A 57671-nucleotide genomic window follows, 5' to 3' on the forward strand; every position below is an offset into this window, starting at 1 on the left:
GTATTGTTGCGCCAGAATTACAAATAGCAAACGATGCAACACTGATTGGCACCATGAACGCGCTTTACGCAAGTTTAGTGTGGAGTACCGCAGAAGCGCACAGTGATTTAAATTCAAATAGTATTTATATTTATGTTCAAGACGACATGAATGTTTTAGAGAAAAACGGTGTTAGCGCGCTATTAGCTCAGTACAACACGTTATATTTTGCAGGCGCAATGAGCAGTGACACACGCCAAGCATTACTTGATTTAGATGCCTACTTTAATGAAGAGCAATACCGTGAACGGGTTTCGTATTTATTATATATGATTGCTATTTCACCTGAATTTAACGTGCAGTATTAGGAGCGCATAATGAGCATTAATAGAAGAGAGTTTTTGTCGTTATGTGTAAAAGGTAGTGTATCGGCTGCCGCGTTAACGAGCCTGCAATTACAAGCATTAACTGGAGCGACTAATGCAGTTGAGCTAGGAGATTACAAAGCATTAGTGTGTGTGTATTTATACGGAGGGAATGATTCGTTAAATATGCTAGTTCCGCTTGAAGGCGAGCAACGTAGTGTTTACGAGCAAAGTAGGCAGAACCTGGCGGTAGAGAGCCCACTTGAGTTAAGTATTAAAAGCCAGTTTGCCGGTGGAGTCGGTATTCATCCCTCACTTGAACCTATACAAAATGTGTTTGAATCTCAAAATTTAGCATTTGTAGGCGGGGTAGGTACTTTACTCGCTCCCACAACATTGAATGACTATAAAAATAAAGCAATAGGTTTGCCTAAGCATTTGTTTTCGCATAACGATCAGCAAGCTGCGTGGATGTATGGTCGAGAAAAACAATCACTTAATAGCGGGTGGGGCGCACGACTTTTAGAACGTTTAGAGCTACAAGATGAGTTTGCAGCTAATGTATCACTCGACGGTACTAATTTATGGCAAACGGGAAGTGCTAGCAATGCATTTGCGCTTAACAAAAGTGGCATTAGTAGTATTAACGCGTTTGGAGGGTATCAACCTCGTAGCGAGCACGTAACTTCTATTATGAACCGCTTACTAGGCAATACGAGCCATCCATTAAGTACAGCTTATGCCAATGGCTTAACAAGTGCGATAAATAACACTCAAGCAATGAACAGCGCGTTAGAAAGCGCGCCTGCACTTATTACCCCATTTAGCGATAATAGCCTTAGTGAGCAATTTGCAGCAGTCGCTAAAACAATTAGCGTACAGGCAAAATTGAGCACTCAGCGCCAAGTGTTTTTTGTTTCTATGGGGGGGTATGATACGCACGATAACCAATTAACAACGCACCCTGCTTTATTAAATACGTTAGCTCAAGGGTTAAGTGAATTTGATAGCGCGATGAAAGAGCTTGATATGGCAGATAAAGTGACTGCGTTTACTATGTCTGATTTTGGTCGCACGTTGACCTCAAATGGCGATGGCACTGACCATGGTTGGGCAGGAAACCAAATAGTAATGGGCGGCGCAGTAAAAGGCGGCAATATATATGGCGAGCTACTAACTCAACATTTGGATGGCCCACAAGATACCGGTGGCGGGCGTTTAATTCCAAGTGTTGCTAATGAGCAGTACTTTGCCACATTGGCTCAGTGGTTTGGTGTGCCAAGCTCTGAGCTTGTTGATATTTTTCCAAACTTGAGTAACTTTGATCACACAACATTGGACTTTTTTGTGTAATTAGTCGCTAATAGTAATCTAAAAGAACTTGTTAGTAGTATAAGCTACTGGTTAATAGTGCTTATCTGTTTTAATAATAAAAATCACACACAATATAGGAATCATAAAATGAAAGTTTTAGTGAGCTTAGTTAGTTTAATCGCTTTTTTACTCGTCATACTGCCAGGGCCTTTGTATAAATTTGGTATTGTAGAATTAGGTGTTGCGTTTACGGGGTTTAAATTTGGCGTTTATGCTGGTGGCGCTGCATTGGTGCTACTTATAGTACAAGCGTTATTTATGCGTAAAACGTTAACGCTAAGCAGTGGTGTTATTGCACTTGTATTTTCGGTTGTGGCCATTGCTATGCCACTTAATATGATGAACAAGGCTGAAGGCGTACCGGCAATTCATGACATTTCAACTGATTTAGTTAATCCACCAAAATTTGTAGCAATTGCACCACTGCGTGCAAATGCATCTAACCCAGTAGAATACGCGGGTGAAGAAACGGCAGTACAGCAACGCAAAGCATACCCGGAGCTGGTAACGATAAGCTTTGCACAATCTAAAGCCGATTTAATGACAGCAAGCGAACAAGCAGTTAAAAATCTTGGCTTTGCATTGGTAAGTGCAAATACGGCTACAGGTATTGTGGAAGCTACCGATACAACAACGTGGTTTGGTTTTAAAGACGATGTGGTAATTCGTATTAAAGATGAAGGCAGCCAACGTTTTGTTGATATTCGTAGTAAGTCGCGAGTAGGGCGTAGTGATTTAGGAAAAAATGCAGAGCGCATTCATTCAATTATTAATGAATTAAACAGCTTACTTGCAAAATAATTAAATTTAGCTCCCTAGTCCTAACGATTAAGCCCAAACACTGTTTGGGCTTTTTTTGTGCCTATTTTATATTGTCAGGTTCTATTCACAGGCTATGTACTATGCTGTTGATGATTTAAATTTTTAACCACTATGGAGTTATTATGAAAACAGTAGGATATGCAGCAAAAAGCCAAGGTTCTGAATTGACAGAATTTTCTTTTGAGCGCCGCGATTTACGAAATAACGATGTAGAAATTGAAATTTTATACTGTGGTGTGTGCCATTCAGATTTACACGCCGTACGAAATGATTGGGGTGGCAGTGACTACCCATTGGTACCTGGGCACGAAATTGTTGGTAAAGTTATGTCGGTAGGTAGCGACGTTAAAAAATACAAGCAAGGCGACACGGTTGCTGTTGGTTGTATGGTTGATTCGTGCCAAAGCTGCGATCAATGTGATAACGATGAAGAGCAATTTTGCCGCGAAGGTATGATTGGTACTTATGCAGGCAAAGACCTCATTAGTGGTGAAATGACCCAAGGTGGGTATTCTAAACATGTCGTTGTACGCGAAGAATTCGTACTTTCCGTACCAGAAAATTTAGACCTTTCTCGCGTAGCACCGCTACTTTGTGCAGGTATTACTACTTACTCGCCACTTCATAAATGGGGCGTAAAAAAAGGTAGCCGTGTGGGTGTTGTTGGTCTAGGCGGACTTGGCCATATGGCCGTTAAAAATGCAGTTGCAATGGGCGCAAGCGTTACGGTAATCGGCCGTAGTGAGTCTAAAAAAGATGATGCGGTTAAATTGGGTGCTCAGCACTACTTAGTGTCATCTAATGATGACGAAATGAAAGACTCGCAATCTGCCTTTGACGTCATTATAGATACGGTACCTGTAAAACATGATTTATCTATTTACACACCACTACTTGATGTAGATGGTACTTTAGTTATTGTAGGCCAAGTTGGTCCTGTAGATGAGCTAAGCACGGTGCCACTGTTAATGGGTCGCCGTCGTATTGCAGGCTCACTTATTGGTGGTATTGCACAGACGCAACAAATGCTCGACTTTTGTGGTGAAAATAACGTGCTACCTGAGTGCGAAATGATCAACATAGACGAAATTAACACAGCATACGAGCGTATGGAAAAGTCTGACGTACGATACCGCTTTGTTATTGATATGGCATCGTTAAACGCTTAATTTACTAGGTAAATTAAAAATAAAAGAGCCGCTAATTAGCGGCTCTTTTTGTATTTTAAATTAATCTGAACTCAAGTTAATTAGTGGCTTGCGCTGTTGGTTGCTGTTTATTTAGTTGTAAGTAACTTAGTAGCCACATACCCAAACCACCTAAAAACAATGCAGCTGCTACGTAACCTGTTTGATTAGGTGCAGCACCTTGCGCTATTGCAATTCCGCCAACCCAAGGACCTATAGCATTGGCAGTATTAAATGCGCACTGTACTAAGGCACCAATCATAGCGTGGCCTTCGGGCGCAACGTCCATTAAAAGCGTTTGAATCAGCGTAGCCAAGCCCACACTGCAACCAATAAAGAAGATCACTGCGTAAAGAGCCCAAATATTATGGCTTGCCGTTACATAAGCAAAGGCAAATACAATGGTACATACAAGCGCAAGGCCAGTCGTTTTAATTGCTGATTTATCGGCAGCTTTACCCAGTACATAGTTACCGAGCGTACAACCAATACCAAACATTACCATTGCGATAGAAATAGTATATGGGGCTGTTTTTGTTACCACTAAGATGGTGTCGGCAATGTAAGTATAAATACAAAATACCCCGCCAAAGCCAATAATTACAATACCCAAAATAGACCAAACCAGTTTGTTTTTAAGTACGCCAAACTCGTTTAGTAAGTTAGAAGGCTTAGCGTTATCTATATTTGGAACTACTTTATAAACAAAAATAAAAGCAATAAATGCAAGCACTGCAGCGCCGGCTAAACAATACCGCCAACTAAGGTTTTGACCCACAAGTGTTACAACAGGCACACCAACAATAGTAGCCACAGTTAACCCCATAAACACCTTAGACATAAAGCTAGCACGCTTACCTTTTGGGGCAATATCCGATGCTAATAAAATAGCCGCGCCAAAATATGCACCATGAGGTAAACCACTTAAAAATCTAAATATTACAAGCTGCTCAAGCGATGTTGCCATCGCGCTTAACCCGTTTGAGACAAACATTAAGCTTATAAAAATGAGCAATGCTTTGCGCTTTCTCATATTAGCAGTGGTAAGCATTAAAATAGGGGCGCCAACTACAACACCAATGGCGTAAGCACTAATTGCGTAACCACTTTGTGAGGGCGTTGAGCCAAATGTTTCGCTAATTAGTGGCAGCATAGGCATCATCGAAAACTCAGATAATCCTAAAATAAATGTGCCTAGCGCTAATACGAGTAAAATAGCGGTTCTGTTAAGTTGACTAGATGCCGACGTTACATCTGATGTCATAGATGATCCCTTAAGGTTTAATTTTAAAAATGAAACTGCACAATAGATCTTGAATAGGAAATATTATGTGTATGCTTAAATTTTGGTGTGAGAGGGTAGTCTGTGAGGGCGCTATTTTAAGTTAAAAAAAGTACAGAGTCATGCATAAATTAGTGGTTTTATTAGGTTTTTAAAATGTTAATTAGAAGAAAATACTACTTAACATTTATAAAATAAAAAAACTATTTATAAAGCATATATATATAAGATATTAAATATTAGCCGAAAGGTTATTTAAAGCTTATATTTACAGTACAGCTACATATTGATATCACATTAATTTGCTAATTTTTGTACTAATTTACTCCTTAAGGTTTTTATATGTTTGGTATTTCTAAAAGAAACGCAAAAATTGAAGAAATGGAGCTTCAATTAATTCAAAAACAATCTATTTTATCGGCAATTAATAAGCACGTTGCTTATATAGAGTTTACACCTGATGGAATAATATTAGACGCAAACCAGTTGTTTTTAAAAACGATTGGGTATAGCAAAGAGAAAATAATTGGTAAGCATCATCGTATGTTTTGCGAACCTGAATATGCAAAGTCAAACGAATATAGTCAATTTTGGCAAGCATTAAAAACAGGGAATTCTAAAGCAGGCTCATTTTTAAGGTACAAAGCTAATGGCGATAAGCTTTGGCTTGAGGCAACTTACTTTCCTGTAGAAGATCGCGGCGTAGTCACCAAAGTTATTAAAATAGCCTCTGATATTACGACCAGTTACATACAAAGAAAAGCGCAAGAAGCTATTGCAAATGCACTCGACAAAGCCTTGGCTACAATAGAGTTTACCCCAGAGGGTAATGTTTTAAAGGCGAACCAAAACTTTTTAGCAACAATAGGTTATAGCTTAAAAGACATTGTAGGCAAGCATCATAAAATGTTTTGTACTAAATTGTTTTATGAGAATAACCCACGCTTTTGGAGTGAATTAGCGCAGGGGCAGTTTAAGTCAGGAAAATTTAAACGTATTGCCGCCGACGGTTCAGAAATTTGGTTAGAAGCAACTTATAACCCAATTTTAGATAGCAAAGGTAATGTAATTAAAATAATTAAGTTTGCATCAAATATTACCGATCGAATTAATAATAACAGTGCAGTGACAGAAGCCGCTGCAATAGCACATGAATCGGCGGTAGCTACTGCTACAACTGCTAAAAAAGGCTCTGAAATACTACAAAGCTCTATAGCGAACTCCGACGCCATTGTAAGCCAAGTACTTAAATCGGTAGATTTAATAAAAAATCTTAATGAACAGTCTGCGGTCATAGGTTCCATTGTTTCGACAATTAGCAGCATTGCGGATCAAACTAATTTACTGGCACTTAATGCCGCAATAGAAGCAGCGCGTGCTGGTGATTATGGTCGAGGTTTTGCTGTAGTAGCTGATGAAGTAAGGCAGCTTGCAGCCAGCACTAGTCGCTCTACTAATGAAATAGCAAGTGTTGTTAAAAATAACCAAGAGCTCACTAATGATATATCAAAGCAAATAACGTCAGTTTCAGACTCATCAAAACAAGGAAGAGAGCTTATTGCTAATGTGTCTGAGGTCATTAAAGAGATTGAACGTGGAGCCGATATTGTTTCTCAAACGGTAGCTAAGTTAAATACTTAGTTAATTGCATGTTCCTATGTTTAAAGCTGCCTTCTTATGTGTTCAAACACCCCTAACAACATTTTAAATTGATAAAGTGCGACAATATGTCGCGCTTTTGCTTTTGCAACTCACATTATAATTACGTCAATTATTACAGTGGCATAAATTAACAATGGTTTATAAAAGCAAAACTCAAAAAACATATTTACTAACGCCTGTCGCACTTTTTATTAGCGGTGTGCTATCTCCTTTTGCATTTGCCGACGATATGCCTTTAGAAGTGATTGAAGTACACGGACATGCTCAAAATAAGCATTTAGCACTTGGTTCGTCAGAATCGTTATTAAGTGATTTAGGTGTCGATTTTTCAGCAGCGGGCGGCGTATCTAACTTACCTATTTTAAATGGTTTAATGGGCGACAGAGTTAAAGTGTTAGTTGATGGTGCAGATGTAACCGCTGCATGCGCTAATCATATGAACCCGCCACTTTCGTATATCTCGGCTAATCAAATTACGTCTTACAATGTGGTTGCAGGCGTGTCGCCAGTAAGCGCGGGCGGGGATAATATTGCCGGTGTAATAAGCGTTAATTCTATTTCACCACAGTATAGCGATAGCAATGAATTAGGTTGGCACTCAGGTTATGTGTCAGCAAAGTACAGTAGCGTTGATAACGGACGTAAACTTGGCGTTGGTGCACGTTTAGCAAGTGACACGTTTAGCCTTAATTATCAGGGTTCGTTTAGTGACGCAGATAGTTATGAAGATGGTAACGGCGATGTAGTATTAGATACATTGTATCGAGCACAAAATCATAGTTTAACCGCAGCTATGCGCGATGATAAACAGCAATTAGTTATAAAGCTAACGCATCAAAAAATCCCGTATCAGGGATTTGCAAATCAGTATATGGATATGACCGATAACACCAGCTACGGTGCAATAGCTCAATACAAACGCTCCTTTGAAAACAGCGAGCTTGAAGGGCAAGTTAACTGGCATAGCGTAAAGCACGAAATGGGTTTTTTCAGCCAAGAAAAAACAGGCATGATGCGAATGAAAACCGATGCACAAGATATAAGTACGCAGCTTAAATGGCGTATCGCGCTTGATAAAAACAGCAGTATTTTACTCGGTCAAGAATATTACAATTACAGTATTGATGATTGGTGGCCAGGTATTGAAGGCTCAACCATGATGGGGCCAGAGGATTACGTAAATATAAATAACGGTAAACGAGAGCGAATAGCGGCATTTGCAGAATTTGAGAGCCAAATAAATACAAAATTATGGTTAAACGCAGGCGTACGTATTGAAAGTATTAATACCCAAGTTGGAGAAGTTCAATCTTACAACGATGGTATGAGCATGACGGATATGGACGATATGAGCGAGATGGGTAGCATGGAAAGTATGACCATGAGCGATACGTCTACAGATAACACTATTGCTGCACAGAATTTTAATGCTGGCGACAGAGATAAAACCGACACTATAGTTGATGCTAACGTATTAATTAACTACCAAATAACAAATTATGATGAGCTGCAATTTGGGCTTGCCCGTAAAAACCGAGCACCTAATTTATACGAGCGATACAGTTGGGGTGTAAGTACCATGGCAACCACCATGATTGGTTGGTATGGCGATGGTAATGGCTATATTGGTAACCCTGATTTAGACGTTGAAACAGCGCATACAATAAGTGCTACTTATATTAAATCGGCTAAAGATGACCGTTGGCTATTAAGCACCAATGTTTGGTATACAGATGTGAACGACTACATTGATGCTGATATTGTAAGAAGCTTCAATAGTTATGACTTGGACAATACAGCGCGCAATATTTTGCAGTTTACTAATGTAGATGCAATTTTGTATGGTGCAAAAATAGATTTAACAGCCAATATTTATGAATCTAAGCAATTAGGTAACTGGCAGTTACACGCTAATGTTACTAATACGAGAGGCAAGCGCGACGATACTAACCAGCCGCTTTATCAAATTAAACCACTGCAAACCCAGCTAGGTATTAGCCAGCAAATAGGTCGATTTGAAAATGCATTATCTTGGCAGTGGGTAGATACTAAAAGCCGTGTAGATAATAATCGTTTTGAAAACCAAACAGACAGCTACAGCTTGGTTAATTTAAGCTCTAAAGCCACATGGGATTCATTAACGCTAAGCGCAGAAGTGAGTAATGTGTTTGATGAGTATTACCAGCTCCCATTAGGTGGTATAAGTATTGCGGCACTTAAACAAGATAGTAGCAACGGGTTTGAACAACTTGCAGGGCAGGGGCGTTCATTTAATTTAAGCGTTAGTTACGCGTTTTAATTAACCTCATATTCAAATTTAAAATAAAGCAAAAGCCATAACCACGTTATGGCTTTTTTTGCGCTTTAATAACTAATAACTAATAACTAATAACTAATAACTAATAACTAATAACTAATAACTAATAACTAATAACTAATAACTAATAACTAAGCCGTAAACTTATTTTATGAAATATTTGTACGCAAAAAGCGTTCTATTAAGCACGCTTGTACTAATTTTACAGCGTTATTTTAAGGCAATGCAGTAAAAAGCAGTAACTTGTTCATCACCCAATGATTAGGAAATACAGTGTTTAAGCAATTTAAAAATAAAGTGATGGGTGCGCCAACGGCCATGGCTGGTTTAGCTTTGGGTATTGTCAGTATGGGGTGGGCATGGGAAAACGTTTTTAATTTAAATTATTATGGGCAATTTTTGGGAGCTGTTTTTGCTAGCGTATTAGTTTTACTTTTGGCTGCTAAGTTTTTACTGCACCCTCACTTATTAAAAGCCGATTTAGCACACCCAGTTGCAGGAAGTGTGATCCCTACATTTGCAATGGCTAATCTTGTTATTTCAAACTCAATTGGGCAATTTAACCCATTGGCTGGTGATACTATGTGGGTTTTAGCTTTTGTGTTGCATCTCACATTTTTGGTGAGCTTTTTATACCAGCGGGCAAAAAAGTTTAATTTTGAAGATATGGCGCCCAGTTGGTTTGTGCCACCAGTGGGGATAATTATTGCAGATATTACTTTTTCGGGAAATCCGACATTAGCGTGGTTAGCTTATAGTGCGTTAGTTATTGGTATATCAACGTACGCTATAATGCTGCCAATTATGTTTTACCGTTTTTTATTAGCATTAAAAAGTGACTACGAAATACAGCCAACACTTGCCATTTTAGCTGCGCCTGCCAGTTTAACATTAGCGGGATATTTTCATATTGTAGCTAATCCATCACTTGTTATAGTGGGGGCATTATTTATATTAGCGATAATAAAAACACTGATTGTTTATGTGTTATTTATAAAGTTATTACGCAGACCTTTTACGCCGAGCTACGCTGCTTTTACGTTTCCAATGGTTATTGGGGCAACTGCATTATTTAAAATGGCTGATTGGATGCAAAGTATAAACCTCGCAATACCATATGTAGATGCAGTTAATTACTTAGCTACGTTTGAACTTATAGTTGCCACGGCAGTAGTCGGTTATGTATGTGGTCGGTACTTTTGCCACTTTAAATTATCAAAGCAACAGGTAACGTAAAGTTACTCTTGGATTACCTGTGGCTCATTACTTTCTTGTTCAGCTAGTTTTTCGCGCTCAGCTTTTGACACATAAGACGGTTTATTGCCTTTGTGCAATTTAGCGTTAGTGCGTTTATCTTTCTTTTGAAATTTAGTGACGATTTTTTTACGACGGTTCACAATTAAATACCCTGTTAATTTTAAGTCGCGCATTATACAGTCATCCTCATAAAAGCTGCTATATAAATATTCAGCTTAAGTAATCTGCGCGTTTGGCGTAAAGAGCTATAAGTAAGCGCTTCATAGCGTTATAATTCCCACTCTTAGTTATTAATTAAATGGGAATTGTTTTGAAAAAGTTAGCTTTAGCCAGTATTGCTTTATTTGCGTTTGGTGCTCATGCGCAGTTAAATAAAAATATTGATAGCGTTGCCGATTACGCAGTAAATACCTACCAAAATGCTCAAATACACACTCTTACCAATTTAGTTGCCTTTCCTACGGTTAATAAAGCGAATATAAAAACGCCACAAAACCAAGATTTTATTGGCTTTAAAGCACTTTTAAAAATGAAAGCCGCAGAGCTTGGTTTTGACTACCAAGATTTAGGTTATACCGTACTAATCGGTATGGGCGAGCAAAGCGAAAAAGTAACGGTAGTAACGCATGGCGATGTGCAACCTGCAAATGCTAGCAAATGGAAACAAAGCCCTTTTATTATTGATACATCAGAGCCTGGTAAATTAGTTGGTCGTGGTACGGAAGACGATAAAGGTGCAATAGCAACCGCGCTTTACGCCATGAAAGCAATTAAAGATAAAGGCATAACGCTTAATAACCGTATTGAGCTAATGATTTATCTTGCTGAGGAGTCTGATTGGGGTCCACTTACTGAATTTATGAAAACGTACGAGCAGCCAAAATATGCAGTAACGATTGATGCGTCATATCCTGTAGTGGTTGCAGAGAAAGGTTGGAGCTTAATAGCCCCTACATTTAATGCTACATCGCCACAAACGGGTTTATATGTAAAGGATGTAACTGGCGGTGCGTTTAGAAGCCAAATTCCAGAAGACGCCAGCTTAGTACTTCACAATGCAGACGCTGCACTTATTAATACATTAAAAGCAAAAGCCAAAACATTAAATAAAGTTGAGTTTAACTTTAGTGATCAAAATGATGCCTTAGCAATAAGTGTTAAAGGTATGTCGGCGCATTCATCAGAGCCGGAGTCGGGTATAAATGCGATTGCGTATTTAGCTGAGTTATTTAAAGGCGTGGAGCTTGAAAATAACAGTGACGGCGAGCTAATCGACTTTGTGAATCAGTTAATTGGTTTAGATATTCACGGTAAACAGTTTGGCGAAATAGCCTATAAGCACGACTTTATGGGTCCGATGACAGTGGCACCAACCGTTATAGAGCGCGATGGTAATGCGCTAACACTTGCTGTAAATGCACGTCGCCCTATGGGTAAAGACGAAGCTGTATTACAAAAGCAAATTGATGATGCGCTCGCTAATTGGCAAGCCACTAACAATGTAACGCTTGCCAACATAGAAACAATTATTGGCACACCTATGCTGCTTGATAGCGCGCCGCATGCGCAAAAGCTACTTGATATTTTTAAACATTTTACGGGCGACGAAAAAGCTGACTTTGTATCAATTGGTGGTGGCACTAATGCAAAGCTGTTTGATAACGCGGTATCGTTTGGTCCTTCAATGCCCGGTAAGCGCTACACGGGTCACTCAGAGCATGAATTTATGACCATTAAGCAACTTGAGCTCAATTTACGTATGTATACAGCGATGATGATAGAGCTGGGTAATATGTAGTTTTAGCATTACTTAGATTCAATAAGATATAAATAATAGGTGTTGGGTATTAATCAGCACCTATGTCCTCAAAATTTACCTTAGGCAAGTTTTCAAAGCTTGGTTTGGCAAATAAATACCCTTGCATAAGTTCAACACCTGCGTTTTTAAGCCATGTATATTCTTGTACTGTTTCAATCCCTTCAGCCAATGGAGTAATGTTTAAATCGCGAAACATATTTAAGCAATGAGTTACTATTAATTGGCGTTTTTTGTCGTTGTTTATATTGCGTATGAGCGCCATATCAAGCTTGATAATATCTGTTTGAAAGTCAGCCAGTAGATTTAAACCAGAATAACCTGCACCAAAGTCATCGGTGGCGGTTTTAAACCCAAGAGACTGATAGTAATCAACAACGCGCTTTATGTGCGTGGTATCTTCTATTTTTTCTACTTCGGTAAATTCAAACATAATATTTTGAATTGGAAAGTTATACTTTTTTGCAGCTTCTAGTGTGGTGCGTATACATCGCTCAGGTTTATAAATAGCATTAGGTAAAAAGTTAATGCTTAGCATTGATGTTATGCCCAGCTTTGAGGCTAGTTGAATGGCTTTAATACGACAAAGCTGATCAAATGCATAGCGGTTGTCCTCATTCACTTTTGAAATAATAGAATAAGCAGACTCGCCATTTAAACCTCTAACCAGCGCTTCATAGCCATAAATGAGGTTAGTTTTACAGTTTATAATGGGTTGAAAAGCCATTGAAAAATCAAATTCGAGATCGTTAGTATCAGCGCAGTTGTTACATGTCACTTTTTCTAAATCTTTTGATTTTTCGCTCATTTAGCTCATCCTCTTATGTTTATTTGTTTAAGGTTAGTTGAGATTAGATCCTAACACAAATAGATTAAAGTATTGTTTTTTATGTTTTTATACATAATAAATGACTATGTAATTAAATAAAAAGTAATGACTAATGTCAGATCACTTAGTGACATTTAGCAGGTGTGTATGTTGCTTATTAAAACAATAATAGCGACATACATTACTTGGAGAGTATAAATGAGCAATACAATTACATTAGGCAAAAAAATTAAAACATATCTACTTATTTTAACTTTACTAAGCGTTATAAATTTACTAACTTCGCCTAATTATATGTGGGTAGTATGGCCAGCAATTGGGATGGGAATAGGGCTTGTAGTCAGTACTTTGAGCTGGAATAAACCTAAAAATAATTTTTTATAATAAGCAAGCCAAGTAATTACTTACTTGGCTTTTTTAGTAAGGAACTGTCTAAATAGTTACATCTAAATAGTTAAGTCTAAATAGTTAAAATGCTGATTGAAGTGTCGCATCTAGTGATATTTCGGTATTTAAGAGTTTTGAAATAGGGCAGCTCTTTTTGGTTTGCTCACACAAGGCTTGAAACTGCTCATTTTGAATATCATCAATACGCGCTTTTACCTCAAGGGCAATATGCGTTACTGAAAAACCATCATCTACTTCATCAAGGCTTACAGTGGCTTTAGTATCAATTTTATCGGCGGTAAAGCCTGCATCACCTAATGCAAGTGAAAGTGCCATACTAAAACATGCGCTGTGCGCTGCACCTACTAATTCTTCAGGGTTTGAGCCTGCCTTATCTTCAAAGCGGGTATTAAAACCGTAAGGTTGTTTGTTAAGCGCGCCACTTTGAGTTGATATGCTACCTTTACCTGTTTTAATGTCGCCAGACCATGTTGAACTTGCCGTTTTTTTAATCGTCATCATCTTCTCCTTGCTTGAGTGTAAGCTTTTCAGGTTAGTTAAGCGTTATTTACAAAATAAGCTTACATAAAGCCTTAAAAGCGTTAATTACAGATGATGCTGCAAAATAGACGCCAGTTAATTGTTATCCCTGTTTATTTCGCTTACAGCGCTCTGAACAGTAAATAACGTTATCCCAGTCGCGCTGCCACTTTTTACGCCACGCGAAAGGTTTATTACAAATGGGGCATATTTTTTGAGGTAAGTTTAGTTTTTTGTGCGCCATACTTACTTAGCCTTGCTGTTACTTTTAGTATCCGTTTTACTTTTTGTTCGAGTAACTTTTTGAGTACCTCCAACGTGTTTTTTAAGAATCCTCCCTATGGCGCGTTTAACATCGGCTCGCTCACGGTATTGCCATAAGCGTTCGCGTGCTTCTTTTGAGGCTGCTGTTAAATCAAGCATCGGTTCGGGATAATCCTCCCCTAACTTAAAGTCGTTAAAGAGTGCTTCCATTGGAGTTTGCTCCCAAGGCTGATGTAAATATTCAATAGGGAGTTTTTCAAGCTCGGGGCACCACTTTTTAATAAATGAACCTGTTGGATCTTGATCTTCTGATTGTTTAATTGGGTTATAGTGCCTAATGGTGTTTATGCCTGTTACCGAGGCTTGCATTTGAATTTGCGGGTAGTGAATGCCAGGCTCAAAATCTAAAAAGTAATTAGCGAGCGGAAAGCTTGCTTGCTGCCAGCTTATATTTAAATGATGGGTGACAAAGCTTACAAGCATGGCGCGCATTCTAAAGTTTATATAACCGGTGGCTTTTAAGCAGCGCATGCAAGCGTCAATAATGGGAATACCCGTTTTACCTTGGGCCCATCGTTCAATATCGTTTTTCACATGTTCATCATCACGATACGGAAATACGTGATAACCCGGATTAAGGGCTAAAAACTCCATAGAGCATTCGCTTTCAAACTTTTGCATAAAATGGCAATGCCAGTGCAAACGCGATACAAACGCTGCAAGCGGGCGCTTCCAGCCTCTTTTATCAGGGTGTTTTGAATGATATTCATCAATGGCCATTTGATACACTTGCCTAAGGCTAATGTTCCCCCACGCTAAATACGGGGAAAGACGAGAGCAGTGGGTTTGGCTTAAACTTGGGCTCGATATTCCTTTTTGATAACCTTTACCGCGCTCGGCAAAAAAGCTCTGCATTACAGTTCGCGCATGCAGCGGGCCGCCTTGTTGAAAGCTGTCGTGATCTTGCATGTAAGCGCTTGGTAGCTCAGGTGTTTGGTAGTTATTGAGGGTAATTGTTTTTATACTCTTCCAATTAGGAACAGCAATAGGTGCTTGCATTGTTTGCTGCCAGCGTTCGTTCCAATTATTACGATTTTTTTTGCCGCGAATAACCGCGCCTGTTTGCGACTCTTGCCAGTTAATATGGTTATGCTGGCACCATGCTTTTATTGCTTTATCGCGCTTAAAGGTGTTATTTAAGCCTATTTCTTGATGGCTAAAAATATTAACTATTTCAAACTGTGCCTTTAACGATTCAAGTAAATCGCTCATATTTAAATTAAATATATAAACACAGGCGTTAAAACGCTCTAGTTGCTTGTTTAACTCAACTATTGATTGATATACAAAGCGCCAGTGCCGCTCATTGTAGTGTGCATCTTCGAGCAGTAATGGCTCAAAGTTATAAAGTAATAGGGTAGGTAAGCCATTACTGAATGCATTTTTTAATGGTTGATGATCGCTAAGACGCAAATCACGTTTAAACCACACGATGTTTATTTTCATATAATTTGTTTATTGCTTTAAATAGAGATAAAAATTAGCTTGTTATTTAACTGAGTCAGCCAAACCTATACGTAACTAACTTGAATTAAGATTTAGTTTTAATGTATTAAAAGGAAAAGTATGTTTTTAGATTTAACTGTAAATAAAGAGCTTAATGTTTATTCGTATTTAGTTGGCGGGATCAGCCCTCGTCCAATTGCATGGATAAGTACATTAAGTAGCGACGATGTGGCTAATATTGCTCCTTACTCATTTTTTACAGTAGCGAGTTGTAACCCACCAGTATTGAGTGTGACGCAAGTAAATCCACGCGATAAACCAAGTAAAGATACATTAATTAACTTATTAGCGACTAAAGAATGTGTGATTAACATTGTGAGCCATGAACTGGTTGAAAAAATGAATCAAAGCTGTGCTAATTATCCTAGTGATGTTAGTGAGTTTGATGCTGCAAATATAACTAAAATTGATAGCCAAATGGTCGCAGTGCCGAGTGTTGCTGATTCAAAAGTACGCTATGAGTGTAAGCTACGCGAAGTTATTACTATTTCAAGCGAGCCAGGTGGCGGGCAAATGATGTTACTAGACATAGTGGGTATTTGTGTTGACGATGAAGTGTTTGTTGACGGTTATATTGACCCAACACTTTTAGATGCGGTAGGTAGAATGGGTGGAGATTACTATGCAACCACTAAAGACAAATTTGTACTTAAACGACCACAAATTTAGGGCGTGTTGATCTTTGTGGATTGAAATTTGTTCAATCTAGGGGCGATTTAATCGCGGCGCGAGGTTTGTAACCTAGTGGGCTAAGTAAAAACCGAGCAACAAAGAGTCAATCGTCCCTAGAAAGAACCCAAAGGGCAGCGCATGTTTGGTCTTTATGCTGCGTTATCGCCTATTTATGGGGAATAACCACACTTCATAGGCTCTGCCTTGCCTAAAAACCAAACATACTGCTGCAAATTCAACCACCAAAGATCAACACGCCCTAGTCTTATGTTTATTCTTCCTTAGTTTGTGCACAATGTTTGCACTTTTACTTGTTAACTTTGTTTTATTAAACGTTAAAGTAAAGGTTCAAGCATTGAAAACACTTTTTAAAACAAAAGCCTCTAATGTAACTAAGTTATTTGCGTTAAGTGCGCTTTGTATCGCTTTAAGCGCATGTAACAGCGATTCTACAAGTACTACAACAGACGGCGAGACAGTCAGTAATAGTGCTCCAACGGTTGACGCCGGTATTGACCAAACTGTTAATGCGGGCGATACCGTTTATTTAATTTCAACAGTTGAAGATGATGGCGAAGTATCCGTTAGCTGGTCACAAACATCAGGCACTACCGTTAGCTTATCTTCAAGTACTGCAACGTCTACTGAGTTTGTTGCACCTGAAGTTTTAACCGATGAAGCACTTGTATTTGAAATCAGTGCAGATGACGGCACAAACGATGTCGTTGTAGATACAGTTATAGTTAATGTTATTGCTTCATCAGACTCAGGCTCAGATACTGGTGCAGTTGATAATAGTGCAAAACTTACCAGCTGGTTAATTAACAACGATACAACCTCCACTTATATACAAAACAATGGCGCAGTGGTTGAAGATGTTCAATCAGTTGAGGTTGTTACTGTTACTGAGGAAGATGCTGACGTTGAATACATGTATGTGCAAACAACTGACATCCCTAAATATGACGTAACGCTTACACAAGTCCAAGTAGACGCACTTAATAATCGCCCGCGTGCAGCTACTGATTTTTATAACGGTGTAACCTCAGCAGCAGTAGGTCAAACTATTTCGTTTGGTGAAGATATTGGCTATAACAGCAGCACTGAAAACTGTGATGACACAGGCGGTGCAGGCTATTGGCCTCCAGGACCAGGTTGCCCGACAGAACAAACCGTTGAGGCGTATTTTCCCATAACACCTACCGATTTATCTGACACTGAAACCTGCGAAACAGGTTTAGGGACGGTTGGCTTAATGGTTAATGGCACCAGTATATTTAACTGGGGCGATGGTATGAGCTACGGTAATAATATTTGGTATACATTAGCGCCAATTGCAGAGCAATACGATGTTGATGTGTGTGGCGGACATGCTGCTAACGGTGAATATCATCACCATTTTTACACTAGTTGCTTAGCTGATTTACTTGAAGATGATGGTGATGCGCATTCACCTATTTATGGGTTTGCAGCTGATGGTTATCCACTTTACGGTCCTTATGAAAGTAACGGTCAACTTGCATTAAGTGGCTGGGAAATGCGTGACTATGGCGCGTCAGAAAGTGAAGGTGGTTGTGGTACTGAGGGTGAGCGAAGCTGTACTTTAGTCGATCAATACGACGTTAGCCTAGGTACACAAACAAGTGATGCAGGGCCTGCTATTGGCGCAGAAGTGACTACGCTTTCAGGTAATACATTAAATGCTGATGACGGTTATTATTTTGAAGATTATTACTACGCACAAAAAACAGTAACCGGTGCGCAGTTAGATGAGCATAACGGACATAATACAAATGATGGCAAGGGTTATCATTACCATATAACACTAACGCTAGACAGTGATGGTAAATTACAGCCTTCTTTCCCTTATCAAATAGGGCCTCGTTTTAAAGGTCAATTAGCCGATAATTCAATTGGTCGCTGTGATAGTGGCGAAACAATGGGTCCACCACCGGGAATGTAAGGAGTTACTATGCGTTATTTTAAATACGCATTGATCCTAACTACTGCTGCGCTATTGAGCTTTAAGCTCTTTGCGCAGCAGGAAATGATGGATCATAGCCATATGCCAATAGTAGTGCCAAGTGGTACGCCAATTCCGGCATTAAGCCTTAAGCTATTAAAAGATAGTATGTCGGGTTATAACTTAATTTTAGATACGCAGCGCTATGATTTATCTGTGCCTCCTGAGGGCGCAATGAACATGCAACAAATGATGAGCGTGACTAAAAACGATGATACTGGTTTTTTACGAGGTCATGCTCATTTGTATGTTAATGGGATTAAAATACAGCGAATTTACGGACATGCACTACATTTACCTGCTAACTTATTTAAAAGTGGTATAAATACCGTATCGGTTACTTTAAATAATCATGGTCATATGTATTGGACCGCTCAAGGCAAAAAAATAGTTGCTACATTGTATGTTAACGATCAAACCAAAGAGTTTATAACATACCGTTTTGAAAGCTTTCCTAGCAAGGTTGAAAATACGCATTAATGAAAATTCATAATAAACTTTTTTTAATACTATTTAGCTTCACTTTTAGTGTTATTGCAGGGCTGGTGATACTTATACAATGGAGTATAGGTCAAGGCGTAATTGATTTTGTTAATGCAAAAGAGGTGAAAGCGCTAGAACCACTTGTTGTGCAACTATCAAAGCAATACGAACAAACACCCTCATGGGAGCGTGTTGTCGGCAATGGCGAAAATTTTAGAAAACTTGTTGAATCGCAGTTAGAAAGTAGCCAATTTTTACCTAGACCACAAGAAGGACCTGGTCCGCGTGGGCGAATGATGCGTCGACCGCCGCCAGATCATATGCGTTTAGGAGAGGATCGTCGCCCACCGCGAGAAAATATTGCTCACTACGCTTTGCTTGACGAAAATAAACAGCGAGTAGTGGGAAAATACCGCAACGATTTAAAATATATAACAACCCCAATTACAGTTAGCGATAAAACAGTTGGTTATTTAGCCGTATCTAAAAGAGACAGCTTAGTTGATGGATATGAGCTAGATTTTTTACAGCAGCAAACTAACTACCTATGGTTTATTGCTTTAGCTGCGGTAGTGCTTACATTGCTAGTTACCTTTTTATTGTCTCGCCACTTAGTTAGCCCAGTAAAGCAAATTGCTAATGGTATGCATCGCTTAACACAGGGTAATTACGAAACCAAACTTACGCTTGAGCGAAAAGACGAGTTAGGTCAATTAAGCGAAGATTTTAATACTCTTGCATTTACACTCGCTAAAGATGAGCAGGTGCGTAAACGTTGGCTTGCCAATATTTCTCACGAGCTTAGAACGCCAATGAGTATTTTGCTCGGTGAACTTGAAGCTATGTTACTTGGCATACGTGAGCCTAATGCAAAAAATATTAACTCGGCTAACGACGAGGCATTGCATTTAAAGCGCTTGATTGATGATTTGCATATGCTTAATAGCGCAGAGTTAGGTGGTATGCATTACACTATGCAACCTACTGATATGGCTTTATTATTAAATACTATTGAGCAAAAATATCAGGTTATACTTGAGCAGCATAATATAAAAATTTACCTATTAAATAGCGCTAAACATATAACGGTACAAGCAGATAAAACCCGACTTTTACAGTTGCTTGATAATATTTTAATGAACGCGGTGCATTATGCACAATGCACCACTATTTCATTAACGGCTAACAATATAAGCATTAAAGGGCAAACCTACTTAGAGCTTATAATTGAAGATAATGGCGTAGGTGTAGAGCAGTCGCATTTATCGCATTTGTTTGAGTATTTATATCGAGTAGATAGTTCGCGTAATCGCCAAGAGGGAGGTTCGGGCTTGGGCTTATCTATTTGCCAGCATATAGTTAAAGGCCATAATGGTGAAATAGCTGCTGAAAAAGCCACTCTAGGCGGTCTTGCTATTATTATTAGATTGCCAACTATTTAGTTTACAAAATAAAGTTAAGGTTACTTACAGAGATGCTTATGAGTGAACAAATACTAATTGTGGAAGATGAAGTAAAGCTAGCTAACTTAATGAGTGACTTTTTAAGCAGCCATCACTTTATTACTCATCAAATACATCACGGGAATGAAGTATTACCTTGGCTTGAAATTAACAGGCCGAGCGTAATTTTGCTCGACATAATGCTACCTGGTCAAAGTGGTATAGAACTATGTAAAGCAATCAGGCGCTTTTCAAATGTGCCTATTATTATGGTATCGGCAAAAGTAGAAGAAATAGATAGGCTGCTTGGACTTGAGTTAGGTGCAGATGATTATATTTGTAAGCCGTTTAGTTATGCTGAGCTGGTGGCGCGAGTTAAAGCTATATTAAGGCGATTAAGTAGCGCAAGTGATGTTACAGAGTCAACAATGAAGCTTGACGAGAGCACTTACAGCGTAAAATACAAATCAAGCAGCATAGAGCTAACGAACTTTGAATTTCAGCTATTTAAACCTTTGTTTAACAACCCAAATCGCATTTATTCGCGCGATAGTTTAATGGACTCTATGTACGCCGATCAGCGTATTGTGAGCCATCGTACTATTGATAGCCATATTAAAAAGTTGCGTAGAAAACTAGATGAAGTGACACAAACTGAAAGTGTTATTCAGTCTGTTTATGGGGTTGGCTACCGATTTGTGCACCCGCAGTAAGAGGTATTAGTGAGCTATGACGATGAGTTACTCATCATCGTCAGCATTTTTAATTCGCTCTAAACGGTCAAACTCTTCGTATTCGGCAGCTTGAATTTCATCAAGAATAGAATCTACATCGGCAAGTTCGTCACTGTCTTCAAATTCACCAGTAAGCGTTGAATTAGGCGTTAAATTTGCCTCTTCAAATAATGCCCACATTTCTTTAGCGTATTGAGTTTTTAGTATGCTTGGCGCAAATTCACCATAGTAGCGGCGTATGTTATTTACATCGCGTGCAAACATCGCTTGTGCACTGTTATTTGCTGAAGCGTTAACTGCTTGCGGTAAATCTATAATTACAGGACCGTTATTATCTACAAGTACATTAAATTCAGATAAATCGCCGTGTATTATACCTGCGCAAAGCATAAGCTTAATGTAATGCATCATGAGTTTATGCTGCTCAATCGCTTGCTCTTCACTAAAAACGACATGTCCAAGTTGAGGGGCTACGTTACCGTCCTCGTCCGAAACGAGTTCCATAAGCAGCACGCCATCAATACAAAAGTAAGTATCAGGAACACGTACACCCACGCCAGCTAAACGAGATAACGCATCAACTTCGGCATTTTGCCAAATCTCTTCTTCTAATTGACGGCCATAGCTAGAACGTTTACCCATAGCACGCGCTTGGCGTCCACCACGTACTTTTCGGCCTTCTTGGTATTGTGCCGCTTTTTTAAAGCTACGTTTAACCGCGTCTTTATACACTTTCGCACAGCGAATGTGCTCACCACAGCGGACAATAAATACATCGGCTTCTTTACCGCTCATTAGTCGGCTTATAACTTCGTCAATAAGGCCATCATCAACAAGGGGTTGTAGGCGTTTAGGTATTTTCACAGATTGCCTGCTAAGTAGGGTTGGTTATTAATCATTATTTATGAAAGTGCTCTGTATTTGTTTGTTTAATTGGCTCAAGCAGTATATCAGCTTTGAGAATTAAGGGCAGTAACACTACTGCCTGAGAGTAATTAATCGTATTATTTTATTAGCTTATATATTGATTGCAAAGCAATCAACCAGAACTTTTTAAATAAGCATTTAGATTACTATTTTTTATTAAAATAATTTATTACTTCCTCATTATTTGCACATTGTTTGCGTTTTTAAAGCGTAAGCTTAGTTTAATTCTTAAATACGAGGTTATTACTATGAAGCATTTTTCAACTCTTGCCACTGTGGCAATATTATCTATTGCTTTTTCAGCTAATGTAGCTGCTCGAGGCGGTGACAATCCTCCTGAAAAACCTGACTTTTCAACTATTGATACTGATGGTGATGGCGTAATTAGCTTTGAAGAGTTTAGTGCTAAAAAACCGCCACACGGCGATGCACAAACAATTTTTGATTCTATAGATGCCGATGGTAATAGCGAAATTAGTGAACAAGAACTTAGCGATCATAAACCACCTCGTCGTGAACGCTGAAAGGATACTAAAATGATTAATAGTATTAACAGTAGTTCTGCGAGTTTTATGCCGCAACAAAGTAGTCAGGCTGCAAAACTAACAACAGAGCAAAGCGATTTTGTTAAAGAAACGCTTGCAGAGTTTGACGCTGAAAACTTAACCGAAGAAAACGCGCAAAGTATTCAAGCGGCATTTAAAGAACAAGGTATTGAACCAACAAAAGAGCTTGCTGATTTAATGAGCGAACTTGAGTTTGATGCTAAAAGCATTGGTGATGCAGGACGAGTGGAAGGTCAAAGACCACCACCGCCGCCACAGAACTCATTAGAATCAGTAGATACAGACGAAGTAGTCAGCTACTTAGATGAGCTATTAACTGAGTATTCAAGCCAGTTGTCTGATGAAGATAAAGAATCAATCCTTGCATCAGTGCAAGAGAAGTTTGGTTTAAGTGATGGCGATTCACTGCTAAATGTAACTGCTTAGGTGTTATAACTTAGAGTAAAGCTGACTGTTACTCGAAAGTCTTAAGTCCAAAGCCCAACGGTTAACTCTGTTGGGCTTTTTTATTGGCTTAATTTAAGCGTGTTTCTATTTTGCTGGTGCCATCTTCTTCGGTAAATTTAAATACAAAATCTTTTTTACCGTCTTGGTTTATATCCACCAGAAGAATATCTTTATTATTTTTAGGCAGCGTTAGTTTTAATTTTTTACGTTTATCATTTAGCAGTGAGTCTTGCTCTCCGTAATAAATATAGAGCGTTTTTTTACTGTATTTGTATACTGCGTCAATATAGCTGTCGCCGTTAATATCACCTAAATATAGGGCTGGCTCGGAATCATCGCCGTTCATTCCTACTTCCATTTCTAAATCAAGTTCTATACTCGATTTATTGGCAAATGAGCCGTCGGGTTGCTGCTTATAAATGTTCATTTCTACATCTACATCAGTACTGCCACCGCCCAATGCCATAGACGCAATAGTACCTAAGCCAATATCTAAATCCATTTTTTGTAAATCAATTAAGCCATCATTATTAAAATCAGTTTTGAGCAATAACTCACTAGGGCCTTGTGTTTCAAATAAGGTAATGGGCGTATTACTAAAGCCTTTAGCACTTCCTAGGTACAAAGTATGTGCTATTTTTATATCTAACGAATCCATACCTTGCGTTGGCTTAAACTGTTTAGTTGTAAAATCTAGAAATCCGTCGTTATTAATATCAATAATTTGCTTTATTTTGCGAGTTTCGCCATTGCTTAGCTCGCCTAATTCGATGTTAAAATCAATTGAGGTGAGCTTTTGCTCAAAGCCTTCTGAATTAGCAAGTAGTACATCTGCTCCAAAGTCATTTGAAAAAACCAAGTCGCTTAACCCGTCGTGGTTAAAATCAATAACGACGGGTTTATTGTTAATATTAACTTCTAGAGAAAGCCCTTTTCCTGAAAAGCTGCCTTCATACATAGGTGTTTGTTTAAATTTGTTAGGCTTAAAGCTGCCATCTTTATTTTGAATGTATAAAGTACTGCTTGCTAACCCAGGGATGAAAATATCGCTTAGACCGTCGTTGTTGGCATCGAAGACAAAGTCTACTTTTTCAAATTTATCTATTTTTAATTGATTTAGAACCGACTCATAATTAAACAATAGTGTTGGTTTACCAGCATGGGCTTTGTATACGCCATCACTTGTTAGTACGAGTGCTTGTTTATCGGTAATGTTAGCAAGTGTAGCCACATCAAACCCGATGGCATTTTTTGGTAAAGCAAGTTCACTACTTAGTGATGTGAGTAAATTGATAGCTTCTAATTGTTTCGATTCTTTATTATATGCAAATAAAATCTCTGAATCGGTTGATACTAATTCATCCGTTGTTTTTATTGCCATTGTTTGAGCTATAGCGCTAATGGGGGTAAGTAAAGTGATGAGTGAATAGCAAAGTGGTTTTATCATGCAAATTCCTTTTTTATATTTAGTTGTATCGTTACATTTTTATTATTCACTTATATAAGCAACATCAGCGCACAACTTAACGTAGGGTCCAGCGCTGGCGGTTTGCTAATTAGCGTAAATTTAAACGTAATACACTTATGTAAGTTGGTTTATATTTAGCCTACGCTAATAACTATGTACTGGGTGTAAGTAATTGTAAGATTATGTTTTAAGGAGGGCTTATTGACCTTTCAGGATTGAACTTTGTTCAACCCAAGGAATATTTAATCGCGGCGCGAGGTTTGTAACCTAGTTACAAAGAGTCAATCTCCCCTAGGGAGCGCATGTTTGGCATTAATGCTACGTTATCGGCTATTTATGGGGAATAACCACACTACATAGGCTCTGTATTGCCTAAATACCAAACAGTCTGCTGCAAGTTCAACCTCGAAAGATAAACAAGCCCTAATAAGAAAGGTAGCGCAAAACTCATATGGTAGTTAAGCGCTTTTAGCGGGTTTTGGTTATCAACGGCACAGCTTATTTTGCTCATTTAAATAAGCATCTACAAAATCTACTTCCATCGGTTTTGAAAAGTAATAACCTTGCAGGTGAGATACACCAATATTAGTAAGCGTGTTTGCTTGTTCAATAGTTTCAACGCCTTCGGCAACCACAGTAAAATCTAAAGATGAGGCCATTTGTACAATTGCATGAATAATACTTAACCCTCTTTTATCCATGTTTTGAATAAAACTTCTGTCTATTTTTACTATATCTACACCAATATCAAGCATGCTTGATAGTGATGAGTAGCCAGTTCCAAAATCATCAATTGAAATACAAAAGCCTTGTTTTTGTAGTGCTTTAACGGCTGTCAAAAACGTGATTTTATCTTCGGCAAATACTGATTCGGTAATTTCTATATGCAGATCTTTAGGCTCTACTTGGTGATTGTTTACTATTTTTAATACCTTAGTTACAAAATTTGGATCTTGTAATTGTATTACCGATACGTTCACGCTTACTGCAATTTTTGTCGGTAAATGGTTGAATTTATTTGCTTGTATACATGCTTGTTCTATGACCCAGAGGCCCATTTGGGTTATTAAACCGTATTGCTCGGCAATAGTTATAAACTCATCAGGGAAAATATTTTCACCGTCTAGTTGCCAGCGTAATAATGATTCGAAAGAGGTTACTTTTGATGTTTTGCTATCTACAATTGGCTGAAATACTAGTCTTAAACTGTTTTCTTCTATGGCACTGGCTAGGCGTTGACTCAACAGGTACTCTCTTTCTTGTTTTAATTTGAGTGAATCGTTATAAATATTGATATTACCTTTAGCCATGCGTTTTTGGTGATACATTGCAATATCAGCAGAGCGAATTAAGGTATTTAAATCACTCCCGTGCTCAGGGTACATGGCCATTCCAATAGTTGCTGATACCCATTTTTGATATTTATATGTTTCATGCTCGGCGCTAATGCTTTGAAGCACTTTATTAGCAAACTCGATAAGCTCAGTTTGGTTTTGATACGTTGCTAAAATTAAAAACTCATCCCCGCCCCAACGGCATTTATAGAGTTGTTGGTTGCATACATTACTAATTCTCAGTGCTATTTCTTTTAATACTTTATCGCCCACTTTATGACCCAACGAATCGTTGATTTGCTTAAAACCATCTAAATCTACAAATAATAAAGCAAAGGGTTCTTTAGGGTTATCTGCTAGTTGTTTGTTTGCATTTTTTAAAAATGCGGTGCGGTTTAATAGATTTGTGAGTGGATCGGTATTCGATAAGCGGTAAATTTCTTCAGTGCGTTGTTCGACCTTGTTTTCCATTTCATTAAGCAGCTCTCTGTTTTGGTTTTTGAGCTTGATTGCACTGTGTGTAAATGTGGCTGATTTGTACGAAGAGGCAATCATGATTGTGGCAAAAGTTAAACCTAATAACCCCAATACGTGTTGGTAGTGATCGTTTGAAAGCGCTAGCAAAAAAGAGTAGGGCGCCAATAAAGTAAAACTATATAGAACAGCGGTAAAACGACTTCCAGACAGCAAATTTGCAGAGCCACCGGCAAGCGCCGATAAAATAGCGATGGTAGTAGTAACTTCCACCGTAGATGAAGTGCTATGAAACCAAAGAGCATAACCACACCAAGACACAGCTGTTGATATACAGCCAATAGCAAAGCGATTTAGATAAGAATGTGTGTTGTAAGGTTGGCGAGAATTTTGAGCTTTCAAAAAAAGCCCTACATCAATAATACGTAAAGTAAGCACGCACATCATTATGCCTAACCAGACTACTTTATCGTGGTTAGTTTTCTCATTAGTTATATCAAAAGCAAATACTAAAGCAACGCTGACTAGTACAGAGACTGCAATTCCGGAAATAGCATTCGAGTATAAAATCTTGAGCGCTTCTTTTCGCTCATTATTACTTAAATTGTTATATGGCACTAATTAAAACCTTTTTCAAAAACAACCCCTAGGAAATTAAGTAAACCATTTAGCAAATTACACTAATGCAATACTGGTAATACAAAGAGCTTAATAAGCCTTTACGCAGCTAAATAAAACTTTAATGTAAAGTAAATATAGTTTACGGGAGGGATAAAAAAAGTTTAAAAAGTAAAAAGGCCCAAAATAAATATTTATTTTGAGCCTTAAAATTATCAAGCAGGTTAAAGTGTTAACGACTTTACTTGCTGTTCTATAGATTTAACCTTCGAAATCGCTATCGTTATGGCGCTCTGCCATTTGCTCTTCTTCAGGACCCCATGTGCGATTTACGCGACGACCACGCTTAACAGCGGGGCGCTCTGATATTTGCGTAGCCCAGCGTACAACATGGGTGTATGAGGCAACATCTAAAAACTCTGCTGCATCATATAAAGCTCCAAGCACTAACGATCCGTACCACGGCCAAATTGCAATATCGGCAATTGAGTATTCATCACCTGCCATGTATTCATTTTCGCTTAAATGGCGATTTAACACGTCAAGTTGGCGTTTAGTTTCCATGGTAAAACGGTCAATAGGGTATTGCATTTTACTTGGTGCGTAGCTATAAAAATGACCAAACCCACCACCTAAGTAAGGTGCTGAGCCCATTTGCCAAAATAGCCAGTTACGACACTCTGTTTTAGCTTTTAGATCTTTAGGTATAAGTACATCAAATTTTTCAGCCAAATACTGTAAAATAGAACCTGATTCAAAGATGCGAGTAGGCGGCGTGGTTGAATGATCCATTAGCGCTGGGATTTTTGAGTTTGGATTAATATCAACAAAGTCAGATCCAAACTGATCGCCATCACCTATGTTTATTAAATATGCGTCATAGTCTGCATCGGTGCAACCAAGCTGTAAAAGCTCTTCAAACATGATTGTAGCTTTTTGGCCATTAGGTGTCGCAAGAGAATAAAGCTGAAATGCGTGCTCACCAATAGGTAGAGTTTTGTCATGAGTCGCGCCTGCAATTGGGCGGTTAATGCTGGCAAACTTACCGCCACTTTCACTTTCCCACGTCCATACTTTTGGTGGCGTGTATTCGTTTTTATCACTCATAAATAACCTCTGTTAGATGAAATACATATATGGTAAATGTGGCCATAAAAAATTAATTAAAGGCCCTAATACTTAATTTACCGACCTTTTAATTTATCGGCTTTTGCTAATCTATAACCTAAAAACAACCCGCTTAGCGCTCCAAATAAATGGCTTTCAAACGATACATGATAGCGCTGAGGTAAAACGCCCCATATAAAACCGCTATAAAGTATAGCCACTACAACTGCAATTATAATTGATTTTAATGAGCGTCTTACTAAGCCGTAGCATAGAATAAAGCCCCATAAACCATATATAACACCGCTTAAACCAACATGTATGTTACTGCGCCCAAATGCCCAAACTAACAGTCCACCAACTAGAGCGGTAAAAATAAATACGTTATAAAAACGTTTTACGCTGTACTGGCAAATTAGCCAACTTAATACTACAAATGGGATCATATTACTGGCAAAGTGCCACCAGCTACCATGTAAAAAAGGTGCGCATAGTATGCCAATTAATCCTTGGATACTGCGTGGATATATGCCTAAACCATTAAGATTTATGCCAGGTAGACTATTGATCACCTGTAGTACGAAGCAAATAACAACAATATTAAATATTGCGAAACGGGTACTCGTTAGTAATGACAGTGTGGTTGGCTTGGTTGCCATATAATCGCCCTAATTGACTTTAAGAGTTGCCAGTATAGGAATTGTATTTGCTAATGAAAAGCAATTAAAAAAGCACAGCATAAAATGCTGTGCTTATTTTTAATTTTTACTCACTATTAACCTAGTTTAGTTAATAGTTTCTTGGCTGCTAGTTCAGAGCTTGCTGGGTTTTGACCGGTAATTACTAAACCATCTACTAGCGCTAATACGCCCCAATCGTCAGTTTTTTGATAATCGCCGCCTTTTTTAATTAGCTCGTCTTCAACTAAAAATGGCACGATATCGGTAAGTTGCACTGCAGCTTCTTCAGAGTTAGTAAAACCAGTTACTTTTTTACCCGCTACTAATGCATTGCCATCGGCATCTTTAACATTTAAAAATGCAGCACTTGCATGACATACCGCAGCAACAGGCTTTTGCTCTTTTACAAAGCTTTCGATAAGTGAGATTGAGTCAGTGTTATCAACTAAGTCCCATAATGGACCGTGACCGCCTGGGTAAAATACAGCGTCAAAATCGCTAGATTTTACTTCACTCAACACTTTAGTGTTTGCCATAAGTGTTTGTGCTGCGCTATCTGCGTCATAACGTTTTGTTGCATCTGTTTGAAAATCGACAAGCGTACTTGTCGGATCAATTGGTGGTTGGCCGCCAGCTGGAGACGCTAATGTTACTTCAACGCCTGCATCAACAAATGCATAATAAGGGGCTGCAAATTCTTCTACCCAAAAACCTGTTTTTTCGCCAGTGTTACCAAGTTTTGCGTGAGATGTAAGAACCATAAGTATTTTTTTAGACATTGAATATATTCCTTCTGATGATTTGAATTAGTTTATCTTGCTTACCAACTACTATATGCACTAACAGAGCTTTAAACAACGATGATAAATTTAACTTTATTGGTTTAATAATTGATACAATAGAGGGGTTGAATTTAAAACACGCTACGGAGCACATATGAAGGTGTCGTTTGAGCAGTTAAAGAGCATGGTCGTATTTGCGCAAATTGTAGAGCAGGGCAGCTTAACCGCTGCGGCTAAACAGTTAGGTCTTACGCGAGCAGTAGCAAGTTATCATTTAAAAAAGTTAGAAACCCAACTTGAAGTCACTTTATTAAATCGCTCAACTCGTACCATGGCGCTAACTGAGGCGGGCATTGCTTATTATGAGCGTTGTAGAATAATTACCGAACAAGCTAATGCAGCTAATCAGCAAATAGAAAATATAAAGAGTGAGCCACAAGGTTTACTTAAAATTAGCTGCCCTGTGAATGTGGGAATGCAGCTAATTGTGCCCGCAATAAATACGTTTAAGCGCCAATACCCTAAAATTAAAATAGACTTACAGCTTACTGACGATGTGGTTGATATTATTAAAAATGGGTTCGATTTTGCAATTAGGGGTGTGGCACTGAGTGACTCCAACTTGCAAGCAACCAAGCTGACGACAATGAGCACTTGTATTTGTGGCGCGCCGGATTACTTTACACATTTTGGTAAACCTAAAACTCCTTTAGAATTGGCAGATCATCAATGGGTGGTTTATCAGCTAGGAAGTAAAACTTTAACACTTTCAAAAGATGGCAAAAAACACGACATTGCAATGCAAGGCGCCTTAAGTACTAATAACGCAGCTGCACGTACTGCCTTTGTAGAAGCGGGGCATGGCATTGGGCGTATTCCGCTTTACGATGCGTGGCCTAAAGTACAAGCTGGGCTACTTGAAATAATATTAGATGATTATAAAAGCAAAGATATTGAACTGTACGGGGTATTTCCGCCAGGAGCTGCGGGATCTAAAAAACTACGATTATTTATTGATTACTTAAAAGCGTATTTTGTAAAACAGCATACCGCCTTAGGTATGCTGAAAAGTGTTTAATTATTTTCGCTTTTTAAATATTTATAAAGCATTTATACAACACTTATAAAGTACGGCTAAATAATGCAACCGCTTGTTGATACATATTAATTGCAAGGGCTGCATCGTATCGCTCACCTTCATCACGCATAAAGGCATGTTGGGCATTAACTTCTTGCCATTGGTAATTAATGCCTGTGTTTACGCATTGCTGGTATATTTTAGTGCGGCCTTCTTGTGGCACATGCGGGTCTTGTTTACCCCATATAAAGTGAATTTCGCCTTGTATATCAGCCATGCATTCAAATGAGTTATTACCTGATTTTGCCGGTAATGTGTCGCTGTGAATATCAGTTGCGTATAAGCAAAAAGCCGCTTTAATTTCAGGGTTAAGCGCCGCTCTGTAAGCTAAATGCCCGCCAATACATACGCCCATAGCGCCCACTGTACCTGTGCAGTAATGCTGCTGCTTTATAAAGTCGATCATGGCTTGCGTGTCGCTATCATGATGCTCAAGTGGCTTTGCCCACTTATCAGCATTGCCTTTGTCTTTACCTGTATCATCATAAGCAAGCACAGTGCCCATAGGATTTAACTCGTGAAACACTTCCGGTACTAATACCACAAAGCCATGGCTTGCTAAAATAGCTGCGCTGCGTGCAATAGGTGCAGTTTGCTGAAATATTTCAGAATAAAAAATGATAGCAGGGAATTGCCCTTGCGCCTGAGGGCGATAGATGGTTGTTCGCATTAAACCTGTAGGTGTTGGCAAGTCTGCATTATGTTGTTGAATTATCATAAAAGCGCTCAGTTAAATAAAATTATATATAATGATATGGTAACTGAGCGCGATAAAATAAACGACTTTTGTTGTCGAGTATTTATACCAACCTGCATAAATCTTTGATCAATTTAACGAATTAAATTTCACTATAACGTCGTTAAAAATTTTTTATTTAGAACAACTAGATAAAAAATTTTTGCCTAGTTCTAGCGTAATTTTCTTAACGTTAAATAGACCCCATATATAAGCAGATTGGTATTAAATACTTGCAGGCATTTTATTACAACTAGCGTAATAACTTACGGTAGCCGGCCAATCTGAAAATATAGCCATTACCCCCACGTCTTTTGCGAGTACATCAACGACCGTCATCATATCGCCATCGTTATCTATAACATCAGCAATTGATTGATAGTAATAACCACCACCTTCATTAAGCGGACCTGAGCGCTCAAGGCTCCATGCAATAAGATCTAAACCTGCTGCTTTTGCGTCAATTGCGTATTGTGATGGCACGATATTATTTTCGTTATCTATTGTTAGCATCATCCAAATTGGAGGGGCTAAAATTTTAACGCCGTCAGCCACAAGTTCATCCATACCCGGTTGCCATGTTTGTGGGTTACTTGGATCAAATCCGGCTTCACTGTCGCGACCATCTAGGTATACGCTTTTATCTGCAAAGTCAGGGTTAGTGTTAATCCAGTATTTTACGTCTTCAAGGTTAAACGATTGTGGATAAACTTTTGAGGCTGGCACATTCATTTGTGTGTACTCGTCTAGCATTTTTTGCGCATATTGCTCTTGCGTCATTCCATCAAATGGCATACTTACTTGTGGCGATTTAAGTTCAGGGGTCATTTTTACACCCAACTCATTAAACAGTGCAATGCTTTGTTTATGGGTCATCAATGTGCCGTTGGTGGCATATAAATCAGTGCGCCAACTTGGTGTACCATCCATGTAATCGGCAACGGTAGTTGCATTAGTGTTTGCACCATCCATTTTACCTTCAAGGGTTAAAAATTCCGCTAAGCTTATATCGCTGGTACAACATTTTGCAGAAGCAGCAATACCGTTAGCGGGGTCTGCTGGTGTAAATGGCACACTGCATTTAGCTGCAAGCTCAGGAATGGCTAAAATATTAGTTGTGGTGTGTAAGTCGCATTGGGAGTGGCGACATACTAGCTCTTTATCGTTTGTAAATGTAACATCGCATTCAACAATGCCTGCGCCCATTCTAGCTGCAGCAATGTAGGCTTCTTTGGTATGCTCAGGATATTGCATTGATGCACCGCGATGACCAATAGAAAAGTCGGTGCGGTAAAAAGGACCTTCACTGCATGACTCTAATTGTGTTTTTAAAGCGCTGTCGCTCATATCATTGACTAAATAATATGGACGAGTGCCTAGTTGAATATCTGGCGCATCACCGTTTGGTACTTCTACAATAACAGGCGTAGGTACTTCAACAATCTCAACTTCGGTGTTGGTAACAACCACTTCTTTTTCTACTATTTCTACATCGTCGTCGCAGCCAGCAAGTGTGGCTAACAATATACAGCCTGTAAGTAAGGTAATACGTTTCATTGTTTATCCTTAAAAAGTAAAATTTGTACTACCTTAATGATTATTAATGACAATTTAGCTACAAGTTTATTAATTTACTTTTTTATTAAGCATTTGATTCACTAATAATGCACCTAACATTATAGCTGCACCAATACTTAACCTAACTATGTCAGCATCTCTGTTCCAAATAAGCACGTTAACAATAATCCCTGCTGGGATAAGTAAGTTATTCATGACTGCCAGAGCTCCAACGTTAACGAGTGTTGCGCCTTTATTCCACATAAAGTAACCAAGGCCTGATGCAACAACCCCTAAATAAATCAATATGCCCCACTGAGTAGAAGTGGTTGGTAATTTATTTGAATTACCAAATAATGCATAACAAATTGTGGCAATAATAAGTGCGCCTATAAAAAACCATCCAAATATGGTTTTATCATCAAGCTGATTGTTCATCATTAAGCGTTTATAGGTTACTTGGCCTACAGCAAAACTTATGTTCGCACCTTGAACTAATAATAAGCCAATTATGAAATTGCTATTTAGGTTTTCGTAACGAATGGTAATTGCACCAATTACAGCAATAAGTGCGATTATAAAAAAGCGTGGGTTAAAATGTTTGTTCAATGCATCATTTAGCAAGGTAATGTACAAAGGAGTCATTACTGTAAATAGCAGTACTTCGGGGACGCTTAAAAATAAAAAGGAGTGGTAGTAAAAGCTATACATAACACCAAGTTGTATAGCGCCAATCAGCATGAGCTTTAAGGCTAAAGGTTTAGGTGTTTGTTTAAACTTTAAAAATGGTAAAAATACGAGGGTTGCTAGTGCTATGCGAATTAACACACTAAACCATGCATCAACCTGACCTGCTAAATACACGCCAATTAAACTAAATGAAAATGCCCAAAGTAAAGTTACTGCAAATAAGTACCGCATAGCCGTCGTCTTTAAATAATTAATGGCAGCAGTTTATCTGTTATAAATTAATGTATAAACAATAAAAGCCCGCAAGCGGGCTTTTATAAAGCAATAATTAATAAACTAAGTTATTAATTAATAAACTAAGTTATTAATTATTCAACTAAACCACGGCGCTTAAGTAGTGCGTCGGTAGTTGGTTTTTGACCTCTAAACTCAATGTAGCTTTGCATTAAGTCGCGGCTGTTACCTTTTGATAGGATTTCTTTACGGAACTTATCACCGTTTTTACGTGTTAAGCCGCCGTTGTTTTCCATATGTGCAAAGGCGTCTGCTGCAAACACTTCAGTCCATAGGTACGCGTAGTAACCCGCTGAATAACCACCTGCAAATGTGTGGCTAAAGAAGTTTGATTTGTAACGCGGTGGAACAGGGTAGTAAGCAATACCGTGTTTTTCTAGTGCGTCTTGCTCAAACTTTTGAACGTCAGCTACTTTTTTATCAGAACCAAATGAATGCCATTCCATATCAAGTAGTGCAGCGGCTAAATATTCAGTAGTGCCGTAACCTTGGTTGAATTTTTGCGATTCAAGTACTTTATCAAGTAAAGCTTGTGGAATTGGCTCACCTGTTTTGTAATGTTTCGCATAGTTAGCAAGAACGGTTGGTTCAATCATCCAATCTTCATTTGCTTGTGACGGAAACTCAACAAAGTCACGCGCCGTTGCAGTACCCGCTAGGCTCGGGTATTTTACGTCTGAGAATAAACCGTGTGCAGCATGACCAAATTCATGGAACATAGTAGACACTTCGTCAAACGTCATTAGCGTAGGTTCGCCTTCTGCAGGCTTTGGAATGTTTTGCGCATTGTAAATAACAGGTTTAGTGCCTTTTAAGCCACTTTCGCTAACGTATGCGCTCATCCATGCACCGCCACGTTTACCTTCACGTGCGTAAGGGTCTAAGTAAAATAAACCAATAGCGCTGCCATCAGCGTTAAATACTTCGTATACGGTTACATCTTCATGATAAACTGGAAGATCTTTACGTTCTTTAAACGTAATACCGTACAGTTTGTTCATTGCAAAGAATAAGCCATCGTGAATAACCGATTGCATTTCAAAGTATGGCTTAACAAGTGCAGGGTCTAAGTTGTACTTTTCTGCACGTACTTTTTCAGCATAAAAAGTCCAATCCCATGGTTTAAGCTCAAAGCTTTCGCCTGAATCGTTAATCACTTTTTGAATAGCGGCTGCTTCAATTTTTGCTTTTTCAACTGCTTTTGGTGCTAGGTCATCAAGGATGCCGTAAACGTTTTCAGTTGTTTGCGCCATACGCGACGTCATTACATAAGAAGCCCAATCTTTGTAGCCTAAAAGCTCTGCTTTTTGAGCGCGTAGGTTGGTTTCTTTAATAATAATAGGGCCGTTAGTTTTTGCTGCACGGTTTGCAGAAGCTTTAAAAATTCGCTCACGTAGGTCGCGGTTTTCAAGGCTGCTTAAAATTGGTTGTTGCGTTGTATTTACCAAAGTGATCATGTAGCCGTCTTTGCCCGCTTTTTTAGCTGAAGCTGCAAGGCCTGCAATTTCGCCTTCAGAAAGACCCGCTAATTCACTTTTATCTGTAACTACAATAACGTCTTCTTTAAACGATTTTAAAATGTTTTGTGAAAACGCAGTAGATAGCTGAGCTAGCTCTGAGTTAATTTCACGCATTTTAGCTTTTTCAGCGTCATTTAATTTAGCACCTGCTTTTACAAACTGCTTGTAGTAAAAATCAACTAGGCGTTTATCTTCTGCGTTTAATTTATCTTGATTGTCGTAAATTGTTTGTACGCGCTTAAATAATTCACCGTTTAAGTAAATATCATCTGAGTGAGCAGATAATACAGGCGCCATTTTTTCATCAATACGCTGGTATTCAGCATCTGAAATTAAACCTGATAAGTTATAAAAAGCAGCCGATACGCGATTTAATAGCTCCCCTGACAATTCCATTTTAACTAATGTGTTTTCAAATGTTGCTGGAGCAGGGTTGTTAGCAATGGCTTGTACTTGTGCCGTGTGCTGTGCGATACCTGCATCGAATGCAGCTTCGTAGTCTTTTGTACCAAATTTATCAAACTCTGGTGCCATATATTGCAATGGGCTTGGCTTAAATAAAACATTGTTTGCGTTCATGTCTTGCACTTGTGCTGCGCCTTCTTTTGCCATGTTTTGTGTATCGTTAGATGAACAGGCCGATAATATTAAGGCACTAGCAATAGTAGTGGCGATCAGGGTTTTACGCATAATAACTCCATAGAAAGATTAGCCGGAATAGGCTTTGCGAGTCGAAAAACCTAGTTAACTTATCAAATTTTGGCGTTTATACAATAAAGTTTATCGGTATTAAGGGGGATTTGAACGCAAATTAGCTAATATTTAGCTTTAAGGGAGGTAAAAGTAGCTCTAAAAGTAAACACCTGAGCTACTTAATAAGTCGTTGAGTCATAATTGCTTAGTTATATCCAAGTACAAATTTTCTCTCAGAGCCAAAGTTGCTAGGTTGTTGTTGGCCAAACTCTTTGTTGATAGATGCCAGTGTTTGCTCTTGTTCTGCAAGAAGGCACAAAATTTTATTTCGGTAATCTAGGCTGCTTTCAAACAAATGTAAGTCTACCTGCGGCTGCAAAGTAGCGAGTCTTTGATTTAAAGTAAGTTGTGTCATAGGTGATCTCCAGTGCTTGTACACTATTTATATAGCACTCGGTGCAATAAAGAGTTAATAAATTGTTCATAAAAAGTATATTGAACTTATTAACTTGGCGTTTTAGTTATATTATGACTGCTAAACTTACCCAACACTGAACCGCTTTCACTTTATAGCGATTTAAATTTAAAGCGCTCCTTTGCTTGTTTTGGAAAATAAATGACCTTAGAACACATAAACCAAATTCTTGCCTTTGTTGTATTTAGTTACAGCGATGTACACATTACCGTAGCAAAAATTATTAAAGTGCCTTTAATACTTTTCGCTATTTGGTTTATTGTGACGCGTATTGGCAAGCTAATAACAAAAACATTATTGGCAAAAAAGTTAAGCCAAGATGCCGTGCATTTATTTACACGTATCTACTTTATTTTAAGTATCGCTATTTTAATTTTTACATCTTTAGAAGTATTAAGCATACCGCTTACTGCGTTTGCTTTTGTTTCAGGTGCTATTGCCATTGGTGTTGGTTTTGGCGCGCAAAATATTATTAATAACTTTATTAGTGGCTGGATATTAATGTGGGAGCGCCCAATACGTATAGGTGACTTTTTAGAAGTAGGTAATGCAAAAGGTGTGGTAGAAACAATAAATACACGTTCAACACGTATTCGCCGAAACGATGGCGTACATATGCTTATACCTAACAGCCAACTACTAGAAAACACAGTAACAAACTGGACGCTAATAGATGGCAATGCACGCTCATCGGTCAGTGTAGGCGTTGCGTATGGATCAGACGTGATACTGGTTAAAAAGCTTATTCAACAAGTGCTTGATGATCATGAAGCAATATTGGCTAATCCAAAGTCATCGGTGTTATTTGATGACTTTGCAGATAGCTCGCTCGTATTTAACGCTATTTTTTGGGTGTGCGCCGAGTCTGAAACCATGCTTAGAAAAGTACGCAGTGATATTCGTTTTAGTATTTACGCTGTATTTGAAAAGCATGATGTAGTGATTGCTTTTCCGCAGCGTGATATTCATATCGACGGTGAAATTGCATTTAAGCGCTCATAGTTCAAATATAGTAAATATTAAAAGTCGCTCTTGGGCGGCTTTTAATAAAAACACAGGTGTTTCTATTTTAGGTTAACATGTAAAACAATCCCTTCTTCCTACTCCAGTTTATTAAAGTCAACAAAGGACATATGTCCGCACTATTAGGTTTTTGCATCTAAATAGTGATAAAAATGCGCAATCTTGTAGTTAAATGTTGCAAAAAAGTTTCTAATTATGTCAATATTTATGCAGTAAAATTATTACAAAATGATATAATCTTAATCGTTCGTTCAGCCTTATAGCATCGTTTTTGTACTCTCGATAATAAGGTCCGCGCGCATGACGCAAGTCGCGAAAAATTGAACGAGCCCGCAACTTACCTTCAAGGTATAAGTAGCGCAACACAAAAAACCGTTGAACAAGAGTGCACAAAAAAGGTTAAACCCAACATGAAAGCAATGAAAAGATCTACGTTAGCCACCCTAATCAATGCAACGTTGTTCTCTGCAGTAGCAGGTACTTCATTTTCTTCTTTAGCTGCTGAAGAAAAAACAGCTAAAAAAAGTAATCAACTAGAAGTTATTCAAGTAACAGCTCGTAAACGTGTAGAAAACGCTCAAGAAGTACCAGTAGCAGTATCTGCTCTACAAGGTGATAACCTTGATGCGTATAGCTCAGCTGGTATGGATATTCGTTTTTTAAATGCGAAAATCCCAAGTTTATCTATTGAATCTTCATTTGGTCGTTCATTCCCACGCTTTTACGTTCGTGGTTTAGGTAATACCGATTTCGATTTGAATGCATCACAACCAGTATCACTTGTTGTTGATGAAGTAGTTCAAGAAAATGCAATTTTAAAAGGCTTCCCAGTATTTGATGTTGAACGCGTAGAAGTATTACGTGGACCACAGGGAACTTTATTTGGACGTAACACGCCGGCTGGCCTTGTTAAGTTTGATACTGTTAAACCAAGCCAAGAATTTGATGGTTATGGCTCTGTTTCATACGGTAGCCGTGGCGCTGTAGACACAAGTGGTGCTGTAGGTGGTGCTTTAACTGACCGTTTATCTGCTCGTGTTTCATTATTATGGCAAGATAAAGACGATTACATTGATAACCAAGCTCCAGGCTTTGAAGCTAAAGACGAGCAAGGTGGTTACACTGAAAAAGCGGCACGTGTTCAGTTTTTATATGAAGGCGATGATTTTACTGCTTTATTAAACTATCACACACGTGATTTAGATGGCTCGCCAATTGCCTTTCGTGCAAATGTAATTAAAACGGGTACTAACGAGCTAGTAGATAATTATGAAAGTGATGTTGTTTATCAAGATGCAGCATCTCGTTCTACTCAACAAGTAGAATCTGAAGGTGCAAGCTTAAAGCTTGAGTGGGAACTTAAAAATCACACAATCACTTCAATTTCTGCATGGGAAAGTGCTGAAATTTATTCTCGCGCTGACATCGACGGCGGTTACGGTGCTTCTTATATTCCAGATTTCATGGGGCCTGGTTTTATCCCTTTCTCTTCAGAAAGTGCTGATGGCATTCCAGATCACGACCAGTTGACGCAAGAGCTACGCTTATCTAGTAACTTTGATGGCGATTTAAATTATCAAGTAGGTGTTTTTTACTTCGATGAAGAACTAACAATTGAAAACTACAGCTACGATACATTCTCAACCCCCGATGCTGGTGCTTTAAATGGCTATGTTCGTCAACAGCAAGATACTACAGCTTGGGCTGTATTTGGTTCTGTAGATTATACTTTTTCAGATGATTTAAAAGTAACAGCGGGACTTCGCTACTCTGACGATGATAAAGATTTTGTCGCTGACCGTACACTTAGCCCAATTGGCGGTGGTGCTTTACTAGTAGAGCGTGACGTTAGTGACGACCATGTTAGCTGGGACTTATCTGCAAATTATAAAGTAAACGATGATGTTAACTGGTACGGCCGTGTAGCAAATAGCTTCCGCGCACCTAGTTTACAAGGTCGTATTTTGTTTGGTGATGATGTAACAACAGCTGAGTCAGAAACTGTAACATCGTACGAAACGGGTATTAAATCAGACGTGTTAGATGGCCAAGGTCGTGTTAACGCGACTGTGTTTTATTACACAATGGACGACCAGCAACTTACCGCTGTAGGCGGTGGTGCTAACTTTAACCGTTTAGTTAATGCTGATAAAACGACTGGCTATGGTTTTGAGTTAGATACGCAGTGGGTATTAAGCGATGAGTTTAATGCAACGTTTAACTTGAGCTACAATAAAACAGAAATTAAAGATAACGATTTAGCTGTCGCTGTTTGTGCTCAATGTACTGTAACTGACCCAATTAATGGTTCTGGTCTTGCTGTACTTGATGGTAATAGCTTACCGCATGCTCCTGAGTGGATCTCTAACTTTACGCTTCGCTACACTAAAGAACTTGCCGATGGTAACTTCTTCGCTAGCGGTGATATTTCTTATCGCAGTAAAATCAATATGTTCCTTTACGAATCAGTAGAGTTTGAAGGTAAAGAGCTTATTGAAACAGGTTTGCGTACAGGTTACACATGGTCTGAAGGCGATTACGAATACGAAGTAGCCGCTTTTGTTCGTAACTTATTTGACGAGCAACAAGTTATTGGTGCTGTAGACTTTAATAACAATACGGGTATTGTTAACGAAGAACGTTATGTAGGTGCTGAGTTTAAAGTTAGATTTTTCTAACTAATAGCTAAAAGTATTTATTTTAAAAGCCTGCATTGCGCAGGCTTTTTTATTTGTATAACCCCTTTTAGAGCTGCTAAAGTAGCGCCTAATTGGTTTATTTAAAGAGAAGAGCAATGGCTGGATTTTGGAATTACCGTGTAATTTTTTGTGAAGCAACGAAAGATGAAGCAGCGCAATATCAAATACACGAAGTAGAATATAACCTGAACGGTAAAGTGACTAACTGGTCAGAAACAGGCGCAGCCCCTTTTGGTACAACACTTGATGAGTTGAAAGATGACTCAGATCGTTTAAAAACAGCATTTGAAAAGCCTGTACTTAAAGTTATGCGTAAAACGCGTGGCTACGAGCTTGTTGATGTTGAAACAGGTGAGGAAGCAACGGGTGAGCCACCAGCAGGCTTAACGCAATAACAACAATTTAATAAAAGGTGCTTAAGGCGCCTTTTTTATTGTCAAAATTTGGCTTAGGTTAAATAAGGAATGAGGATGACATTAGAAGCAGTATTATTTGATATGGATGGCACATTAGTTGATTCAGAAAGCATGCACTTTGTATGTTGGAGTAAACTACTTAAGCCTTATGGTGTTAGTTATTTAGAAAGTAATTTTTGTCAGCGCTTTTCAGGACGACCCACTTTAGAAGCTGCAATAGAGATTAAGCAAGAGCATAACTTATCAGTAAGCGCACAGTTTTTAGCGGATGAAAAATACAGTTTATTTGGCGAATATGTAATAACACATTTACCACCACTAATGCCGTTTACTGAGCAAACGTTGAAAGCTGTAAAAGCGAGTGGCTTAAAAATGGCGCTAGTAACGGGCAGTGCTAAAAGTGAAGCTATGCCAATACTTAAAGGTTTAGGATTTTATGAGCTGTTTGACACGGTGGTAACAAAAGACGATGTAACTAATCCTAAACCTGCTGGAGACCCATATTTACTGGCACTTAAGCAGATAAATATACAGGCAGGCAATGCAATCGCCGTTGAGGATACATTTACCGGCGTTACGGCGGCCAATAACGCCTTGTTACGTGTTGTAGCCATTGCTAATAGCCACACAAAAGATCACGATTTTAGCCAAGCTACCTATAAAATGAGTAACTTAGATGAGTTTTGGCAATGGGTGCAATCTCAACTATAGTTTAAGCCAACTTTTACTTGCTTGGATGCGCCAATGTTTACTATTAAACACCTGTTTTTAATTGTTTTTGTACTTTTTACGCAATGTATAAGTGCAGCACAACCCTCTGTTTTACTCGCGAAAGTATATGACGAAACTAAGCATTACGATGTAAGTAAATATTTAGTCAGTGAAAAATATGATGGCGTAAGAGCTATATGGACCGGCACGCAGTTTGTTACTCGCAAGGGTAATATTATTAATGCGCCAAGTTGGTTTACAGCGCCATTGCCAAACGTATGGCTTGATGGTGAGCTGTGGACCAAACGTGAGCACTTTTCTGCGCTTAGTGGCATAGTAAGAACTAAAACCCCTAATAATCATGATTGGCAAACTATTACTTATAAAGTATTTGATATGCCAGATAAAACCCTGCCTTTTAGCATTCGCTATAAAAACTATAATGAGCTTATTACTAGCCTAAACTCGCCGCACATTAGCGTTGTAGTTCAATATAGCTTTACTAATAATGAGCAGCTCACAGAATATTTTGAAAACATAACTAAGCAGGGCGGCGAGGGCGTAATGCTTCATTTGGCCAGTGCTAAGCACAGCAATGGGCGAAGCAGTGCATTACTAAAATTAAAGCCTTATTTAGATGCAGAAGCGATTGTAATTGCGCACTTACCAGGTAAAGGCAAATACCAAGGTATGTTAGGTGCATTAAGAGTAAAAACAGCACAAGGGCAGGTGTTTTCAATTGGTACTGGGTTTAATGATGCAGAGCGCGCCACTCCACCTGAGATAGGCAGCGCTGTAACGTACCGGTATCATGGCTTAACAAAAAACGGGTTACCGCGTTTTGCTAGTTTTTTACGAGTTAGAGATAATTTATAACATTTATAAATTTTACAAAGTGTGCTAAATTGCGCGGCCTTTTTGGTAATGTGTGGTGAAGTATGTTTGTAGGTTTTGATTACGGTAGTTCTAATTGTGCTATGGGTGTAATGAGCGAGGGTAATGTTCAATTAGTACCGCTAGAGCAAGGAAAACATTACTTACCGTCTACACTTTACACTCATCACAGTGCCTTGGTTGTTGACTTTGTTGCTAAGCACTTACATGGCACAGCCCATGAGCATGACTTTTTAACACAGCGCCAAGCATTATTAAATACCTTACCTCGTATTAAGTCAGACCTTGATTTACAGCCTTCAGATGAAACCCTATTTATTGGTCGTGAAGCGATTAGCGAGTACGTGCAGTTCCCTGAAGAAGGCTACTTTGTTAAGTCCCCTAAATCATTTTTTGGCGCAACAGGTTTAAAGCAAGGTCAAATTAACTTTTTTGAAGATATCGCAACCGCGATGATCTTAAAAATTAAGCAACGCGCTGAGCTCTCTTTAGGTAAAACACTTACACAAACAGTGATTGGTCGCCCAGTAAACTTCCAAGCTGTGGGTGGTGAGCAATCAAATCAACAAGCGGTCGGTATTTTAGAACGCGCTGCTAAACGCGCTGGTTTTAAAGACGTAGAGTTTTTATATGAGCCACTTGCTGCGGGTATCGATTACGAGAGTGATTTAACTCAAGATCAAAAAGTACTCGTTATTGATATTGGTGGTGGTACGAGTGACTGCTCATTTGTACAAATGGGCCCAAGCTTTAGAGGAAATAGCCAGCGCGATGGCGACTTTTTATCTCACAGTGGTAAACGTGTTGGCGGAAACGATTTAGATATTGCTTTGAGCTTTCATGGTTTAATGCCGTTATTGGGTTTAGGCAGTACGTTTAAATCAGGTCTACCTTTGCCTAATCAAGCGTTTTGGCAAGCGTGTAAAATTAACGATGTAAATTTACAAAGCCAATTCTATAGTGAAAGCCATACCCGAGAGCTAAATGCACAATTACGTGATGTAAGTGCACCTGAGCTTTATAAGCGTTTAATACATTTACAGCAAAACAAGCAGGGTCATCAGTTAGTACAACAAGGTGAAGCGGCTAAAATAGCACTTTCGTCAGCTAGTGCGTTTGATTGTGATTTAAGCTTTTTAGATAGTGGGCTGAATAAAAATGTATCGGTAAGCGATTTAGCTGTTGCCGTTGAGAGTAGTATTAGCCAAATAGTTACTTTAGCAAAACAAGCAATCAGCGACGCTGCGACCACGCCAGACATTATTTACTTAACAGGCGGTAGTGCACAGTCACCATTGATTAAAGCGGCTTTAAGTGAGCACTTAGGTAATATAAAAATGGTTAACGGGGACCACTTTGGTAGTGTAACTGCTGGCCTGACTAAATGGGCCAGCATGCTTTATAAATAACCTAGATTACAATTGAGGTTTAAAGATCTATTTGTCGGGTTGCGAGGTATTTTTCGTAATCTGGCAATGTACGTTCAAGCTCTACATCCATAAGTGGTGAGCTTAATAACATATCTGCACTCACCTCATTACACGCCACCGGAATATTCCAAACAGCGGCTAAACGCAGCAGTGCTTTAACATCAGGGTCATGAGGCTGTGATGCTAATGGGTCCCAAAAAAATATCAAAACATGTATCTCATGTTCAGCTATTTTAGCGCCAAGTTGTTGATCGCCGCCCATAGGACCACTTAATAGCTGAACCACATCAAGTCCCGTGGTTTTTTGAATTAAATGCCCGGTAGTACCTGTGCCATATAAAGTGTGCTTACTTAGTATTTCTTTGTGCTTTTCACACCATAATTTTAATGCTGCTTTTTTACCGTCGTGGGCAACTAAAGCAATATTTTTTTGTGCGGGAAGAGATTGTGTTTTTTGTTCCATGCTGATTCTTTTTTATTAGTTAGCTTAAACTCTGGGTAATAAATCTCTTAACCAAAGTGCAGGTTAGTTAAAATAATAGATTGATAGCAAGGGCTATAAATACAATGCCGGTGATCCTATCAATCCAAAGTTGGCTATTTGGGTTACGTCTAAAAAACTGTGCAATTTTGTCGCCAAAATAAATATACGTGCAGTCAATCGGAAAAGCAAAAATAGGGTAAAGCAAGCCAAAAAAAGCGAGTTGAAAAGTAGCAGATGAAAGCGTTGGATCTACAAATTGCGGAATAAATGCAATAAAAAACAGCGCCACTTTAGGGTTTAGCACTTCAGTCATCATGGCTTGAAACATGACATTACTTTTTTTACTGGTACTTATATGCGGTTTATCGGTTTGCTTGTCATCAGATATAGGCTCTGGCTGCTTTAGCGTGCCTTTAATCATCATAAATCCCAAATAACATAAATATGCTGCGCCTACATATTGCACTGCGGCATAGGCACTTGGGGAAGCTTTTAGGACTGCGCTTAGGCCTACAACAGCAAATAGAGTATGAATAACCCCACCTAATGCAAAACCAAAAGCACTTTGCATACCGGCGCTTCGACCATTAGCAAATGTTTGTGCCATCAAAAATGCATTTGATGGCCCAGGTGCTACAGCCATTAAAAAGCTGGCTAATAAAAACGAGGCTAAAAAATCAGGATTGATCATTGAGCGCTTTTAGTTGGGTGTAAAGTATGTGCTTTTTTGCTCATTAAAATAATCCAAAGCGGAACTAGTAATAATAAATGAAAAGCAATTAACCACGGTGTACTTAACCCCAAATATTGGGTTAAAACAACGAGTATACTCGCGCCACTCATTTGCATAGCACCAAGTAATGCCGAGGCTGTGCCTGCTTGTTTAGGAAAACTCGACAGAGCCATACCTGCAGCTGAGCCTAAACTTAGAGCAAAGCCTAATGCTGCAATTAAAATAGGTAACATAAGCGCAAATGCCGTCTCTATACCGCTAAGGGCTAGCATTAAAACACCTGAAAAAACCAGTACACTCACACCGACACGCAAAGCACGTTGGCTATTTCGTTTAATGTACGTTGGTAAAATAAAACTAGCGACAATACTTATTACGGCATTTAACGTAAACCAAAAAGTAAAGTCGGCTACAGTGCCGCCTAAATGCGTAATAAGCCAGCCTGGAGCTAGCGTCACATAAACTAATATCGCCGACATTGAGACCATGCAAATTAGGCTATTAAACAAAAATACCGGTGTTTTTATAATAGGTGTAAAGCGACGTAAATCTAAAATATGCCCCTGATAATGGCTATCAGCAGGACGAGTTTCTCTAAAAAAGAATAGCGTAACAACAAGGCCTACAATGGCAAACGCGGTTAAAAACATAAAGTTCATACGCCAGCCAAATTGTACGGTAAGCCAAGCCCCTAAAATAGGTGCCATTGCCGGAATAAAGCACACAATCCCGTTAAGGTAAGTGATCATTTGTCCACTTCGTTCACTACCATATTTGTCACGTACTATCGCAAATGCGACAACAAATGTGGCACAGGCTCCAAAACCTTGAAGAGCACGTGCAATCATCAATACTTCAAAAGAAGGCGAGTAATAGGCAAGTAATGCTGAGCCTGCATATAAACTTATACCCACTATAGCCACTGGCTTTCGGCCAAACCTATCGGCCAAAGGCCCCGCAATTAATTGGCCTAAACCTACTGTTAGCATAAAAATAGCAACGGTTTGCTGAACTTGTTGTTCTGTAACTGCAAATTGTTCTGCAATAGTAGGAAAAGCGGGTAAGTAAATATCGATTGCCATAGGGCAAAATATAACGAGTAACGCTAGGATAAGTAACAAAGTCATATTAGGTTTAGCGGGCTGTGTTTGCATTGAGTCTCCTTTTGTCGAGTATTTTAGGTGGGCACTCATAAAAAAGAAAGGGCTTATGACCCCTGCATAGGTTGTCATTCTTACTTTTTGATTGGATTAAGCTAAAAAGGCAGTGTAAATGCACTTTTTAAAACTGGTCTGATGTGTTAATTTTAAAAAAGTAACTGTTGATGGAAAATAATAATGAGTAATAAATCTGCACTTGTACAAACATGGCATAAATTTAAGCGCCTACCTTTCGGGAATTGGCTTTTTACTAAAGCTGTTTGCTTTAAAGCGCCATATTTTGGTTCAATGAAACCTTACGTGCTCGACCTTCGAGAAGGGCATTGTAGTGCGTTGGTTAAAAATCGTCGCAGCGTTCATAATCATATTGGAACTATTCATGCTATTGCGCAGTGTAACTTAGCTGAATTGTGTGCAGGTGTAATGGTTGATGCAACAGTGCCAGTTAAAACGCATCGTTGGATCCCAAAAGGGATGACAGTTAGGTATTTGGCTAAAGTAGATACAGATGTAAGAGCAGTCGCTGAAATTGATTTACCGCATAAGTGGATTGATAAAGAAGACTTAGTAGTACCGGTTAAACTGTATAATACCCGCAATGAGCTTGTTTTCACTGCAGATATTACTATGTATATTACTGAAAAAAGGTAGCTTACGTTAAGCTGATTTTACTTAGTTTTTATCAGCGGCTTGTTTATTTACAAACGATAAGTCGCTGCCATCTTCCTTCAACAATGCTTTAACTTCTTTTGCAGGTTTAAGTTCTTTCGAAATTAGTTCAGGCTCTTCTTTTTCAAAGCGTTGCTTTAAACTGCCTTCAATTACTGCACCTGCATCAATACTCAATGTATCGTGAAACACATCGCCATGAACATGAGCGCCACTTTGTACCTTTACTTCACTAGCATTAATTGAGCCAATAACTTTGCCTTTAACAATAACGCTTTTAGCTTCAACAATACCTTCAACAACACCCGTTGAGCCAATAACTAAATGCTCCACTTTTATATCGCCATCAATGCGGCCATCAAGCTGTACTTCACCTTGGCTAACTAAAGTGCCTGTAAGGCGTACGTCTTCAGAAATAATAGACGGTGTGTGATTTACTCTTTTTAAATTAGAGCTAACTGTTTTTTGTTTTTTTCTACCAAACACGAGAAAGCGCCTTTGTTATTTTTAGAGGATTGACTTGTTTACCGTTAAGTAATACTTCGTAGTGTAAATGCGTGCCTGTGCTTCGGCCGGTGCTGCCCATTAAACCAATTACGTCATGTTTAGTGATTAACTGACCTTTTTTTACTTTAATTTTATTTAAGTGTCCAAATCGAGTCACTAAGCCATTTTTATGTTCAAGCTCAATAAAGTTACCATAACCACCATTACGACCGGCACGAAGCACTACAGCGTCTGCTGGGGCAAATATCTCGGTTTTATGCCAACCTGCTAAATCAATTCCTTTATGAAAGGCATGATTACTATTCATAGGATCTTTTCTAAGACCAAAACTACTCGAAATATAATATTTAGCTTTAGCTAAGGGGAGGGTGTTTGGTAGTTCAGTTAAAAAGTTTTCTAAATTATTTAATGCTAATAACTTATCAACGATGGCTAAAAAGTGGCTTGGAATTTTTGTTTCGTTAAATGTATCAAGTGGGCCACCTTGTGCGGTTGTTTGGGCACTTAATATTAAGTGTTGCTCAAGCGCTGACTCAATTCCAGCGCCTTTAACCATAGCTAAAATAGCTTGGTGACGTTCGCTAATTTGGTTATCTAAAAAGTTAAAGCTTTGCTCATAATGATTATTCAAATTGGCAATTCTTGTTGCGAATGGAATTGGAGCTATTAACTGCGCTTGTTTACCTTTTTGATTTTCATCGACTAATGGCTCATGAAACTCATTGCCATTTTCATTAATAGGTACATCAAGTTCTGTATCAAGCTTAATAACATCTTTGCTAATTGAAGCGGGAAGGGACTCTATCATGCTTTGCAGTAGCGCCTGTTTTTGCTCAAGTATTGCAAGTTGCTCTAACTGCGTTGCTTGCAGGGCTTGTTGCTCACTGACTTTTTGTTGCCACAGCGTTTGCTCGGTTATTTGATTTTGTTTTATGTCAGAGATTTTATTTGTTTGTGTATAAACACGAAAGCTCGAAATACTCAGCCAAATAAAAGTGGCTAAAATAAGCGATGCTACAAAAAGTTGAAACCAAGAGGCTAAAACAACATGCTTAACTTCGCCATTTTGGCGAATAAGTAGCTGACGAGCTGGGAAAAATTTATGATAAAAAGACTTTATAAATACTGACATGGCATATAAACACTGGCTATTAACCGAATTAAGATAGCAATTTGAGTTAAAAAAGCTAGAAAAAAATTGTAACTGTTCAAAAATTAATAAAAAAGGGCTGCTTTTAGTAAGCAGCCCTTTTAATAATTTTTTTAATACTCGTATTACTTTGTAGGCAGTACTGTGCTCTCTACAGAGCCAAAACCTATGCGTGCATAGCCTTCTTTTTCACACCAACCGCGCATAATAACGTTATCGCCATCTTCTAAAAAGCTACGTTGTTCGCCATTACTTAGCGTAATTTTTTCTTTACCGCCACGAGATAGTTCAAGTAAAGAACCCGCTTCTTCGTGCGTTGGACCCGACTGAGTGCCCGAACCTAACATGTCACCTGGCATAAAGTTACAGCCATTTACTGTGTGGTGAGTAACCATTTGTGCCACAGTCCAGTAAGAGTGCTTAAAACTAGATGTTGATACGCGCGTTGGGTTATGGCCTTCGCTACGCATTTTTTGCGTTTGAATTTTAACATCCATTTGAATATCAAAAGCACCTTGGTCGCGATTCGCTTTTGACTCTAAATAGTCCATAGGCTGCGGATCGTTTTCATCACGCGTCCAGCTTGTTCTATAAGGCGCTAGCGCTTCGGTTGTAACAATCCAAGGCGATACAGTTGAGGCAAAGTTTTTAGCTAAAAATGGACCAAGCGGTTGGTATTCCCACGCTTGCAAGTCACGTGCTGACCAATCGTTAAATACACAAAAGCCAAATACGTGGTTTTCTGCATTTTCGATAGCGATTGCATCGCCCAGTGCATTGCCTTTACCTAAGTAAATACCCAGCTCTAATTCGTAATCAAGACGTTTACAAGGACCGAATGACGGCACTTCTGCATCAGGCGCTTTAGTTTGGCCTTTAGGGCGATGAAATGTTTGACCCGATACGTCAATAGATGAAGAGCGACCATGATAACCAATAGGTACCCATTTATAGTTAGGTAGTAATGGGTTATCAGGGCGAAATAAACTACCCACAGCTGTAGCATGATAAATAGAAGTGTAAAAGTCAGTGTAATCACCGATACGACAAGGCAAAGAAAACTCTATATCAGACTGTGCAACCAATGTATCGCTAAGTGCTTGTTGGTGCTCAGAGCCTGCTCTTAGTGCTTTTGAAAGGGCTAAACGAAGTGCTGACCAATACTGCCCCCCTAAACCCATAAATGTATTTAGAGTTGCTTCACTTGCTGCATCAGCGGCTGTTTTAGCGTCACCTGTTAAAACATTTAATTTACTCAGTTTTGCTAAATCAATTACTTGGTCACCAATTGCAACACCACCACGAAAGGCCTCATCAGACCCTTTACGGCGAAACTCTGCAAACGGTAAGTTTTGAATAGGGAAGTCGCAATTATCAACATTAGCTGACTCTACCCAGCTGGTTAAATTAATATCGTGGGTTTCGTTAATTAGGCTCATTACATTTCCTTTGGATTTTACTGTATGGCGACAAGGTATAGTTTATTTAATCATACTTGTACTTGGCGCCATACTTTTTAAATATTAAAACGACAAAAAGCAGCGAAGTTCGCTGCTTTTAATTTACTCAAATATTTTATAAAACGCCGCGACGCTCTTGGTCGCGTTCGATTGATTCAAATAATGCTTGGAAGTTACCTTCACCAAAGCCACCATCATCAACGCGTTGGATCATTTCTATAAAGATTGGACCAAATAAGTTTTTAGAGAAAATTTGTAATAAATAACAATTTTCACTTTGGCTATCTACGAGTATCTGGTGCTTACGAATTTTTTCTTTATCTTCAGCTACCCAAGGTACTCGGTCAAAAATAGTATCGTAGTACTCTGGGATAATATCGAGGGTTGCAATTGTTGATTTATCTAGCTTATCAAGAGAGCTCACTAAGTCATCTGTTAAAAACGCTAAATGTTGAACGCCTGGGCCGTTGTACTCACCAAGGTATTCATCAATTTGGTTGTTATCGTTACCTTTACCTTCGTTTATTGGAATAGAGAAGGTGCCACAAGGTGATTTTAGTGCATACGAAATAAGCGCTGTTTTTTGACCTTTAATGTCAAAGTAGCGTACTTCAGTAAAACCAAATACGTCTTTATAAAAGTTAGCCCATTTTTCCATGGTGCCTTTATAAACGTTATTGGTTAAATGATCGATTCGGATAAAGCCTTTATCTTCTACAACATTTTGCGTTTCTAAATCTTCAAAATCACTTTCGTAAACAGTGCCTTTGTCGCCAAAATTTTCAATAAAATAAATTAGGCTGTCGCCAATGCCATAAATTGCAGGGTAAGGCATGTTTTTATGTGTTGAATCAGTGGCTGGTTTTGCACCACGCTCTACTGCAGTTTCAAATGCTTTTTGCGCATTCTCAACACGCCAACCCATTGAACAAATAGCAGGACCATGGCTTTTAGCAAATTCTGCAGAAAAACCTTCACGCTCGTTATTCAGTAAAAAATGAATATCGTTTTGGTTGTAATAAACAATGTCTTTACCTTTGAATTTTTTAAGCTTAGAGAAGCCAAAATCAGTAAATACTTTATCCATATAATCAGCATCAGGTGTTGCGTACTCGGTAAATTCAATACCGACTAAACCTAAATAGTTATTTACTTCACTCATTATTATTACTCCCGCAATTAAGCACTGCGATTATGTGTTGTTGTCATATTGCAGTAGATAATCAACCAGATTTTTGATTTGGGGAAGGGGGAGGCACTATTTAGTGTGTAGTGTATGTGTAAATTTTATAAGACGGTTATTATAAAGTTACGTGTTTGTAATACAGTTAAGTAAAATGAAGTTATACGCCATAGGGTTGAATAGTGGTTTTTATTCTTAATTCGTTGTTTTTAAATAATAAAAAGGAAGGTTCACCTGCATGAAGCCTCCTTTTAGAATGAACAAGAAAAAGCTTAGTTGTATTTAATTGTTTACACTTTTAGAGTTGCCACCAAAGAACTTGTTACGTTGCTCAATCCATTGGTTTGTTTTTATCGCTGGCGCAGCTTGATAGTGACGTTCAATCGTTTGATTTAACACTCGCGTTGGTTGCTCAAAGGACAACTTTTGTTGTGCGCCGCCCATACTTTTAATTTCACCGCGAGTCATAGCACGACCAGCATAGAGTAATGCATTTAAGTAACCAGGTCGGGTTTCGTAGTTGTTATCTGTAAATAACAGGATTGTTTTATCAAGTGCCCATCGACGGTTTATCTCACCTTCTTCTTTAACACCTTCGAGTTCACCATCTACGTATATTTCAAATACGCCATTTGTTGGTGCGGCATAAAATACAAAGGCAATACGATGCCAGTTACCTGGTTCAGTATCGCCAAAGTATCCACTATTGCTGGTTGCTTCACCGTACCCACCGTCTGGGCTTGCAAATATATCTGCGTCATCTGTATCGTAGTTTTCGGTATCTGCTTGGATTATTGCGCGGTAAATGTCGTTTGTTTCCAATGGCCAGTTTATATCCATAACTATTGTGTAGTCAGACACTAACCCGTCATCTTTAAAATCACCATTTGCAGCTGTGTTTAACGTAATTAATAGGCCTTCTGTTGGGGAGTGACGAGTAAAAGCCATTACACCAGAAGGACCATCAGTTAAATCCCCAATATTAAGATCAGTGGTTGTCTCATAGCGGGTGTCTTCTGGGCCCCAACCGTCATTTTCTGGGTCAAAGTAGCTTAAAACAGATGGGCCTGAGTCTGGAGTTAGTGGGTTTGTTGGATCGTCAAAGTTCCAAGTTGTTATATTTGCAACATCTTGGCAAGCATTAAGCTGTGTGTCTGTATCAAGGTGAAGACATTGAGTTGTTCTAAAGCGCGCGTATTGATCAAGTAGCCACCATGCTTCGGCAATTGGCTTTACATCATTAAAAGTAACACTGCTAAAAAATAAATCTGGATTAAGTGCCGGACCTTTAAATAAAGCGACATTATAATTTGTCGTTACTTGAATATCTTCTGGCTTTAACACAAACCAATCGGGTTGGCTGGCAATCATTGTGTTTAAATCAGTGCCTGTAACGGTTACTTGATACAGTGAATTAAAGCCAGGCGTGTTTGAAGGCTGTCTTTCAACATAAAATGCTTTGTGAAAATCTTCTTGTGTAACAGTGCCTGGCGTCCATCTTTTTTGTACAAGTTCAGGGTTAAGCAGCGCTGCGTTGATTGAGCTTGAATGTTTAGTTGCAAGTGCTGCTATTTCTGCAACTTCAAAACTACTTGGGTAGTTTTCTGAAATGGCAATTTCTGTATCAGCATCGGGTGCATATCGGCCCATTACTTCATCGATAGCTAGCTTGGTTTCTTCGTCAGGTTCTATAGATGTTCGCGTATCTACATGTTGATAATCGTAACGACTTAGTGCTTTATCTGCAGTATTAAATACTAAATTTAAATCGGTGACTCCGCGAGCATAAAATTCTGGTTGAATGACTAAAGCATTATTTTCAAGCTCTATAAAGTCTTCACCACCATGAGTATGCCCACCAAGCACTAAGTCTATACCGGGCACATTGGTTGCTATCTCAACGTCAGTTCCTTTACCTAAGTGGCTTAGCATTATCATGTAATCAACATCACCGCTGTATTGGCTTACAATACTTTGTGCGATTTGTTGCCATTTCCAACTCATTTTAAATTGTTTTATAAAGTCAGGAATAGGGTCATCTTCAATTGGCTCGTCAAGTTCATCCCATGGTACTGACGTCATCCCAAACACACCCAATGTTATGCAGCCAACCTGTACTTTAGCAAAGTCCACACCGCCAAAACTCTTATTTTGTTCTCCCTCAAATCGGGTATTACTGGCGAGTACAATGGCATTATCGTCTTGTGAAAACTCAAGCAGCTTTTCAGGACCCCATGCATAGTCATGATTCCCTAAAACACGTAAATCAAAAGCCATTAGCTTTACGGTTTCATCAGAGGCTAAGCCTTGTGATATTTGCTCTGCAACGGTCCCTTTTTCGTAATCATCGCCACCATCGGTAAATAATGTATGGGGTGATTCGCTTAGCGCTTTTTTATAATAAGCTTTAATGCGGCTAAAATATTGTTCCTGATACCCAAAGCGAGAATGCATGTCGGCAACGTGCACAAACCTTACAGATTGCTCTGTTGCATTTGCATCACAGGTTGGGCCAATATCAGAAAACGCGACAGTACGTTGCATTTCTATTGCATAGCTACCTAGTTGGTCTACTTGTGCGCTAACAAAGCCTTGCGATACCGTTGAATTAGTAATACTTGACCAAGAATCGCCGCTCAAACGCGCAATAGTTAATTGGCCGCCTAATACATAGTCGTCAGGTATTTTTATAGTGATTGTCATTGAGCTAGAAAGTTGGAGTGTATTCGGGGTAAGCGTATGTATATCTGAAATGATATTTTTAGCTTGATTATTCTCATCAAGGACTAATTTTTCGTAGGTTATTTCAGTATCGTTAGCCACTATTTCCCCAGGGGCATTGATAGTAAAGTTACCTTCATCTAATGACGTTTGTAAGCCATTAGCATTGGTAATAATTAAGCCACTAGGCTCAGGTTCTACAGGATCATTTGGATTTACTGTAACTTGATCTTCGGCTCCACCACAGGCAGATAAAAAAATAAGGAGAAATGCTATTAGAGTGGCACGTAATAATGTTAATGAATGCATATACTGCTGTCCCTGGGTCTATTGAATAATCAATCAGGACATAATATCAGTTAACGGGGGCAGGGCAAAGTTGAATAAAAAAATTCCCCCATAGAGGCTATGGAGGAATGTTTAGGTTATGTTGTTATATTAAAATAAACAACAATTAAGAGACTTTCTCTTCTAACCCTTGTTTTTCCCATACTTTAGCTTTAAAGGTCATTAGTACTAAGACAGCACCAACACCAATGCTAAATAATGCAATTTGTAAGTATAAGTTAGGAATTTCAGAAACATTATTCGGATCGAAATTACCAGCAAGTAAACCCGCAATAATATTACCAATCGAGTAAGTTAATACAAATACACCCATCATTTGACCTGTGTAACGTCTAGGCGATAACTTACTTACAGCACTTAACGCTACAGGGCTTAAACAAAGCTCACCCACTGTATGTAAAAAGTACGTAGTAACAAGCCAGTAAGGCGCTACTTTTAAACCTTCAGCTGCGTAATGAGCCGCCATAAACATAACTAAAAAGCCAGATGCCATGATAATTAAGCCAATTGCACATTTAACGCTGTAGCTAGGTGACACTAAGCTTTTAGATAAGTTAATCCAAAGTGCTGCAAAAAATGGCGATAAAGCAATAATAAACAGTGAGTTTAATGATTGAAACCACGTTGTAGGGATTTCAAACGTACCAATAAATCGGTCGGTGTAATCACGGGCAAATAGGTTTAATGAAGAACCGGCTTGTTCAAAGCCAGACCAAAAACATGCAGAAGCAATACAGACTAAAAATAGTGCCCACATTCTTTGTTTTTCGGCATCGGTTAATTTACCTGTAAAGTAAATAACACCAAAATAAACAAAAAAGATAATAGTAAATACAATCGCTGTGTAACCTGCAACCACTGTTGGATTGATTACAATTGCGCCGGTCATTGCAGCCGTAGTAACTGCAGCAGCTGCAATTACAAATGCAGCAATACCAATCCATGCACGTGAAGTACCTTTAGGACCAAGTGGATTAGCAGGTAAAGCGCTGTGCTCTGGTAAGTTATTAAGTGTGAGTTTGTACTGAACTAAACCAATGGCCATACCGACAGCTGCCGCACCAAATGCCCAGTGCCAGCCTACGTTCTCCATAAAGTAACCACATACGTAGTAACCGATTAAAGAACCCATGTTAATACCCATGTAATAAAGAGCGTAACCGCCATCACGACGCTCATCTGTATCACTGTATAGTTGGCCTACCATTGCACTGATATTTGGTTTTAGCAAACCAGTACCTGTTGCTACAAATATTAAGCCAATGAAGAAAGAATAATCATGTGGAATAGCCAAAATAATATGGCCAATCATAATAATTATGCCGCCATACCATACTGCTTTTTGACCGCCAAACAATCTATCAGCTAGCCAACCACCAGGTAAGCCTAAAAAGTATACTGCGCCCGTATACAAACCATAAATTGCAGCAGCTGAGGCAACAGTAAAGGCAAGGCCTTCTTCTTGTAAGCTTGCTGTCATGAATAATACGAGCATAGCTCGCATACCGTAATAACTCATTCGTTCCCACATTTCAGTGAAGAACAATGTCGAAAGTCCTTTAGGGTGGCCACACCAACCACTATCTGGAGCTGAACTCATATTTACTTCCTAACTTTAAGAATTGTTGTAATGGCCTTATAATTTTTTGCTTTAGCTATTTTAGAATTTGTAACCACTAAAATGCTCGACCATCAGTATATTATTTGTAGCTAAGATAATGATTTGCTATATGGCAGTAACACCACAAGGTAAGAGACACACCCTTATCCTAGTTACAATTGCGCTCAAGTATACATATACCTTAGTGCTAGGGGAAGTGTTCGCGGTGTATCACCTTATGCCAAGTTAAAACTCAGCATAAGGAACAATAGGGGTGCCTGGAAACTCAAGTGTTCCGTACACAGGATTAAAGTAGTAACGTATATAAAGCTGACCAAAATTTGGTTCGTAAAAGTCAGAACGATCGATGGCTAAGTAACCACCAAAGAACCAATTCGGCGTTATTCTATACTCAAAACTACCTTCAATATTATATGAAACACCAGAACTTGTTTCACCTTCAAATACAGGATCAACACCTGTTATTGACTCTCTATCATATGCAGCTATTTGCAAATCGCCATCATTAGGGAAGAAATCAATAGATTGAGTTTTTGTTTGCGAGTACGAAACACCGGTTTTTAATCGATAAACAAAATCATCTCCCCAACGCGCGTCATAAGTGAGTGGCACAGATAAACCTACATAGTTTTGTGGGCTGTAATAACCACCATGACCCCATGTTTCTTCACTTAAATTATACTTGTATGCCCAATGTAATAAGCTAGCGCCTGCGGTGAATTCACGCTCTTGATTGCTAATTACACGGTAATAAGTACCGCCCATCATACGATAGCGTTGGTTGTCTTTTACATTTTGGCCTTTATATAGGGTAAAGTCGGCGCTTGACCAAAAACCCCATTTTCCGCCTAAGTCGTGTGATACATTAGCAGTTAGGCCTGTAGAGCGAACACCACCCCAAACTTCACCTGTTTTTACATCTTTAAGACCTGCATAAGAAAGTACTGAGCTCGTAACTGGGCGTTTTTCAAGTTCTAGGCTGTATCCAAAGTCGCCAAAACTGTCTGCGTAATTTACACCCCATACAATGTCTTCAATTAAAAAGCCAAGTGGGGTAGTGCCTACATCTACACGCCAGTTTTCGTTTTGCCAACCAATACCTATATCTACACCACTTTCCTCAGGTGTTACTTCATCGATTGAACAGGTAAAAATACACAGTGCACCTTGTCCATAGCGGCTGCCAGCAAATTGCTCATCAAAGCGCGTTGTTTGTGCGCTAATAGTAGTTGGGTCTACTTTAATAAACCCTTGGCCTTGCCAAAGCGGAAAGTAAGCTTCAATCGGGACTAAGCCCGCACCAAGTGTTGCTTCGCTTTCGGTGCTTGTTTGCCCACTAAAGTTAACACCAATAGCAATGTATGCTTGGTTTTTGTTTTGCTCGTTTATTAGCTCTCTTTTAGCACCGTTTACATACCATTCATCGTTTTCATCTATTTTTGAAAGCGCTCCGTAAAGCTCTTTTTCATTTAATGTACGATTAGGAAATAGGGTTTGCGTGTACCAAGATTGTGCTTGTTCGGTTTCGTTGAATTTGCTGGCTACTTGAGCGCCTAAATAACGTAGTTCTTGATCGTTGGGTGACTTTTCAACAAGTTGCTTAGCTAAGTAAAGTGCATCCCCTGAGTAATTAAACTCATTGAGAGATGACATGATTTGGCGTTGCAAATAACCTTCTTGCGATGTGGTTTGCGTAATCGCTTTTTGCGTAACTTCTTTTGCTTGAAAGTCGTCCCCAAGTTCTATGTATGCATTAGCAATAGCGAGTAGTGCTTGAGGCTCAATGGTTTGTTTATTTTGTACTTTTTGCTGGTACAAAATAACGGCCGCTTCGCGTTGTTCAAGTGCTAAATTTGCATTAATAAGGGCAGTAGTTGTTGCTGGAGTATTTTTATATTTTTGATCCAGCTGGTTAAGCTTAGCGATTAAATCACTACCATTGTAATACTGAGTAA

At 38.8% G+C, this 57671-nt stretch carries 51 protein-coding genes (2 of these 51 running past the window's edge); 24 read left to right on the forward strand and 27 right to left on the reverse strand.

Translation table 11 applies throughout. The features are described from left to right. The 4 genes from I6F43_RS06110 to I6F43_RS06125 all read left to right on the forward strand — a co-directional run. Positions 1–347, forward strand: the 3' end of a protein-coding gene (locus I6F43_RS06110) for a DUF1800 domain-containing protein (protein WP_197101450.1). It extends 1561 nt beyond the left edge of the window; the window shows 347 of its 1908 coding nt (coding positions 1562–1908); its start codon lies off the left edge, out of view; it ends in the stop codon at positions 345–347. A 9-nt stretch (positions 348–356) separates the two neighbouring features. Beyond that, complete coding sequence (locus tag I6F43_RS06115) at positions 357–1697, forward strand: DUF1501 domain-containing protein (protein WP_169059986.1); 1341 nt, start codon at positions 357–359, stop codon at positions 1695–1697. Between the two features lie 108 nt (positions 1698–1805). After that, positions 1806–2519, forward strand: coding sequence for a DUF1499 domain-containing protein (locus tag I6F43_RS06120; RefSeq protein WP_166378710.1), 714 nt, complete (start codon positions 1806–1808; stop codon positions 2517–2519). A 143-nt stretch (positions 2520–2662) separates the two neighbouring features. Beyond that, complete coding sequence (locus I6F43_RS06125; RefSeq protein ID WP_197101451.1) at positions 2663–3709, forward strand: NAD(P)-dependent alcohol dehydrogenase; 1047 nt, start codon at positions 2663–2665, stop codon at positions 3707–3709. A 76-nt stretch (positions 3710–3785) separates the two neighbouring features. On the opposite strand, the gene I6F43_RS06130 is transcribed toward I6F43_RS06125, so the two are convergent. Continuing rightward, positions 3786–4991 carry an MFS transporter gene (locus I6F43_RS06130; protein WP_007581242.1) on the reverse strand — a complete coding sequence of 402 codons (1206 nt, stop codon included), beginning with the start codon at positions 4989–4991 and terminating at the stop codon, positions 3786–3788. Between the two features lie 360 nt (positions 4992–5351). On the opposite strand from I6F43_RS06130, the gene I6F43_RS06135 reads away from it, so the two are divergent. From I6F43_RS06135 to I6F43_RS06145, 3 genes are all read left to right on the forward strand, one after another. After that, a complete protein-coding gene (locus I6F43_RS06135; RefSeq protein ID WP_197101452.1) occupies positions 5352–6650 on the forward strand; it encodes a methyl-accepting chemotaxis protein in 1299 nt (432 codons plus the stop codon). A 154-nt stretch (positions 6651–6804) separates the two neighbouring features. After that, a complete protein-coding gene (locus tag I6F43_RS06140; protein ID WP_197101453.1) occupies positions 6805–8970 on the forward strand; it encodes a TonB-dependent receptor in 2166 nt (721 codons plus the stop codon). Positions 8971–9261: 291 nt separating this feature from the next. Further along, positions 9262–10224: a TDT family transporter gene (locus I6F43_RS06145; RefSeq protein ID WP_197101454.1), complete on the forward strand. Its 963-nt coding sequence runs from the start codon at positions 9262–9264 to the stop codon at positions 10222–10224. Positions 10225–10226: 2 nt separating this feature from the next. Here the strand turns inward: I6F43_RS06145 and I6F43_RS06150 are convergent, their stop codons facing one another. Beyond that, positions 10227–10418, reverse strand: coding sequence for a DUF2986 domain-containing protein (locus I6F43_RS06150; protein WP_024610949.1), 192 nt, complete (start codon positions 10416–10418; stop codon positions 10227–10229). Between the two features lie 137 nt (positions 10419–10555). Here I6F43_RS06150 and I6F43_RS06155 point away from each other — a divergent pair, with 137 nt between their 5' ends. Beyond that, positions 10556–12043 carry a dipeptidase gene (locus I6F43_RS06155; protein WP_197101455.1) on the forward strand — a complete coding sequence of 496 codons (1488 nt, stop codon included), beginning with the start codon at positions 10556–10558 and terminating at the stop codon, positions 12041–12043. 49 nt (positions 12044–12092) lie between these two features. On the opposite strand, the gene I6F43_RS06160 is transcribed toward I6F43_RS06155, so the two are convergent. After that, positions 12093–12869, reverse strand: a complete 777-nt coding sequence (locus I6F43_RS06160; protein ID WP_197101456.1) for an EAL domain-containing protein — start codon at positions 12867–12869, stop codon at positions 12093–12095. 219 nt (positions 12870–13088) lie between these two features. Between I6F43_RS06160 and I6F43_RS06165 the strand changes: the two genes are divergently transcribed. Beyond that, positions 13089–13274, forward strand: coding sequence for a 2TM domain-containing protein (locus I6F43_RS06165; RefSeq protein ID WP_197101457.1), 186 nt, complete (start codon positions 13089–13091; stop codon positions 13272–13274). An 84-nt stretch (positions 13275–13358) separates the two neighbouring features. On the opposite strand, the gene I6F43_RS06170 is transcribed toward I6F43_RS06165, so the two are convergent. The 3 genes from I6F43_RS06170 to I6F43_RS06180 all read right to left on the reverse strand — a co-directional run bounded on the left by I6F43_RS06170 (position 13359) and on the right by I6F43_RS06180 (position 15587). After that, positions 13359–13796: an OsmC family protein gene (locus I6F43_RS06170; protein WP_039487188.1), complete on the reverse strand. Its 438-nt coding sequence runs from the start codon at positions 13794–13796 to the stop codon at positions 13359–13361. Positions 13797–13920: 124 nt separating this feature from the next. Further along, complete coding sequence (locus tag I6F43_RS06175; protein WP_170072044.1) at positions 13921–14061, reverse strand: DUF2256 domain-containing protein; 141 nt, start codon at positions 14059–14061, stop codon at positions 13921–13923. 2 nt (positions 14062–14063) lie between these two features. Further along, positions 14064–15587 (reverse strand): cryptochrome/deoxyribodipyrimidine photo-lyase family protein, encoded by a 1524-nt coding sequence (locus tag I6F43_RS06180; RefSeq protein WP_197101458.1) that lies wholly within the window; start codon positions 15585–15587, stop codon positions 14064–14066. 120 nt (positions 15588–15707) lie between these two features. Between I6F43_RS06180 and I6F43_RS06185 the strand changes: the two genes are divergently transcribed. The 5 genes from I6F43_RS06185 (at position 15708) to I6F43_RS06205 (ending at position 20980) form a co-directional block, all read left to right on the forward strand. Further along, positions 15708–16316, forward strand: a complete 609-nt coding sequence (locus I6F43_RS06185; protein ID WP_197101459.1) for a flavin reductase family protein — start codon at positions 15708–15710, stop codon at positions 16314–16316. 298 nt (positions 16317–16614) lie between these two features. Then, positions 16615–18282: a YHYH protein gene (locus I6F43_RS06190; RefSeq protein ID WP_197101460.1), complete on the forward strand. Its 1668-nt coding sequence runs from the start codon at positions 16615–16617 to the stop codon at positions 18280–18282. 9 nt (positions 18283–18291) lie between these two features. After that, positions 18292–18822 carry a hypothetical protein gene (locus I6F43_RS06195; RefSeq protein ID WP_197101461.1) on the forward strand — a complete coding sequence of 177 codons (531 nt, stop codon included), beginning with the start codon at positions 18292–18294 and terminating at the stop codon, positions 18820–18822. Further along, the gene (locus I6F43_RS06200; protein ID WP_197101463.1) at positions 18822–20267 is read left to right on the forward strand and encodes an ATP-binding protein; all 1446 of its coding nucleotides are present in this window, start codon (positions 18822–18824) and stop codon (positions 20265–20267) included. The genes I6F43_RS06195 and I6F43_RS06200 overlap by 1 nt, the downstream gene beginning before the upstream one ends. A gap of 38 nt (positions 20268–20305) precedes the next feature. Beyond that, the gene (locus I6F43_RS06205; protein WP_197101465.1) at positions 20306–20980 is read left to right on the forward strand and encodes a response regulator; all 675 of its coding nucleotides are present in this window, start codon (positions 20306–20308) and stop codon (positions 20978–20980) included. A 27-nt stretch (positions 20981–21007) separates the two neighbouring features. On the opposite strand, the gene I6F43_RS06210 is transcribed toward I6F43_RS06205, so the two are convergent. After that, complete coding sequence (locus I6F43_RS06210) at positions 21008–21865, reverse strand: PA4780 family RIO1-like protein kinase (RefSeq protein WP_007376869.1); 858 nt, start codon at positions 21863–21865, stop codon at positions 21008–21010. Between the two features lie 311 nt (positions 21866–22176). Here I6F43_RS06210 and I6F43_RS06215 point away from each other — a divergent pair, with 311 nt between their 5' ends. Further along, positions 22177–22452, forward strand: a complete 276-nt coding sequence (locus I6F43_RS06215; RefSeq protein WP_197101467.1) for an EF-hand domain-containing protein — start codon at positions 22177–22179, stop codon at positions 22450–22452. Between the two features lie 12 nt (positions 22453–22464). Continuing rightward, complete coding sequence (locus I6F43_RS06220; RefSeq protein WP_197101469.1) at positions 22465–22920, forward strand: hypothetical protein; 456 nt, start codon at positions 22465–22467, stop codon at positions 22918–22920. 88 nt (positions 22921–23008) lie between these two features. Here the strand turns inward: I6F43_RS06220 and I6F43_RS06225 are convergent, their stop codons facing one another. The 5 genes from I6F43_RS06225 to I6F43_RS06245 form a co-directional block, all read right to left on the reverse strand. Next, a complete protein-coding gene (locus tag I6F43_RS06225) occupies positions 23009–24388 on the reverse strand; it encodes an FG-GAP repeat domain-containing protein (RefSeq protein ID WP_197101471.1) in 1380 nt (459 codons plus the stop codon). Positions 24389–24894: 506 nt separating this feature from the next. Next, a complete protein-coding gene (locus I6F43_RS06230) occupies positions 24895–26835 on the reverse strand; it encodes a putative bifunctional diguanylate cyclase/phosphodiesterase (RefSeq protein ID WP_197101473.1) in 1941 nt (646 codons plus the stop codon). Between the two features lie 261 nt (positions 26836–27096). Further along, a complete protein-coding gene (yghU, locus tag I6F43_RS06235) occupies positions 27097–27942 on the reverse strand; it encodes a glutathione-dependent disulfide-bond oxidoreductase (RefSeq protein ID WP_007581288.1) in 846 nt (281 codons plus the stop codon). Positions 27943–28019: 77 nt separating this feature from the next. After that, a complete protein-coding gene (locus tag I6F43_RS06240) occupies positions 28020–28601 on the reverse strand; it encodes a rhomboid family intramembrane serine protease (protein WP_197101482.1) in 582 nt (193 codons plus the stop codon). 116 nt (positions 28602–28717) lie between these two features. Beyond that, positions 28718–29401 (reverse strand): type 1 glutamine amidotransferase domain-containing protein, encoded by a 684-nt coding sequence (locus tag I6F43_RS06245; protein ID WP_197101483.1) that lies wholly within the window; start codon positions 29399–29401, stop codon positions 28718–28720. A 157-nt stretch (positions 29402–29558) separates the two neighbouring features. Between I6F43_RS06245 and I6F43_RS06250 the strand changes: the two genes are divergently transcribed. Then, the gene (locus I6F43_RS06250; RefSeq protein WP_010555363.1) at positions 29559–30482 is read left to right on the forward strand and encodes a LysR family transcriptional regulator; all 924 of its coding nucleotides are present in this window, start codon (positions 29559–29561) and stop codon (positions 30480–30482) included. Between the two features lie 43 nt (positions 30483–30525). On the opposite strand, the gene I6F43_RS06255 is transcribed toward I6F43_RS06250, so the two are convergent. From I6F43_RS06255 to I6F43_RS06275, 5 genes are all read right to left on the reverse strand, one after another. After that, complete coding sequence (locus I6F43_RS06255) at positions 30526–31260, reverse strand: dienelactone hydrolase family protein (protein ID WP_197101484.1); 735 nt, start codon at positions 31258–31260, stop codon at positions 30526–30528. Between the two features lie 243 nt (positions 31261–31503). Further along, positions 31504–32835: a glycerophosphodiester phosphodiesterase family protein gene (locus I6F43_RS06260; protein ID WP_197101485.1), complete on the reverse strand. Its 1332-nt coding sequence runs from the start codon at positions 32833–32835 to the stop codon at positions 31504–31506. A 69-nt stretch (positions 32836–32904) separates the two neighbouring features. Then, a complete protein-coding gene (locus tag I6F43_RS06265) occupies positions 32905–33756 on the reverse strand; it encodes a carboxylate/amino acid/amine transporter (RefSeq protein WP_197101486.1) in 852 nt (283 codons plus the stop codon). Between the two features lie 137 nt (positions 33757–33893). Then, positions 33894–36029, reverse strand: coding sequence for a M3 family metallopeptidase (locus I6F43_RS06270; RefSeq protein ID WP_197101487.1), 2136 nt, complete (start codon positions 36027–36029; stop codon positions 33894–33896). A gap of 208 nt (positions 36030–36237) precedes the next feature. Beyond that, positions 36238–36447: a hypothetical protein gene (locus I6F43_RS06275; RefSeq protein WP_024590275.1), complete on the reverse strand. Its 210-nt coding sequence runs from the start codon at positions 36445–36447 to the stop codon at positions 36238–36240. 201 nt (positions 36448–36648) lie between these two features. Here I6F43_RS06275 and I6F43_RS06280 point away from each other — a divergent pair, with 201 nt between their 5' ends. The 6 genes from I6F43_RS06280 (at position 36649) to yegD (ending at position 43659) form a co-directional block, all read left to right on the forward strand. Then, positions 36649–37509: a mechanosensitive ion channel family protein gene (locus I6F43_RS06280; protein ID WP_007581304.1), complete on the forward strand. Its 861-nt coding sequence runs from the start codon at positions 36649–36651 to the stop codon at positions 37507–37509. Between the two features lie 431 nt (positions 37510–37940). Further along, the gene (locus I6F43_RS06285; protein ID WP_165721312.1) at positions 37941–40208 is read left to right on the forward strand and encodes a TonB-dependent receptor; all 2268 of its coding nucleotides are present in this window, start codon (positions 37941–37943) and stop codon (positions 40206–40208) included. A gap of 116 nt (positions 40209–40324) precedes the next feature. Further along, positions 40325–40624, forward strand: a complete 300-nt coding sequence (locus I6F43_RS06290) for a hypothetical protein (protein WP_101217785.1) — start codon at positions 40325–40327, stop codon at positions 40622–40624. Positions 40625–40699: 75 nt separating this feature from the next. Continuing rightward, positions 40700–41356: an HAD family hydrolase gene (locus I6F43_RS06295; protein WP_101217786.1), complete on the forward strand. Its 657-nt coding sequence runs from the start codon at positions 40700–40702 to the stop codon at positions 41354–41356. Positions 41357–41389: 33 nt separating this feature from the next. Further along, entirely contained in the window at positions 41390–42232 is an 843-nt protein-coding gene (locus I6F43_RS06300) for a DNA ligase (protein WP_197101488.1), read from the forward strand. 62 nt (positions 42233–42294) lie between these two features. Further along, the gene (gene yegD, locus I6F43_RS06305) at positions 42295–43659 is read left to right on the forward strand and encodes a molecular chaperone (protein ID WP_007581315.1); all 1365 of its coding nucleotides are present in this window, start codon (positions 42295–42297) and stop codon (positions 43657–43659) included. Between the two features lie 19 nt (positions 43660–43678). On the opposite strand, the gene I6F43_RS06310 is transcribed toward yegD, so the two are convergent. The 3 genes from I6F43_RS06310 to I6F43_RS06320 form a co-directional block, all read right to left on the reverse strand. Further along, complete coding sequence (locus tag I6F43_RS06310; protein ID WP_002958191.1) at positions 43679–44143, reverse strand: methylglyoxal synthase; 465 nt, start codon at positions 44141–44143, stop codon at positions 43679–43681. 67 nt (positions 44144–44210) lie between these two features. Next, positions 44211–44855 carry a LysE family translocator gene (locus I6F43_RS06315; protein ID WP_101164159.1) on the reverse strand — a complete coding sequence of 215 codons (645 nt, stop codon included), beginning with the start codon at positions 44853–44855 and terminating at the stop codon, positions 44211–44213. Continuing rightward, entirely contained in the window at positions 44852–46051 is a 1200-nt protein-coding gene (locus I6F43_RS06320; RefSeq protein WP_101164158.1) for a multidrug effflux MFS transporter, read from the reverse strand. The genes I6F43_RS06315 and I6F43_RS06320 overlap by 4 nt, the downstream gene beginning before the upstream one ends. Before the next feature lie 183 nt (positions 46052–46234). On the opposite strand from I6F43_RS06320, the gene I6F43_RS06325 reads away from it, so the two are divergent. Beyond that, complete coding sequence (locus I6F43_RS06325; RefSeq protein ID WP_007581322.1) at positions 46235–46708, forward strand: hotdog fold domain-containing protein; 474 nt, start codon at positions 46235–46237, stop codon at positions 46706–46708. A 21-nt stretch (positions 46709–46729) separates the two neighbouring features. On the opposite strand, the gene I6F43_RS06330 is transcribed toward I6F43_RS06325, so the two are convergent. From I6F43_RS06330 to I6F43_RS06360, 7 genes are all read right to left on the reverse strand, one after another. Continuing rightward, a complete protein-coding gene (locus I6F43_RS06330; protein ID WP_007581324.1) occupies positions 46730–47212 on the reverse strand; it encodes a bactofilin family protein in 483 nt (160 codons plus the stop codon). Continuing rightward, complete coding sequence (locus tag I6F43_RS06335) at positions 47202–48365, reverse strand: M23 family metallopeptidase (RefSeq protein WP_197101490.1); 1164 nt, start codon at positions 48363–48365, stop codon at positions 47202–47204. The genes I6F43_RS06330 and I6F43_RS06335 overlap by 11 nt, the downstream gene beginning before the upstream one ends. A gap of 143 nt (positions 48366–48508) precedes the next feature. Further along, entirely contained in the window at positions 48509–49822 is a 1314-nt protein-coding gene (gene fahA, locus I6F43_RS06340) for a fumarylacetoacetase (RefSeq protein WP_010555130.1), read from the reverse strand. A gap of 136 nt (positions 49823–49958) precedes the next feature. Next, positions 49959–51005 carry a 4-hydroxyphenylpyruvate dioxygenase gene (gene hppD, locus I6F43_RS06345; protein WP_197101492.1) on the reverse strand — a complete coding sequence of 349 codons (1047 nt, stop codon included), beginning with the start codon at positions 51003–51005 and terminating at the stop codon, positions 49959–49961. Positions 51006–51308: 303 nt separating this feature from the next. Then, positions 51309–54056 carry a metallophosphoesterase gene (locus I6F43_RS06350; protein WP_197101494.1) on the reverse strand — a complete coding sequence of 916 codons (2748 nt, stop codon included), beginning with the start codon at positions 54054–54056 and terminating at the stop codon, positions 51309–51311. 145 nt (positions 54057–54201) lie between these two features. Then, entirely contained in the window at positions 54202–55695 is a 1494-nt protein-coding gene (locus I6F43_RS06355; protein ID WP_007581335.1) for a peptide MFS transporter, read from the reverse strand. 246 nt (positions 55696–55941) lie between these two features. Beyond that, positions 55942–57671, reverse strand: partial view of a cellulose synthase subunit BcsC-related outer membrane protein gene (locus I6F43_RS06360; RefSeq protein ID WP_197101496.1) — the end only. Its footprint extends 2089 nt past the window's final position; only the last 1730 of its 3819 coding nucleotides appear in the window; its start codon lies off the right edge, out of view — the gene reads right to left on this strand; the stop codon is at positions 55942–55944.

Origin of the sequence: Pseudoalteromonas sp. NZS71_1 (genome assembly GCF_015864305.1) — a bacterium.
Taxonomy (GTDB): domain Bacteria; phylum Pseudomonadota; class Gammaproteobacteria; order Enterobacterales; family Alteromonadaceae; genus Pseudoalteromonas; species Pseudoalteromonas arctica.

Excerpts from the sequence above, each read along its gene's own strand:
- I6F43_RS06335 (WP_197101490.1), bottom strand. The coding sequence starts at position 48,365 with ATGTCAGTATTTATAAAGTCTTTTTATCATAAATTTTTCCCAGCTCGT.
- I6F43_RS06250 (WP_010555363.1), top strand. The coding sequence starts at position 29,559 with ATGAAGGTGTCGTTTGAGCAGTTAAAGAGCATGGTCGTATTTGCGCAA.
- I6F43_RS06265 (WP_197101486.1), bottom strand. The coding sequence starts at position 33,756 with ATGCGGTACTTATTTGCAGTAACTTTACTTTGGGCATTTTCATTTAGT.
- I6F43_RS06285 (WP_165721312.1), top strand. The coding sequence starts at position 37,941 with ATGAAAGCAATGAAAAGATCTACGTTAGCCACCCTAATCAATGCAACG.
- I6F43_RS06295 (WP_101217786.1), top strand. The coding sequence starts at position 40,700 with ATGACATTAGAAGCAGTATTATTTGATATGGATGGCACATTAGTTGAT.
- fahA (WP_010555130.1), bottom strand. The coding sequence starts at position 49,822 with ATGAGCCTAATTAACGAAACCCACGATATTAATTTAACCAGCTGGGTA.
- I6F43_RS06150 (WP_024610949.1), bottom strand. The coding sequence starts at position 10,418 with ATGCGCGACTTAAAATTAACAGGGTATTTAATTGTGAACCGTCGTAAA.
- I6F43_RS06255 (WP_197101484.1), bottom strand. The coding sequence starts at position 31,260 with ATGATAATTCAACAACATAATGCAGACTTGCCAACACCTACAGGTTTA.
- yegD (WP_007581315.1), top strand. The coding sequence starts at position 42,295 with ATGTTTGTAGGTTTTGATTACGGTAGTTCTAATTGTGCTATGGGTGTA.
- I6F43_RS06200 (WP_197101463.1), top strand. The coding sequence starts at position 18,822 with ATGAAAATTCATAATAAACTTTTTTTAATACTATTTAGCTTCACTTTT.
- I6F43_RS06185 (WP_197101459.1), top strand. The coding sequence starts at position 15,708 with ATGTTTTTAGATTTAACTGTAAATAAAGAGCTTAATGTTTATTCGTAT.
- hppD (WP_197101492.1), bottom strand. The coding sequence starts at position 51,005 with ATGAGTGAAGTAAATAACTATTTAGGTTTAGTCGGTATTGAATTTACC.
- I6F43_RS06300 (WP_197101488.1), top strand. The coding sequence starts at position 41,390 with ATGTTTACTATTAAACACCTGTTTTTAATTGTTTTTGTACTTTTTACG.
- I6F43_RS06315 (WP_101164159.1), bottom strand. The coding sequence starts at position 44,855 with ATGATCAATCCTGATTTTTTAGCCTCGTTTTTATTAGCCAGCTTTTTA.
- I6F43_RS06180 (WP_197101458.1), bottom strand. The coding sequence starts at position 15,587 with ATGAAAATAAACATCGTGTGGTTTAAACGTGATTTGCGTCTTAGCGAT.
- I6F43_RS06260 (WP_197101485.1), bottom strand. The coding sequence starts at position 32,835 with ATGAAACGTATTACCTTACTTACAGGCTGTATATTGTTAGCCACACTT.
- I6F43_RS06125 (WP_197101451.1), top strand. The coding sequence starts at position 2,663 with ATGAAAACAGTAGGATATGCAGCAAAAAGCCAAGGTTCTGAATTGACA.
- I6F43_RS06215 (WP_197101467.1), top strand. The coding sequence starts at position 22,177 with ATGAAGCATTTTTCAACTCTTGCCACTGTGGCAATATTATCTATTGCT.
- I6F43_RS06270 (WP_197101487.1), bottom strand. The coding sequence starts at position 36,029 with ATGCGTAAAACCCTGATCGCCACTACTATTGCTAGTGCCTTAATATTA.
- I6F43_RS06320 (WP_101164158.1), bottom strand. The coding sequence starts at position 46,051 with ATGCAAACACAGCCCGCTAAACCTAATATGACTTTGTTACTTATCCTA.
- I6F43_RS06135 (WP_197101452.1), top strand. The coding sequence starts at position 5,352 with ATGTTTGGTATTTCTAAAAGAAACGCAAAAATTGAAGAAATGGAGCTT.
- I6F43_RS06310 (WP_002958191.1), bottom strand. The coding sequence starts at position 44,143 with ATGGAACAAAAAACACAATCTCTTCCCGCACAAAAAAATATTGCTTTA.
- I6F43_RS06245 (WP_197101483.1), bottom strand. The coding sequence starts at position 29,401 with ATGTCTAAAAAAATACTTATGGTTCTTACATCTCACGCAAAACTTGGT.
- I6F43_RS06240 (WP_197101482.1), bottom strand. The coding sequence starts at position 28,601 with ATGGCAACCAAGCCAACCACACTGTCATTACTAACGAGTACCCGTTTC.
- I6F43_RS06195 (WP_197101461.1), top strand. The coding sequence starts at position 18,292 with ATGCGTTATTTTAAATACGCATTGATCCTAACTACTGCTGCGCTATTG.
- I6F43_RS06280 (WP_007581304.1), top strand. The coding sequence starts at position 36,649 with ATGACCTTAGAACACATAAACCAAATTCTTGCCTTTGTTGTATTTAGT.
- I6F43_RS06140 (WP_197101453.1), top strand. The coding sequence starts at position 6,805 with ATGGTTTATAAAAGCAAAACTCAAAAAACATATTTACTAACGCCTGTC.
- I6F43_RS06355 (WP_007581335.1), bottom strand. The coding sequence starts at position 55,695 with ATGAGTTCAGCTCCAGATAGTGGTTGGTGTGGCCACCCTAAAGGACTT.
- I6F43_RS06120 (WP_166378710.1), top strand. The coding sequence starts at position 1,806 with ATGAAAGTTTTAGTGAGCTTAGTTAGTTTAATCGCTTTTTTACTCGTC.
- I6F43_RS06130 (WP_007581242.1), bottom strand. The coding sequence starts at position 4,991 with ATGACATCAGATGTAACGTCGGCATCTAGTCAACTTAACAGAACCGCT.
- I6F43_RS06175 (WP_170072044.1), bottom strand. The coding sequence starts at position 14,061 with ATGGCGCACAAAAAACTAAACTTACCTCAAAAAATATGCCCCATTTGT.
- I6F43_RS06165 (WP_197101457.1), top strand. The coding sequence starts at position 13,089 with ATGAGCAATACAATTACATTAGGCAAAAAAATTAAAACATATCTACTT.
- I6F43_RS06325 (WP_007581322.1), top strand. The coding sequence starts at position 46,235 with ATGAGTAATAAATCTGCACTTGTACAAACATGGCATAAATTTAAGCGC.
- I6F43_RS06350 (WP_197101494.1), bottom strand. The coding sequence starts at position 54,056 with ATGCATTCATTAACATTATTACGTGCCACTCTAATAGCATTTCTCCTT.
- I6F43_RS06190 (WP_197101460.1), top strand. The coding sequence starts at position 16,615 with ATGTTTGCACTTTTACTTGTTAACTTTGTTTTATTAAACGTTAAAGTA.
- I6F43_RS06170 (WP_039487188.1), bottom strand. The coding sequence starts at position 13,796 with ATGACGATTAAAAAAACGGCAAGTTCAACATGGTCTGGCGACATTAAA.
- I6F43_RS06220 (WP_197101469.1), top strand. The coding sequence starts at position 22,465 with ATGATTAATAGTATTAACAGTAGTTCTGCGAGTTTTATGCCGCAACAA.
- I6F43_RS06205 (WP_197101465.1), top strand. The coding sequence starts at position 20,306 with ATGAGTGAACAAATACTAATTGTGGAAGATGAAGTAAAGCTAGCTAAC.
- I6F43_RS06275 (WP_024590275.1), bottom strand. The coding sequence starts at position 36,447 with ATGACACAACTTACTTTAAATCAAAGACTCGCTACTTTGCAGCCGCAG.
- yghU (WP_007581288.1), bottom strand. The coding sequence starts at position 27,942 with ATGAGTGATAAAAACGAATACACGCCACCAAAAGTATGGACGTGGGAA.
- I6F43_RS06115 (WP_169059986.1), top strand. The coding sequence starts at position 357 with ATGAGCATTAATAGAAGAGAGTTTTTGTCGTTATGTGTAAAAGGTAGT.
- I6F43_RS06290 (WP_101217785.1), top strand. The coding sequence starts at position 40,325 with ATGGCTGGATTTTGGAATTACCGTGTAATTTTTTGTGAAGCAACGAAA.
- I6F43_RS06225 (WP_197101471.1), bottom strand. The coding sequence starts at position 24,388 with ATGATAAAACCACTTTGCTATTCACTCATCACTTTACTTACCCCCATT.
- I6F43_RS06160 (WP_197101456.1), bottom strand. The coding sequence starts at position 12,869 with ATGAGCGAAAAATCAAAAGATTTAGAAAAAGTGACATGTAACAACTGC.